Genomic DNA, 53962 nt, shown 5'->3' on the forward strand with positions numbered 1-53962 from the left:
TCTCAGGTGCCGGATTATCTGCCGAAGCTGCAGCAGGATATTCTGGAAGTCATTCGCAAATACATGACGATAGCGGAAGACGACGTTGATATCCGGGTGGAGCATAAGGACGATATCTCCAGTCTTGAGATCAACATCGAGATGCCGACGCCAGAGCAGAAGAAGTCCGGCGCGCAGACTTCGAAACCCGCAAAGTCCTGACCTCACGGGTCAGAGCAATCGCCGACGGGTTGGCCTTTGGGCCGCCCGTCGGTTGGCAAGATCGCCCTCCGCTGCCCGGAGCCGTTTCAACGCCGCAGATGTGGCATGACCTGCACCGCAAAGCTCTGCAGCCCCGAGGGCAGCAATGGCGCCATGACGTTGAAGCCATCCGCCGCGCCCGCGTCTACCCACTCCCGCATCCTTTCCGCCACATCGCGCCCGGTTCCGACCACCAGCAGATGCCCCCGGCCCGCAGCAAAGCGCGCGGCGAGCTGCCGCAGCGTCAGACCCTCCCGTTGCGCGTGATCGATCAGCAGATGCGCCCGCGAATTGCTGAAATCATTCCCGCGCAGCGCACCCGTCTCGAAGGGCAGGGGGGTATCGGGGTCGTGCCCGGCAAGGCTCAGCCCTGTAAACCGTTCGAGTTTGCGCAGGATGTGGTCCATGCCGACACGCTCCGTCAGCGCCTCCAGTTGCGCCTCGGCCTCCCCCCGCGTTTCGGCCACGAAGGGCACTAGACCGGGCAGAACGCAGATCTCCTCGGGCGACCGGCCAGCTTCCTTGGCCAACCGGTGAATCTCACGGCGGAAGGCTTTTGCGCCCTCGATCTCCGATTGCACGGTGAAAACCTGATCGGCATGGCGTGCAGCAAACCGCATGCCCTCCGGCGAAGACCCCGCCTGCGCCAGCAACGGGCGACCATACGGCGCAGGCGAGAGGTTGAGCGCCCCGTCAATCCGCCCGAACCGCCCCGACAGCTGCACCTCAGGCGGCGCGGTGCTCAGCCAGCGCCCGCTGTCCTTGTCGGCCTGTCTCGCAACTCCGTCCCAGCTTGACCAGAGCGCCTTGACCGCGCTGACCACTTCTTCGGCGCGGGCGTAGCGTTCGGCTGTCGGCGGCATCGCGTCCCAACCGAACAGCGCGGCCTCCTGCGGATAAGACGAGGTCACGATGTTCCAGCCCGCCCGCCCGCCGCTGAGATGGCTGAGGGTCAGCAGCCGCCGCGCCAGATGATAGGGATGGTTGAAGCTGGTCGAGGCGGTGCCGGTCAGCCGCAGCCGCTGCGTCGCCCCCGCCAGCGCCGCCAGCACCATCAGAGGGTCGAGCGTTTCCGGCGGATGATGCTCCGGGCGATCCTGCAGACACAGGATATCGCCCAGAAACAGCCCGTCGAACCCGGTGGCCTCGGCTACCCGCGCGCACTCCAGCCAATGCGACAGCTCCAGTGGGGCCGTCGCGGGCATGCCGGGGCTGCGCCATGCGGCCTCGTGACTGCCGTGCCCGAAAAGGACGGCGTTCAGGATCACTCGGTCATCCAGCTCTGGTCGAACCAGCCCGACACGTCACCGGGCCACTCCAGCGCCACCCCGTCCGCGCCGCGCAGCACATCGCTGTCAAACAGGAACCGCGCCATGCCGGAGAAACGATCCGCGTCGATCTTGCCGACCGGCGTATCGCCGTCGCGCAGATAGCCGCCCGCGACGATGCTCTGCATCGAGGCATGCACCAGTTCGGGGTTCGGGAAATCGCCGGCGGCGATCAGCAGTTCTGCGGCCTCGTCAGGGTGATCGGCGGCCCAGGCGTAGCCCTCCTGCGTCGCGTGCATAAAGGCCGCCACCCTCTCGGGATCGTCCTGCAGAACCTCGGCGCGGGTGCCGATATAGCCGTTCTGCTGATCCGGGATGCCGTAGTCTGCATAGGCAAAGGACGACTGCTCGCGCCCCAGCAGTTCGCCGTTCACGCCCTCCCAGGTGGCGACCTCAAGCGTGAAATCGACGCGTCCCGTCGCCAGCGCCTCATAGGCCCCGGCGCCCAGCGTCACCGTGTCATAGACCGGATCGCCGCCGTCGTTGCGGATCATCGTGCCGATCAGCGCATCCTCCCAGACGGTGCCAAAACCCGCATAGGTCTTGCCCGACAGATCTGCGGGGCGGGTAATCTCGGGGTTGTTGCTGTTGTAGACCAGCCGCCCGGTCTCATGCTGCATCGTCGCCCAAAGCGCGGTGATATCGGCATCCGCCCCCCGCGCGCTCATGAACCCGAGCGAGGTCATATAGGCGAAATCCGCAACCCCCGCCGCCAGCAGCGCGGTCGAGCTGGTGTCGGAATAGGGCAGGATCTCCACCTCCAGCCCGGCGTCGTCGTAGAACCCCTTGTCGCGCGCGGCAATCAGCCCGACGTGGTTGGTGTTCAGCACCCAATCGAGGGCGATGGTGACTTTTTCCTGTGCCTCGGCCGTCATCGGCAGGGTCAGGCAGGTGGCAAGAAGCAGAGTGCGGATCATCGGATCAGGTCTCCAGAAGCAGGGATTTCAACAGGGTCCGGGTCTCGGCCAGCGCGGCCTCGGTCCGGCTTTCGCGCGGGGTCAGGATGGGGATATCAGCGACCAAGGGCCCGGGACCTGCGGACATCACAAGGATGCGGTCGGCCATCTGTGTCGCCTCGTGCAGGTCATGGGTGACCATGAGCACGCCGCGCGGCGACGCCTCCAGCCGGGCGCAGAGCCAGTCCTGCATTCTGAGCCGCGTCACCGCATCCAGCGCCGAAAACGGCTCGTCCAGCAGCACGAAGCGGCTGTCCTGCACGATGGTGCGCAGGAAGGCGGCGCGCTGGCGCATCCCGCCCGAAATCTGCTCGGGGTACAGGTCCTCGCACCCCGCCAGACCAAAGGCACCGAAATGCGCGACAACCTCCGCCCGCGCTGCCTTGCGCGACCGCCCCGCCATTTCCAGCCCAAGCGCGGCATTGCCCGCGATGCTCAGCCAAGGGAACAGCGCATCACTTTGCGGCTGATAGGCAAGGTCTGGATGCGGACGCACGATGGGCTGACCATCCAGCGTGATGGCTCCGTCCGCGGTGATAGCGGGAGGCAGGATACCCGCCAGCCACTTCAGCACCGAGGTCTTGCCGCAGCCCGACGGCCCGATCAGGCAGGTGATCCGCCCCTGCTCGAGTGTGCAGGAAAAGTCGGTGACAATCGCCCGCGCGCCCACCCGGATCGTCAGCCCCTCAACGTTCAGCATGACGCGCCCTCCGATGGCCCGGCTCGGTCAGCCGTTCAATCCCGCGCAGCGCGCCCAGCAGAAGCAGGGTCAGACAGGCCGACACGACAACGGCGGCCAACACAAGATCTGCGCGAAAACTGTTCTTGGCGGTCAGGATGTAGATCCCCAGCCCCTGCCGCGCCCCGGCATATTCGGCGAAGATCGTCGCGACGATGGCATAGGTGGCCGAAATCCTCAGTCCCGCAAAGAACGACGCCCGCGCCATCGGCAGCGTCGCACGCCGGAAAATGCGCAAGCGGCCCGCCCGCATCGAGGTCAGCAGATCGAGGTAGGCCTGCGGCACCTGACCATATCCCGACAGCAGGCTGATCAGGATCGGAAAGAAGGTGACAAGGATCACCAGCAGCACCTTGGGCAGCAGCCCGAAGCCGAACCACAGGATCATCAGCGGCGCCAGCGCGACCAGCGGAATGGTCTGACTTGCGACCAGCAGCGGCATCAGGCCGCGCTGAAACCACGGGCTGAAATGCAGCGCGACCGAGGCGGCAAAGGCGAAGAGAACCGACATGGAGAACCCGAGGCTCGCCACCCAGATCGTGCTCAGCGCATGCGGTACGATCCGCGCCCGCTCGACAAACAGTGCGCGCAGCACTTCGGTCGGGGCAGGCAGCACCAACGCCGAAACACCCGACATCATGCAATAAAGCTGCCACCCCAGCAAAAGCGCTGAGGCAAGCAGAAGGGTCGGCAGGATGTGTCGCAGCGACTGCATGACATCTCCGGACGCGAACGGGTTGCGCTAAGGGCGGATCAGCGGCGGCTGGGGCTGTTGGCCGAGGCCGTCAGGTCGATCGTGACGTGACCCGCCGCCGGACCAAACCGCAGGAAGGCCTGACGCACCGTCTCGAACACGGCCCCGGCATCGCCCCTCAGGCGGGTGCAGAAGTTCTTGGACTTCAGGAAGGTGCCCGAGGTCTTCAGGAAGTCGATGCAGCCATAGATCTCGTCCATGTGGCGGTCCTGACCCAGCACATAAAGCGAGAACTGGATGTCGATCTCGACCCCCAGCACCGGCGCCGCGCGCACGGCCTCCAGCGACAACCCCTTACGCTCCTCAAGCGACTGATCCTGCGCCTGGGTCAGCGTCTCGCAGCGGCACGTGGGGTCGTCAGGTTCACCCGGGCAACCGCGCGAAAAGGTGACGTGCATCGTGACATGATCGGGCAGCCGCGCACTGGCGGCGAACAGATCGCGCACTGCGTCGAACAGCGGCTCCGGCGCGCCGACCATCAGGGTCGACATGTCGTCCGTCTCGATCCGCAGGTTGTCTTTATAGGGGGTCAGGGCCGCAAGCCCCGAGGTGATGACATTCACGAAATCGGACGTCATCGGATACAGTGACACTTGCGCGCCTATGAACATGGTCCCTCGCTCCGCCGGCATTATCCGGATCAGCTGTGAAGGGTTCGCGCGGCTTTCGCGCATCTCAGCTCCGGCAGGAGCACCCCTGGATATCGTCCTGCTGTATAGGAGCGCGTGCCGAAGTGTGTCAAGCCACGCGTCGGGCATGGGGGCCTGAGGTGCCCCTGCCGACGCATTCCCTATGCGCCGAGTCGCGACGCAGATATTCCGGCGAATATCTTCACGTCAAACGCGCTTCACAGCGCTGAATTTAATGCACTATTTTAATATTTTCGCCCTTTTCCCTTAAGACGTCTCATTAAACGCGCAGATGCCCGGTTTCCGAGTATGATTGCGCGGATCAGAACACCATTCGGCTTCAGTAAACCGTTAAGTGAACTGTGCGACAAGGATCGGAAATGCAAGGAACCTCCAAGGGAAGCGCATGAGTATCCTCAGAACCTGCCTCGCAAGTCTCACGACCATATTTGTGTCGATGCACTCCGTCTTCGCGCAAGAGGCGCCAGTGACACCGCCGGACACCGCAATCGAGCTCTATGTCGATGCAGATTTCACACTGAACGCGCCAAGCGCCGCGGCGATCGAGCTTGGCATACGCTCCGCCCTTCACCTGTCGGGGGACCGCATCGCCGGGCAACCCGTTCGTCTGATCCGTCGCGACCACGCAGGCAACGTCCGGCGGTCGCATCAGACGCTGCAGGAGGCGGCTGAAAACCCGAATGTGCTCGCGGTTTTCGGCGGGCTGCATTCTCCGCCCTACCTTCAGCATGGCTCTGATGTGAATGCCTCCGGACTACCGCTGCTGTTGCCATGGTCTGCGGCCGGGGCGCTGACCCGGCTGTCCTCTGGCGACAGCAACTTTATTTTCCGCCTGTCCGTCGATGACACAAAGGCGACGAAATTCCTGATCACGGAGGCGGTGGACGAGGGCGGATGCAAGGCCCCCGCGCTGCTTCTGCTCGATACCGGCTGGGGCCATTTCGCCCATGATAAAATGATGGCCGAACTCGATGCCAAGGGGATCCGGCCCGCGCATATCGGCTTCATCACCGTCGGGCTGGGGCGCGTTTCTGCCAAGGCCATCGCAAATGAGGTGGTCCGCAGCAAGGCCGATTGCGCCATCATGCTGGCCAATGCCGGCGAAGGCTCCCTGATTACGGAGGCCCTCGCGCAGACCGCGACAGGCAAGCTTGACCTCTATTCGCACTGGGGGATCGCCAGCGATGATTTCTCCAAAAGTACCAGCGTTGCCGCGCGCGAAAAACTGCACCTTCGGGTTCTGCAAACCTGCAATGTCGCAAGCCATGTCAGCGCCTCCGACCGGCTGGAGGAGGCTCTGGCGGCTGCCAGAGCGGTTGACCCATCGCGCGACCTGACCGATCTTTCGGAGCTTCCTGCCAATGTCGGATTCGTGCATGCCTTTGATCTTACACGCATTCTGATTGCAGCGGCAGATCAGGCCTCCTTCGATGACCGCTGGCAAGAAGGGATCAAATCCCGACGCGTCGCCCTGAAAGAGGCGCTTGAGGGGCTGCACGCTCCCGTTGACGGCGTGATGGATCTCTATGCGCCCCCCTTCGCGCCCAGTTCCGCGCAGGAACCTGACGCCCACGAAGCCCTCGGCACCCGGCATCTGTGCTTTGCGCAATTCACTCCGGATGGTCGTCTGCCATGGAGCATCCGGACGGACGCGCAGTAGATCCATGAACCCCGCGCGCGCCATCAAGGTTCGATTCTGGCTGACGGTCTCGACGGTTTGCGCCCTTGCCATGGCGTTGACCGGCCTCTCCGTCTGGGCCTCCGCACGGCCATTTGTCGAGGAAATTCAAGAGCGTCAGATCACCAAGGTCGCCGAGAATACCGTTCTGCAGATTTATCAGAGCCTGCAGGAACATGACTTGCTGATGTCCTTTCTGGCCCATCAGCCCGAGTTGATTTCCGTGGCACTGGGCTATGATGACAATGCCAATATTGTGCGGGATTATCTGGAAGGCCTGTCTGCCCCTGCAAGCTTTGAAGTGGTGACGCTGTTCGATTTCATGGGCAATCCGCTGTCGCGACTGGATTCTCTGGACAAGGATCATTTCAGGTTCTCCTCTGAGGTCGAGCAGAGCCTGATAGAGAGCACTCAGTCTGTTTTTGCCGACCAAGGCTCTGGCCAGCCCCGCAGACCGATTGCGTTCTACAGCGACGGAGATACCGGCCATTTCCTGATCAGCGAGCCGGTGCAATCCGGCGGTGCCTATCAGGGTGCCATCCTCGCGCAGATTGACATCAATCTGGCCACCGTCCTTCCCAAAAGTGACGGCCTCTTCCCGACGCGTCTGATCGCACCGACCCCTCCGGCCAATGCGGGCGAGGGTGCGGACGATATTGCTGCCGGGGGGCCGGCCCCGCTGTCCTCGGTCCGGCCGCCAGAGGATGTCAGGGTCTTCAACATCCCCAATTTTGCGCTTGATGTCATTGTGACGCCGAACTGGGCTCAGCTCCGTTCGGTCAGCACACGTCTGGTCAAGGAAAGTGTGCTGGCCATTGGCATTTCGCTGCTCGCGCCCTTTCTCCTGCTGGCCTGGTTCGGCAATCGTCTCTTGGTCAAGCCTCATGTTCTGCTTGCGCAGCAACAAAAGGAATTGTCCGAACTGGCCTCTGTTGCGCGCAATGCCAATGACGCCATCCTCATGACGGGTCTGGATAGAAGGGTGATGTGGGTGAATCCCGCATTTGAAACCCTATCGGGCTTCAGCGCGCGATCGGTCATTGGACAGAGGCCGAGTACGATCCTGCAAGGCGCTGAAACCGATGTATCCACGATCCGCGCCATTTCTGAGGCCCTGCGAAACTACAAGCCGATCAAGGTCGAGATCCTGAACTACAATCGTCTGGGCGACAGATATTGGATCAGCCTCTCTATCACGACGTTGTTTGATACCTCGGGCAAGCCCTATGGCTTCATGGCCATCAGCAGCGACATCACCGAACAGAAGCTGCAATCCCAGAGGTTCATGGCCGCGCAGCTGGAAATCGAGCATCAATCCCTGCACGATGCCCTGACCGGATTGCCGAACAGACGGGCATTGCGGGATGCGCTGGATGCGCGGGCAAATGATCCTGAAGACAGTTCCGTTACCCTTGTCCGGATCGATCTGGATCACTTCAAGTTCGTGAATGATACGCTGGGCCATGCCGCCGGGGATCATGTCCTGTGCGAAGTCGCCCGCATTCTGAAAGAGGAGACCAAGCAGGGCGAAGTCGCGGCCAGGATCGGCGGGGATGAGTTTATCTTGCTGATGTCACGGGGCTATGGCGTTGAGGCAGCCGAAGCCACGGCGCGGCGCATGCTGAAACGGATTCAGGAGCCGATGAAATTTGGTGACATGACCGCAAGGGTGGGGGCCAGCTTTGGCATTGCAACGACCTCGGGCGGGATGATTTCAGCGGCTGAAATCAACGTTGCCGCGGATGAGGCGCTCTATCGGGCAAAGGATTCGGGACGTAACGCGATTTGCATCTACACGGAGGAGCTTCACAAGGAATCCCTTATTCGCCGTGATCTGGTGTCGCGGCTGCCGAAAGCGATACGGGATCTTGAATTTGTTCCGCACTACCAGCCGCAGGTGAACGCCCGCACGGGCGAGGTCGTCGGCGTCGAAGTCCTGTCGCGCTGGCAGCTTCCCGGTGGCGAGATGCTCTCTCCGGTCGCCTATCTCTCCATCGCCAAAAAGGTCGGTCTGCTGGGAGAGGTCGATTCCGCGCTGTTTCGTCGTGCGATTGATGAGCTTTCGCGCATCAACAGCGACAGAATCCATGTGCCGAAAGTGTCCTTCAATGTCACCGCCGAACGGCTGCAGGACAGAAAACTTCTGCAGTATATGCGCGCATTCAGTCAAACCTCCGACATCCGCATCGCCTTCGAAATCCTCGAATCCGTTTTCGTCGAGGAGCAGTCCAATTCCTTCATGTACCACCTCGATCTTCTGAGAGAGGCGGGCGTCGCCTTGCAGATCGACGATTTCGGTTCGGGCCATGCCTCGATCATCGGCCTGATGCATGCACGCCCCGACAGTCTGAAGATCGACCAACAGCTGGTCATTCCGGTGACGCAGTCCGAAACGGCCAGAAGTCTTTTGAAGTCCATTGTGGATATTGCGAATGCGCTCGACATCGCCGTGATCGCCGAAGGCGTTGAAACCTATGACCACGTGCGGATTCTGTCCGAGATCGGGATCGATATATTGCAGGGGTATTATTTCGCAAAACCAATGAAGGCAGAGGATCTGATCATCTACCTCAAGGTAGATCAGGCAAAGCGGCAGTGTCTGAAGTAAGGGGCAAAGGCTGACGTAAATCTCCCCGATCTATCCACCGCAGCTCGGGTGTCGGTCGCCCCAGATCCGGCGGATATCACGGCTCATCTGGCGTTTCTCGATCTGGGTCAGACGGGTCTGAGCTGCGGCAGTGTCCCCGCCGCAGCTCAGCAGGGTTTTGCGCCAGTGGCGCAGCGCCGAACGGGCGGACCACGGCAGAGCCGCCTGCGCCAGCCAGGCACGCAGATCTGGTGGCAGCCGGTCGTAGGCGTCCATCACATGCCCCTGCCGCTGGCGTTTGCTCAGTGTGGTCCGGCTATTGGAGGCGGGCGCGCGGTCTGCCATGATCACGCGCTTTCGGCGCGTTTCCAGGCCGGGAACGGGTCGGCAAGGCCGCGCCAGAGGTCAGGTGTGAAGCCCCGGTCCGCGACCAGAGCCGCGTCGAGCGTTGCCGTGATCTCCGCCCGGTCCATGCCTGATCCGATAAACACCAGTTCCTGACGGCGGTCACCGAAGGGCTCCTGCCAGTGCCGCTCAAGATAGGCGGCGGCTGCCGGAGTATCGGGGCGGCGGTCCAGCGGCACAGTGGCCCACCAGTTGCCCAGGGGTTTGACGCTGCTCAGCGCCCCGGCGAGCGAGAATTCGGCCAGCCAGTCGGGCCGGGTCGCGATCCAGAAATGGCCTTTGGCGCGGATCACCCCGGGCATAGGGCCGTTCAGCGCATCATAGATTTTTTGCGGCGCGAAGGGGCGGCGGGCGCGATAGACAAAGGACGACACACCGTATTCCTCGGTCTCGGGGATGTGTTCGGCAAAGCCATAGAGCTCCTTCGCCCAGAGCGGATGTTCATGCGCGGTGTCGAAATCGAACAGCCCGGTGTCGAAGATCCGGTCCTGTGGCACGCGGCAAAAGTCGGTCTCGATGATCTCGGCGTCGGGGTTCAGCGCGGTGATGATCTTGCGCGCGGCATCGCGCTTTTCCGCCCCCGCCTCGGTCGTCTTGTTCAGGATCACCACGTCGGCGAATTCGATCTGATCGACCAGCAGATCGACCAGCGTGCGACCGTCGTCCTCGCCCATGCTTTCGCCCCGGTCGCGCAGAAAGTCGTGGCTGGCGTAATCGTTCAGCAGGTTCACGCTATCCACCACCGTCACCGTGGTATCCAGCCGCGCCACGTCCGAAAGGCTGTCGCCAAACTCATCGCGAAATTCAAAGGTGGCGGCGACGGGCAGGGGTTCGGACACACCGGTCGATTCGATCAGCAGATAGTCAAAGCGCCCCTCTGCGGCGAGGCGGCGCACCTCTTGCAGCAGGTCATCGCGCAGGGTGCAGCAGATGCAGCCGTTGCTCATCTCGACCAGCTTTTCCTCGGTCTGGCTCAGATCCGCACCGCCGGCGCGCACCAGATCGGCGTCGATGTTCACCTCGGACATGTCATTGACGATGACCGCGACACGCCGCCCGTCGCGGTTGTTCAGCACATCGTTCAGCAGCGTGGTTTTCCCCGCCCCGAGAAACCCGGACAAAACCGTCACGGGCAGGCGCCTATCCTTGGCTGACATCAAGATCTCCATGTGTTACGTTATAACAATACACATATGAAAACCCCTGACCGCGCGCAACCGGCTTTTCCATCGCCAGCGCCACCTTGCCCTCGCGTCTAAATGTTCCTAAATTGTTCCGAAGTGATACCGGAGGGTGACATGACACAACACGCCCGCGGGCAATCGCGCGGGGTTGAGCGGCTGTACCTGGATTTCGACAGCTTCTTTGCCTCGGCGGAACAGCACTTCAATCCCAGCCTGCGGGGTCGCCCCGTGGGGGTGTTGCCGCTCGATTCGCCGCATACCTCCTGCATTGCCGTCAGCCGGCAGGCCAAGGCTCTGGGCGTGAGGTTCGGCACCTCGGTCAGTCAGGCGCGGGCGATAATCCCCGACATGGTCTTCGTCGTCGCCCGTCATGACGTCTATGTCCGGCTGCACAACCGCATCCTCGACGTGATTGAGGGCTGCCTGCCCGTGGCCCGCGTCCGCTCGATTGACGAGGTGGTCTGCCATCTGCTGCCGGCCGAGGCGCAGGAAGGCCCCGCCCTTGCTGCCCGCCTGAAACGCGCGCTGGCCGAGTCGTTCAGCGACGTCCTCACCTGTTCCATCGGCATGGCCCCGACCGAGCTGCTGGCCAAGATCGCGGCCGAGCGCAACAAGCCCGACGGCTTTCTGCTGATCGAGGCGGATCAGCTGCCGATGTGCCTCGCCGATATCGAGCTCGGGGATTTGCCCGGTGTTTCAAGGGGGATGCGCGCCCGTCTCGCCGCGGCGGGTGTGCGCGATTTTACGGCGCTCTGGGCGCTGGCGCCGAAACAGGCCCGCGCCATCTGGGGCAGTGTCGAGGGCGAGCGGTTCTGGAACGGCCTGCATGGCTATCACACCGAACGCCCCGAAACGGCGAAACGCATGTTCGGCCACAGCCGTGTGCTGCCCCGCGACTGGCGCACCCCCGACAAGATCCGTATCTGTGCCCGCCTGCTGACCGAAAGCGCCGCGCGCCGCCTGCGCCGCGCCAACATGCGCGCCACGAAACTCTCGCTCAGCTTCAACGGCGGCGCGCGCGGGCCGACGCGTCGCGCGCCCGCCGATCAGCACTGGAGCTGGGAGCAGGGCTTTCTGCCCGCCCGCGACGATCACACCTTCCTGCAGGCGCTATCCGAAGGGCTGAGCCGGGCCGAGCACGCCCTGCGCTTCAGCCCCCGGTCGGTCAGCGTGATGATCCACGGTCTGCTCGGCGAGGCGGAGATGACGGGCGATCTGTTCGACAGCATGATCCCCGATCAGACCCACGCCAGCACCACGCAGCAGCGCGCCAAATGGGAAAAGGTCAGCGATCTGATGGACACTCTGCGCGCGACCTATGGGTCTGGGGCGATTTCGCTGGGGCCGCGGGGCGAGGTGCCGGGGCGCTATCTCGGCGCCAAGATCGCCTTTGGCCGCATCCCCGACGAGGCTGATTTCAGCGAGGTCGCCGTGCCCGACGCGGCGACGCATTTCCTGTCGTTCTGACGCCTCAGACCGGCGCCGATGCCTGCGCCATCTCCAGAAACGCGCGCGCGGCGGGCGACAGATCATGCCGGGCGCGGGTGTACTGCATGAACCGGCGACGGCTGGCCGCGCCTTCAAACGGCAGGAACGTGACGCCAAAGACCGGCGCAAAGATCGCCGCATAGGCCGGGGCGACGGTGACATAATCCTCGCGCCCGATGATGGCCAGCGCGCTCATCATCCCCATGACGCGCATGTCGCCCGCGCGCGGCGTGGCGCCGTGCCCCAGCAGGCTGCGATGCAGCACCTCGCTGAAATCATTGGAGTATGTGATCCAGCGCGCCGTCTCGACCGCCGCCATGTCGGGCCGCTTGTCCGCCGTGCACAGCCTCGATCCGTTGCGCACCACCAGTTGCATCGGCACATCCCAGAGTGGCGCGGCGGAGATACCACTGCTCAGCGCGCGCTCGGGTCCGATCCCGACTTCGGCCGCGACGCCCGCGACCCGATCCATCACCCCGTCGCCGTCGGCCTCCACAATCGAGACCTCGATATTGGGATATCGGGCGCGAAACGGCCCCAGCACCTGAGGCAACCAGCAACACCCCAGCATCTGCGGCACGGCCAGCCGCAGATGGCCACGCTGCAGCAGCCGCAGATCAGTGGCCGAGTCGGTGATGTTGCGCAGATCCTCCAGCACCCGCAGCACGGTGGGCATGATCTCGGTGCCAAATTCTGTCAGATGCGCGCCGCGCCCTGTGCGCTCAAACAGGGTCACCCTCAGCTCGATCTCGAACTGGCGGATCAGCATCGACACCGCCGCCTGCGTCAACCCCAGTTCCTCGGCCGCAGCGGTAAAGCTGCGCGCATCGGCCACCGCGCGAAACGCCCGAAGCTGCCTGACAGAGATCGACATAATAAAACCTTATGGATCAGTAAAACCATTTCATTTGTATTATTGCGCCTGCCCCCGGACAATCAAGCAAGCCCGCAAATAAACACGAGAACCGGAATACCATGCATATCGCAATCATCGGCACGGGGATCGTCGGGGTCGCCACCGCAGCCTGGGCGCAGCGCGACGGTCACAGCGTCACCTTCATCGACCCGATCGAGGCGGGCGAGGCCTGCTCCTTCGGCAATGCCGGATCGCTGTCGCCCAGTGCCGTTTTGCCCGTCGCGATGCCCGGAATGTGGAAGAAAGTGCCGAAATGGCTGCTTGATCCCGATGGCCCGCTGGTGATCCGCAGCCACTACCTGCCCAGCGTCCTGCCCTGGCTGATGCAGTTCCTGCGCCATGCCAACGAGCGCGAGGTGACGCGCATCGCCACCGCCATGCGCGGCCTGCTGGCCCCGGTGTTCGACGCCTATACCCCGCTGCTGCAACGCGCCGGGGCGATGTCGCTGCTGCGCCAGAACGGTTGTCTCTATGTCTATTCCTCGCGGGAATCGGCGCAAAAATGGGCATGGGGGGCAAATCTGCGCCGCAGCCTCGGGGTTGAGATGCAGCCGCTTGAGGGCGAGGCCCTGTTCGCGCTTGAGCCGGATCTGCGCGGCTCCTTCGGCTTTGGCCAGTTCGCGCCCGACAACGGCTCGACCCCCGACCCCTCGGCGCTGGTCAAGGCGATCTACGGTCAGGCGATCAGGGACGGCGCGACCCATCTGCGCGCCCGCGTCACCGGCTTTCGCCGCACGGGGGCCCGCGTCGATGCGGTGCTCACCGATACTGGTGGCGAGGTCGCGGTCGACGGAGTCGTGGTCGCCGCCGGGGCATGGTCGGGCGTTCTGGCGCGTCAGCTGGGCACGAAGGTGCCGCTGGAAAGCCAGCGCGGCTATCACGTCACCCTGACCGAGCCGGGCATCAGCCTCAGCCGCAATGTCATGGCGGTCGAGCAGAACATCATGGTGAACCCGATGACCATGGGCCTGCGTCTGGCCGGCACGGTCGAGCTGGCGGGCCTGAAGGCGCCGCCGAACTACGCCCGGGCCGAAGCTCTGCTGAACGTCGGTCGCAAGATGTTCCCGACCCTGAACCCCGACCCGCACGAGGTCTGGATGGGCCATCGTCCCTGCATGCCGGATTCGATGCCGGTGATCGGGCTGGCACCGGGCTGTGACAACGCCTGGCTCGGCTTTGGCCATGGCCATGTCGGCATGTGCGGCGGCGCCACCACGGGGCGCGAACTGGCCAACCTGATCGCCAACCGCGCGCCCGAAATCGACCTTGCCCCCTTCGCCCCCGGCGCTTCACGCGGGCAGGGCGCAAAGCCGCCTGAGCGCGGCACCAAGGGTCCCCTCGGGGGCCCCAATACAAACGCATAAGGCCCAAAGGGCCACATCCAACAGACAGGAGAGACGACAATGACCAGGATTATCAAACGACAGTTTCTGAAAGGTCTGGGCGCCCTTGCCCTCGCCATGACCGCAGGCCTTTCCGCGCCCCTCGCGCAGGCGGCCGAGGGCTTTCCCGACAAGCCGATCACCATCGTTGTGCCCTTCCCGCCGGGCGGCTCGACCGACCTGCTGGCGCGCAAGATTGGTGAATCCCTCGCCGCCTCTCTGGGCCAGCCGGTCGTGGTGGAAAACCGTGGCGGGGCAGGGGGCACGGTGGGCGCCAACTACGTCGCCAAGTCCGACCCCGATGGCTATACGCTGCTGATGGGCGTCACCGGCTCGAACGCGATCAGCGCCGCGCTGCGCGATGATCTGCCCTACAACCCCGTCACCGATTTCGCCCCGGTCAGCATCGTCATCTCCTCGCCGCTCGCGCTGGTGGTCAATGCCGACAGCGCCTTCCAGAGCGTCGGCGACGTGATCACCTATGCCAAGGAAAACCCCGACACCTTCACCCATGGCACCCCCGGCGTCGGCACCTCGATGCACATGGCGGGAGAGCTGTTCGCGCTCGATTCCGGCACCACGCTGGTCCACGTCCCCTACAAGGGCAGCGCTGCAGCGCTTCAGGATCTGCTCGGCGGGCGCATTGATGCGATGTTCGGCGATATCCTCGTGACGTCCGAGTATATCGAGGCCGGTCGCCTGCGCGCCCTTGGCGTCACCGGAACGCAGGAACACTACCTGCTGAAAGGCGTCCCCACCATCGCCGAGGCAGGCCTGCCGGGCTACGCCGCCGTGTCCTGGCAGGGCCTCTTTGCGCCCGCCGGCACCCCCGATGACGTGCTCGCCACGCTCTACGGCGCGATCGAGGCGGCGCTGCAGACCGAAGACCTGCAAGCCCTGTTCCGCGAGCGCGGCTTCCTGGTCGAGGGGATGGACCCTGCGACCTCGAAAGCCTTCATCGCCGATGAGGTCGCCAAATGGACCAAGGTCGTCGACGCCGCTGGTCTGAAGCAATAATGTCCGCTGCCCGGTCCGGGGGCATCGCCTCCGGGCCGGGCGTCACCTCGCATCCCGGATCGCCGCCTTGAACCGACATCTGATTTCCCATTACCTGCCCGGCGCCATCGTGGTGGCGGCCGGGCTGGCCATTGCGCTGGTGGCCGGGACCTATCCCCTCGGCAGTCTGCTGCGCCCCGGTCCCGGCTTCTTTCCGATGGTCGTCGCCGTGCTTCTGGCGCTGCTCGGCCTCGGCGTACTGGGCGAAGCCTTCGCCGCCCGCCGCGCCGCCGCGCCCCCGCAACAGCCGTTCCCCTGGCGCGCCGTGCTCTGCACCTGCGCCGCCGTTCTGGCCTTCGCGTTCAGCGTTGAGCGTATCGGCTTCATCCCCGCCGCCTGCCTGCTGATCGCCATCACCGCCTTTGCCGAGCCACAGCGCAGCTGGCCCCGTCTGGCCATTGTCGCGCTGTTCATCGCGGTGTTCGGCAGCATCGTCTTCATCTGGGGCCTCGGCCTGCCGCTCAACACCTTCGGAGCCTCCTGATGGATATCCTGCACGGAATTGAGCTGGGCCTGCACACCGCCCTCACCTGGCACGCGCTGCTCTATTGCCTGATCGGGGTCAGTGTCGGCACCTTCGTCGGCGTGCTGCCGGGGATTGGTGCTCTGGCCGCGATTTCCCTCGCGCTGCCGCTGACCTATTACCTTGACCCGACCGACGCGCTGATCATGCTCGCGGGCATCTTCTACGGCGCGCAATACGGCGGCTCCACCGCGTCGATCCTGCTGAACCTGCCGGGCACCGCGACCGCCGCCATCACCTGCCTCGACGGCTATCCACTGGCGCAGCAGGGCAAGGCGCCGCTGGCGATCTTTGTCACTGCGATCAACAGCTTCGTCGGCTCGACCTTCGCGATCATCCTCGTCATGGGCTTCGCGCCGCTGATCGCGGAATTCGCGCTGAAGTTCGGTGCGGCGGATTACTTCGCCGTCATCCTGCTGGGCCTCGTCGCCGCCTCGACCATGACCCTCGGCTCGCCGTTCAAGGCGCTGGGGATGGTGGTCTTCGGCCTCGCCCTCGGGATGGTCGGCACCGACGTCAACACCGGCCAGTTCCGATTTACCTTCGGGGTGTTTGAGCTGGCGGACGGCTTCAGCATCGTCGCCCTCGCCATGGGTCTGTTCGGCGTCGCCGAGATCATCGCCAATATCGGCCAGCCCGCCGGCGTCATGCAGGCCGTCGGCAAGATCCGCTTTCGCGACATGCTGCCGACCCGCAAGGAATGGAAGGTCATCACCTGGCCGACCCTGCGCGGCTCCGCCATCGGGTCTTTCGTCGGCGCGCTGCCGGGCACCGGGCCGGGCATCGCCTCGCTCATGGCCTACGCGGTGGAAAAGCGCATCTCCAAGCACCCCGAAACCTTCGGCAAGGGCGCGCTTGAGGGGATCTCGGCCCCCGAAGCCGCCAATAACGCCAGCGTGCAGGCCGCCTTCATCCCCACCCTCAGCCTCGGGATTCCCGGCGATGCGGTGGTGGCCGTGCTGATGGGCGCGATGATCCTGCACGGCATCACGCCGGGGCCGAACCTGATCAACGAACAGCCGCAGATGTTCTGGGGCCTGATCATGAGCTTCTGGGTCGGCAATCTGCTGCTGCTGGTCCTGAACATCCCGCTGATCGGCATGTGGGTCAAACTGCTCTCCGTACCCTACCGTATGCTCTATCCCTGCGTGCTGATCTTCATCTGCCTCGGGGTCTATTCCGCCAACAACAACGTCTTCGACATCTTCGTCGTGCTCGGCTTCGGCATCTTGGGTTACCTGATGCGCCGCACCGGATTTCCGGCGACGCCGGTGCTGCTCGGCTTCATCCTCGGCCCGCTGCTGGAGGAGAACTTTCGCCGCGCCATGCTCCTCTCCAAGGGCGATCTGATGGTGTTCTTTGAAAGCCCAATCAGCGCGGTGTTCATGGGCCTCAGCCTGCTGTTCATCGCCTCGGTCTTTCTGCCCGGCCTGCGCGCAAGGCTGTCGCGCCGCGCCCCCAAAGCCTCCGAGTAAACCATGAAAAAGGCCCGCAGCTGATCCTGCGGGCCTTCACGTCTCACTCCGGCGTGCCGTATCCCGCCCCGCCCGAGCTTTCGATCACCAGCACATCGCCCCGGTTCAGCACCACGGCCGAGCGCGCGGTCAGCTCCTGCCGCGCCCCATCCGCGCGGATCACGGTCGCAGCCGAGCCCTTGGGCGATCCGCCGCCATGCGCGCCCTGCGCGACGCGGGCAAACCGCTCGCCCCGGATCGAGGCGGCGATGCCATCGCTCAGCGCCTCATAGGTCCGCCGGATGCCGTCGCCGCCGCGAAACCGCCCCGGCCCGCCCGACCCGGCCCGGATTTCCGCCGCACGAAGCCGCATCGGCACCAGCGCCTCCAGTGATTCAGCCGAGATGTTCATCGCATTGCCCACGTCGGTCGAGATCCCCGGCGCGCCATCCGCATGGGGTCCGCCGCCCGCGCCGCCCGCCACGATCTCGGTCGAGAGAAACGGCGCGCCGGTCGCATCCTTGCCCGAAAACGCGATGACATAGGACATCCCCGAATTCGCGGCGGGCATCCGTTCAGCATCGGCCTGCGACAGCGCCTGCAGCACGGCCGAGGTGATGCAGCGCACCATGTTCATCCGCGCATTCACGGCGGCGGGCAGGGCGGCGTTGACCACGCTCGCCTCCGGCAGCTGCAGCGTGATCCGCCGCAGAATGCCGCCGTTGCGCAGCGCAGTGTCCCCGACCAGCGTCAGCAGCCCGTAAAACACCGCCGACAACGGACCCGAGCGCACGCAGTTCACCGGCGCCTGCACCTGAGGCGAGGAGCCGTGGAAATCCGCCACCAGCCGCCCGTCGCGGATCGCAATGGCGACATGCGCCTCGCACGGTCCGAGGTCCGTCACCGGGTCCAGCGCATCCATACCGTGAAACGGCCCGGCGGGCAGAGCGCTCAGCCGCGCGACGGTCTCGTCCTCGGCGCGGTCCAGCAGGGCCTCGAGCGCGCGCAAAAACGCCGCTGTTCCGAGGTCCTGCGCAATGCGCCGCACCCCATGCGCGGCACTGCGCCCGGCGGCCAGCTGCGTCTCAAGATCGCCCAGCACCACATCCGGCGCACGCGAGGCGGCGCGGATCAGATTGGTGAACTCGCGCGTGAAGCCAGCGCTATCCCCCACCCGCATCGGCGGAATCCGCAGCCCCTCGTGATAGATCTCAGTCGCATCCGGCGGCACCGAGCCTGCCCTTGTGCCGCCGATATCCTGATGATGCAGCAGGCTGGCCGACAGCGCGATCAGCGCCGCGCCCGCAAAGACAGGCTGCACGACGGCGATATCGGGCAGGTGGGTGCCCCCCGAAAACGGGTCGTTGGTGACAAAGACATCGCCCGGGCGCATCTGGTCCGCCGGGTACTCCCCCAGGATCGCCCCGACCGCGCCGGGCAGCGCGCCCAGCAGCAGCGGGATCGCCTCGGCCAGCGCCAGCAGCTCTCCACGCGCGGTGAAAAGCGCGCAGGAGGCATCGGCCCCCTCGCGCACCACCGGCGACACGGCGACCCGCAGCAGCGTCTGCTGCATCGCCTCGGCCAGTCCATCAAGACGCAGTTGCAGGATCGTCAGGGCATCGCTCATCGGGCGCTCCTCTCCAGTCGATAGGCCGTGTCGGTGCGGCTCAGGCGCCAGCCCTCAGGGCACCAGATCGCTCCGGCTTCGGTCGCGATCAAGCCTGTCGCGGCGCCGTCGCCAAGCTCCGCCATCGGCGGCACCGGCCCGCGCGTATCGCGGTAGACGGCGATCGAGAACAGATAGCCCGGCCCCGGCGGCGCAATGCCGAACTCCGCGCGAAACCCTGCCGCGAAAGCCTCGCCGATCTCCGCGCCGCTGGCCGGTCGCGCGCCCAGAATCAAGGGCATTGCATGCATCTGCCGCCGCGCCGCCAGCGACAGCGCGTAGACCAGAGGGCCAGAGCCGTCGCAGGCCCCCTCCAGCCGGTCCAGCAGCGCGTCAAGAGCCTCCGCGCTCAGCGCCTCCAGCCCCAGATCCACCCGCGCAAAGGCCTCGCTGCGCCGTGCCGCCTGCATCAGGCCAATCGCACCTGAGGCCCCCGGCGCGCGCGGCAACAGCACCCGCTCCAGCCCCATAGCCGCCGCGATATCTGCGGCCAGCAGCGCCCCCGTGCCGCCCATCACCGCAAGCGACGCGCGCCCCGGATCGATGTTGCGCCGTGTTGCGTAGCGGGTCAGCGCATAGGCCATCCGGTCCGCCGCCGCCGCGACGACCGCCTCGGGCGAGAACGGCGCGCTCCATACGCCAGCGTCCGGCAAACGGCCAAGCGCCGCCAGCGCATCATCCAGCCGTGGCCCCTCGTCCACGTCAAAATTCAAACCCCGCGGCCCCGTGCCAACCCGCCGGGTGCCGCCAAGCGCAATGCTCTCGATATCCGTGCAGGCCTCGCGCAGCGGCACCCCCGCCAGCAGCCCCGTCTCCGACATCCCCGGCTGCCCGCCGCGCCCGGTCGACATATCAGCGCTGAGCGAACCGATATCCGCCGCAATCACCACCCCATCCGCCGACAGATCCGCTCCAGCCCGCGCTGCCGCCGCCGGCGCGCCCGACAGCAAGATCGCCCGATGCGCGCGCGCCGCCGCGTCGGACACCAGAACGCCGCGACCATCGCCGAACAGCAGCTCTCCCGCAAAGCCGCGAGCCGCCAGCGCCGCGCGCACAGCCGCCAGAGGGGCGTCCATCCGCGCCGCCAGCCAGGCGTCGCTCAGCACGGAAACGGTGCGTTCATATTCCCTCGGTGCGGGATCAACCTGATGCGACAGGCTCAGGCTCACCTCTGGCAATGCCGCGCGGATCGCCTCGGCCAGCGCCAGCTCCTGCGCGGGGTTCACATGGGCAAACAGCAGGCAGATCGCGACCGCGCGCACCTCCCGCGCCCGCAGCCCCGCAATTGCCGCCGCGATATCGGCAGGGTCCAGCGGTGCCAGCTCGGCCCCCGTCGCGTCCAGCCGCCCGCCAATCTCGTGGCTGTCCTCGGGCGCCACCAGAAACACCGGCGCAGGCGAGCGCGCCACCGGATCATAGAGCGCCGCGCGGTTCTGCCGCCCCAGCCGCAACGTGTCGCCAAAGCCCCGCGTGCTCAGCAGCGCGACCGGCATCGGTCTGCGCGCCAGCAGCGCATTCAGCGGCGCGGTGGTGACCAGCCGCAGCTCCTGCAGGCGCTCCGCCTCCAACTCCAGCGCCTCCAGCCCCGCCACAAGATCGGCGGCCATGTCGCCGGAGACGGGCCGCTTGAGGATGCGCAGCCCCGCGTCATCCCAGGCGACGAAATCGGCAAACCGCGCGCCGAAGTCTACGGCAAGGCGACTCATGCTGCGCCTGTCCCGGCAGGCCAGCGGATGCCCCATGGTGCGCTCAGCGTCAGAAATTCGGTGTCGCGCGCCGCCTCGCCGGTCTTCCACATCAGCGAGGTGAAACAGGCGGGCTGGTCCAGCGCGACGATGCCGTGGTGCCACAGCCCCGGCGCATAGGTCACGACGTCCTGCGGCCCGGCGACAAAGGCAAGCGGCGCGCCCTCGGGCCCCTCTGGCCAGACGACGACCAGCCAGCGCGCGGCGCCCATCGGGCTGAACATCTGCGACGACAGCACATGCCGCTCGATCACGGTGGCGACCAGCAGATCCTGCTCCGGCGGCACCTCGTAGAAATCCAGCCGGGGCTCTGTCGCCTCGGGGTCGTGGGGAAAGTCGGTGTCGCTCTTGCTCAGCAGCACATGACCGCCCCGGATCGCCTTGACCGCGCCCAACCCGGGCCGCGCGACATGGCCATAGGGCGCAAAGGCCTCGGGGCTCAGCGGGCGCGCCTGAATCTGGCGCAGCGCCGGGGTCGGATCGGGGTGGCGGTCGGTCATGGGCTGTCCTTCGTCGCTGCGCTCCGCAGAGCCGGGGGCGTGCTCAGGGTCTACGTCAGCCGGCACGCTCTGCCCAGAATAGCGCCGCTTGGCCGTGCTATAAATCCACAATTTGATGTATTATCGCACAAATGTTGTCTCAATCGACGGTGGAGCGGCGAGGCGCTGTCTCCGTCGATCACGGTCTGCCGCGTTAACCTGTCCGATCCACGCGAAACCGCACCGTTCGGATACCGTTCAGATACCGACCGGATACCGACATCGCAAAACTGCCAATAGGTCATATTAACTTGAGCTTTGCGTCGATCCGGCAAAAGGATGTCTGGGACGCGCCGAGCCCCCTGCGACATGGCCCGCCCGCCGCCTTCCCTTGCACCGGCGGGCGCGGGCCTTACCTATGAGACAGCACTGCGACGCCCCCCTAAGCGACCCAACAAAGGCCCTCTATGACCAGACGCAACAAGACTGCAGCAACGCAGACCGCCGACCTCAAGGAGGCCGAGCGCCCGCGTGCCCCGGCCATTCCGGGGGCCACCGAGCGGCACCGCCGCCAGGGGCGTCATCTGGCCGCTATCCACCGGATGCACCTCAGCGATGTCGCTGAAATCCGTAATATCATCAAGCGGATAGACAAGGATAGCGGGGCGCCGGGGCAGCTGGACGACAAGATGAAAAGCCTCGCCATGACCCGCAATCTGCGCAGTTTCGGCACGCTCTGCGGTGGTGAATGTAACCGTCTTCTGTTCCACCACGATGCCGAAGAACAGCAGGTGTTTCCGATTCTTGAGCTGCTCGGCAGCGATGGTCTGCGCGCCGTCGTGCAGAAATTGCGCGACGAACACGAGGTCATCCATGCCCTGCTGCGCGATCTCGCCAGTGGCGCCAAGCGTGTGCGCTCGGCTCCCAATGCGGCCGCCTACGCCGCGTTGCGCGCCACTTTCACCTCGCTGGAAGGGGCGCTCAAGTCGCATTTTCACTACGAGGAGACCGAGCTCGAAGAAGCCCTCGGTGTGCATGACGCCCTATGAAAACTCTAGGAAAAAGGACCTGATATGACCCTCAAACTCAAAGTCATTACTGGCTCGACCCGCCCCGGCCGCGTTGGCCCCACCATTGCCAAATGGGTGACCCAAGCCGCTGAAGCCAATGGCAATTTCGCCGTGGAGGCCGTGGATCTTGCAGACATCAACCTGCCGTTGCTCGACGAGTCGACCCACCCTGCGATGCAGCAGTACGAACACGAACACACCAAGCGTTGGAGCGCGATCATCGGTGACGCGGACGCCTTCGTTTTCGTCACGCCCGAGTATGATTTCTTCGCGCCCGCCTCGCTGGTGAATGCCGTGCAGGTGCTGCTGAAGGAATGGAAATACAAGCCCGCCGGCGTCGTCAGCTACGGCGGCATTTCGGGGGGGCTCCGCTCCGCGCAGACCCTGCGCCAACTGCTCGGAAACGTCGGCGTTGCGGCGATTCCGGAAGGCGTGCCACTGCCGTTGTTCCCTGAGTTCATCAGCGACGACGGCACCTTCGTGCCCAACGACAAGGTCAAGGAAGGTGCCAACGCCATGTTCTCAGAACTGGCACGTTGGGGCGAAGCTCTCAAGCCGATGCGCAGCGCCTAAGCTATCGTATTGCAACGAAAAAGAGCCGGGCCCGCGAGGGCTCGGCTCTTTGCATTTCAACACCTTGCGAGGGCTCAGGCGGCCAGACCGCGCGCGCCCATGTCGAGGAATTTCTTGCGACGGTCATGGATCAGCGCCTTGCGATCCATCCCCTTCATGCTGGTGAGCAGCGCTTGGATCTCGGTCCCCACAGCGGTCATCGCCTGATCGGCACCACGATGCGCGCCGCCGACGGGTTCGCCGATGATGCGGTCAATCACACCGAGATAATGCAGATCCTGCGCCGTCACCCGCATGGCTTCGGCCGCTTCGCGCATCTTCTCGGGGTTCTTCCACAGGATCGAGGCACAGCCCTCGGGCGAGATCACCGAGTAGACCGAATGCTCCAGCATCGCGACGCGGTTGGCCGCAGCGATCGCCACAGCCCCACCAGAGCCGCCTTCGCCAATGATCACGCTGATCATCGGGACGCCGATCTGCAGGCATTTTTCTGTTGAGCGCGCAATGGCTTCGGACTGGCCACGCTCTTCCGCGCCCTTGCCGGGATAGGCCCCGGCGGTATCGACAAGGCTGATCACGGGCATGTTGAAGCGGTCTGCGATCTCCATCAGACGGATCGCCTTGCGATAGCCCTCGGGGCGCGCCATGCCAAAGTTCCGCTCGATCCGGCTCTTGGTATCATTGCCTTTTTCGTGGCCGATCACCACGACAGGGCGGTCGTTGAAGCGGGCGAGGCCGCCCATCAGCGCCAGATCCTCGGCAAAGTTCCGGTCGCCCGCCAGTGGCGTATATTCGGTGAACAGGTTCGCAATGTAATCTTTGCAGTGCGGGCGGTCGGGGTGTCGCGCCACCTGGCATTTGCGCCAAGGCGTCAGCTTGGCGTACATATCCACCAGCATGTCGGCGGCTTTCTTGTCCAGCGCCGCCGCCTCGGACTCGACGTCCATATCCTCGTTCTGCCGGGCCATGGCGCGCAGCTCTTCGGCCTTGCCTTCAATCTCGGCAAGGGGGCGTTCAAAGTCGAGGTAATTGGTCATCCGGGACTCCCACTTTCACTGTGGGTTATATGACGGTGACGGGCTCAGGATGCAATAAGGCAAGCGTAACCGCTGCGTGGCCCGGCCTGGACTTGCCGCTCAGTGCAGAAAAACCGGGTAGAGCGAGGCCACCAGCAGCGCGGCCATCGACCAGTTGAAGGTGCGCAGCCGGGCCGGGTTGTGCAGGAGCCGCCGCATCTGTTGCCCCAGCAGCACCCAGACCGACAGAGCCGGAAGGCAGACCAGCCCGAAGACCACCGCGATCACCGCGACGGCAGCCAGATCGCGTCCCGGCGCATAGATGGTGATCGCGGTCAGTGCCATGGTCCAAGCTTTTGGGTTAACCCATTGAAAAGCGGCGGCCTGTAGAAAGCTCATCGGGCGGCGTGTCGGGTCGGCCTCGCCACTGGGCGGTGCGGCATGGGCGATTTTCCACGCCAGATACAGCAGATAGACCACGCAGGCGACCGTCAGGATCCGGCGCAACACAGGGACCGTTTCAAACAGCTGCATCAGCCCGATGCCGACCAGCACCACCATCGCGGCAAAGCCAAGGGCAATGCCCAGCATATGCGGCAGGCTGCGCCGATAGCCAAAATTCGCGCCCGAGGCCATGACCATCAGGTTGTTCGGCCCTGGTGTCACACTCGAGACGGTGCAGAACAGGGTCAGCGCGGCAAGGAAGTTCAGCGATAGCATGGTCATGATGCACTCTGGCAAGTTAGGATCTGGGAGTGCAATCCTATGCGCTTTTTAGCGCGCAGTGGTTGCGATCTGCGGCCTCTAGAGATGGATTTTGCAACATATGACCAAGCTTGACGATCTGAACCGAAAGATATTGCGTTTGTTGTCACGCGAGGGGCGCCTTTCGAATCTGGAGCTGGCCGAACGTGTCGGCCTCTCCCCCTCGGCCTGCCTGCGCCGGGTGCAGGAGCTTGAGCGCGCTGGTGTGATCCTCGGCTATCGCGCCGTGCTCGACCCGCTCGCCATGGGGGCGGGCTTCATCGCCTATATCACCGTCGGGCTATCCGAGCATACCAAGCTGGCGCAGGAAACCTTCGAGCAAGCGATGCAGGGCGCGCCCGAGGTGCGCGAGTGTCACAATATCACCGGTGCGCGCGAATATCTGCTACGCATCGAGGCGGCAGATCTTGCCGCCTACAAGAGGTTTCACACCGATGTTCTGGGTACCCTGCCGCATGTCAATGCGCTGACATCCTATGTGGTCATGGGCTCGGCCAAGGATGAACGGGCGTGACGTCTCAGCTGCAGTAGGCGGCCTGTTCCTCGATGGCTGCGCCAGCACCAGCGAGGCTGATCGGATAGGTTTGCCCGCCGATGGTCAGCTGCTCACCGCGCCGCAGGATCTCAAGGAAAGTGTCGCGGGCGGTGTCGTCGGGGAAGATCATCTTGTAGCCCTGAACCTTGCCGCTGGCGATCTTGGGGTCTTTGGTGGCGCCGGTGTATTGCACCAGATAGCCGCCCTCATTGCCGTCCACAGCAAAGCGAACCTCGGCCATATACTCTTTGCCACGTCCGGCCTTGCCCGGCACTCCCGGCAGTTTTTCGCCAAAGCCGAGGCGAATCGAGCGACCGGCCTCGTCGCAGCGAATCGAAAAGTATTCGCCAACCTGCGCACGTTCCTGCGTCAGGTACATCAGCAGCCCGTCCTTGTCGGCTTCCTTGCTTTGCATCCATTGCCCGGCAAAGACCTTGGCGATCGGCGTTTCGATCACGTCCTGCGCGGCAAGAGGGGTGGATAGGCACAGGCTGGTCAGGCCAATGGCAAGGGCAGTGGTGGGCAGGCGCATGAGAATCTCCGGTCGCTGGCTGCGAAAGTCGTGGTCTCGTGCAACCTAAGGCGTTGTAAAGATTTGCCAAGAGCGGTTTTGGGGTGGATTTGTCCGATGCCGAACACAAAGCCGTCAGAGCCCTGATCGCGCTTAACCCGAGCCCATATCACAGGCACGAAACGTGGCATACGCCGCCGCATGTTTTTTTGCTGAAAGTCGTGATAAAACCTAAGCTTAAATAGGGGAAGCGCCCGTGAGTCCTCCTCTCACGGGCGCTTCGCCGAGCATGCCTGCAGTCACTCCCCCGCGGCTATCAGCTCGGCTTGTCTCACGATTACTTGTGCCTGTTTTATAGATGCAATGTCAACAAGTCGACCTTTATATACTGTCGCCCCTGCTCCCGTTTTACGGGCGTCTTCCATTGCGGACAGGATCTCTTTAGCTTCGGTGACCTTCGCCTGCGTAGGGGTGAAGACCTCGTTCGCCAGAGCGATCTGTTTCGGGTGGATCGCCCATTTCCCGACCATGCCGAGGGTGGCCGAGCGCAGTGACTGCGCACGGAATCCTTCGTCGTCAGAGAAGTCGCCAAAGGGGCCGTCGACCGGCAAAAGCCCATGTGTACGGCAGGCTGCGACAATGGCCGTTTGCGCCCAATGCCATGGATCTGCCCAATATTTTTGCCCCTGACGCAGCATATAGTAGTCTTCCTGGGTGCCGCCGATGCCCGTCGTCTGCATCCCCATCGAGGCCGCGAAATCCGCCGCGCCAAGGCTCATCGCCTCCAGCCGGGGCGAGGCGGCGGCGATTTCCTCGACGTGAGACAGGCCGGCGGCGCTCTCGATGATCACCTCAAAGGCGATCCGTTTTTGGCGACCTTTGGCCGTTTCAATGGCGGTGACGAGGGCATCGACAGCATAGATATCGGCCGCGCAACCGACCTTGGGAATCATGATTTGATCCAGCCGCTCGTCACAATTTTCCAGAAGATCGACGACATCGCGATACCACCACGGCGTATCGAGCCCGTTGATTCGCACCGAAAGGGTCTTGTTGCCCCAGTCGACATCGCCAATCGCCTCGATGACGTTCCTGCGCGCTTGCGGTTTGTCGTCGGGCGACACTGCGTCTTCCAGATCCAGATTGATCACATCCGCCGCCGAGGCTGCCATCTTGGCAAACAGCTTGGTGTTTGAGCCGGGTCCGAAAAGCTGGCAGCGGTTCGGGCGCGCGGGCGGCTGGGGCTGGAGTCTGAAGGACATTCTGCGACACCTTGGTAATGAAGTTACGAAATATCTTTCCCATTTGATATTAAGTTGCGCGACCATCTTCAAGTGCATTTTGCGCTGCGGCGACGCTTCTGCGCTGCAGCGGAAGATCCTTCGAAGTGGATGCCTGCTCGGCGGACAAACTTGCGCAAATGAGCTGCGGTGCGCCGAATTTGCAAACACCTTGATGCGGAATGGGGGCAAGCTGGTGGAAAGTCTGCTGGGAGTATGACGACATGATCGAGACACCATATCTGCTTTTCCTCGGCGATGCGCCGGACGCGCTCGCTGCCAAGGTCGCCCAAGGCATCAAGGACTGGCGCCCTGACAATTGCGTCGGGCAGTTCCGCATGGACGGCTGCAAGGCCAACCTCGGCCTGACCGACATGACGCTGGCCGAGGCCAAGGCCGCTGGCGCCAAAACGCTGGTGATCGGCGTCGCCAACCGCGGCGGCATGATCTCGCAAGCCTGGAAGAAGGTGCTGGTTGAGGCGCTGGAAGAGGGCTTTGATATTGCCTCGGGCCTGCACAACCTGCTGCGCAACGAACCGGACCTGAAAGCCGTGGCCGAGGCCACCGGCCGCACGTTGCACGACGTGCGCATCCCCACCGTGCAATACCCGATCGCCAATGGCGAGAAACGTACCGGCAAGCGTTGCCTGGCCGTCGGCACCGACTGTTCGGTCGGCAAGATGTACACCGCGCTGGCGATGGACAAGGAAATGAAAGAGCGTGGGCTGAAATCGAGCTTCCGCGCCACCGGCCAGACCGGCATCCTGATCACCGGCGAAGGCGTGCCGCTGGACGCCGTGATCGCCGACTTCATGGCCGGGTCGGTCGAATATCTGACGCCCGACAATGATGCTGACCACTGGGACATGATCGAGGGGCAGGGCAGCCTGTTCCACGCCTCCTACTCCGGTGTGACGATGGCGCTGGTGCATGGCGGTCAGCCGGACGCGCTGGTGCTGTGCCACGAGCCGACACGCGAGCATATGCGCGGTCTGCCGTCGTACAAACTGCCGACGCTGGAAGCGCTGCGCGACGTGGCGTTGACGCTGGCGCATGTTGTGAACGCGGGCTGCACCGTCATCGGGATTTCGGTGAACACGCAGCATCTGAGCGACGACGAGGCCAACGCCTATCTGGCGGAAGTCGAAGAGCGGATGGGTCTGCCCGCCGTGGATCCGTTCCGTCTGGGCGCGGGTCGTCTGGTGGATGCGCTGGTCGCACTCGGGTGATCTGACATCCCGCTGGGGGCGCTGCTGAAAATGGCAGGTGCCTCCGGCGGGAGTATTTCGGCAAGAAGAAGGGGTGAGGTCCGTGCAGATAGATGTGACGCGCGACAAGTTTCCATTGGCGCAGGTGTTCCGGATCAGCCGTGGGGCGCGGACCGAGGCTGAGGTGCTGACGGTCACGCTGCGGGATGGCGATTTCGTGGGGAGGGGCGAATGTGTGCCCTATGCCCGCTACGACGAAACGCTGGCCTCGGTCGAGGCGCAGATCGCGGCGCTGCCGCTGGATATCACCCGCAAGGGTCTGCAGGATCTGCTGGAGCCGGGGGCCGCGCGCAATGCGGTGGACTGCGCGCTCTGGGATCTGGAAGCGAAGCGGGCTGGCAAGCGCGTGTGGGAGCTGGCTCGTTTGCCGGCACCCAAGCCCGAGATCACCGCCTATACCTTGTCGCTGGACGAGCCTGCGGCGATGGAAGCGCAGGCGGTGAAGAATGCTTTTCGTCCCCTGCTGAAGATCAAGCTGGGCACGCCGGACGATATGCCCCGGCTGGAGGCCGTGCGGCGGGGCGCACCGAAATCACGCATCATTATCGATGCCAATGAGGGCTGGAGCGCCGAGGTCTATGCCGATCTGTCGTCGCATCTGATCCGTCTGGGTGTCACGCTGGTCGAGCAGCCCCTGCCGGCCGGCCTCGACGAGGCGCTGATCGGGATGGAGCGCCCCGTTCCGGTCTGTGCCGACGAGAGCTGCCATGACCGCGCCAGCCTGCCCAAGCTGAAGGGCAAGTATGACGTGGTGAACATCAAGCTCGACAAGACCGGCGGTCTGACCGAGGCGCTGGCGCTGCGCGATGCCGCCTTGGCCGAAGGCTACGGCGTCATGGTGGGCTGCATGGTCGGCTCGTCGCTGGCGATGGCGCCTGCGGTGCTGGTGGCGCAGGGCGCGCTGGTCACCGATCTGGATGGGCCGCTGCTGATGGCGCAGGATCGCGACGTGCCGCTGCACTATGACGAGGCGGGTGTGCATCCGTCAGTGCCGGAGCTCTGGGGCTGAGGCCTCTCCACGTGAATTCCTCTTGTCCTTGCGCAGGCCGTCAGGGCAAGAGGCCATAACAGACAGCACCCGAGGGGGATCGCCCCGCGCCGGGCGATTTCAAGGAGTGTCCAATGAGCCGCATTGTCTACGTGAATGGTGAATATCTGCCCGAGGAAGACGCGAAGATTTCCATCTTCGACCGCGGGTTCCTGATGGCGGATGGCGTTTATGAGGTGACCAGTATCCTCGACGGCAAGCTGATCGATTTCCCCGGTCACGCCAAACGGCTGGAACGTTCGCTGGGCGAGCTGGACATGGCCAACCCCGTCACCATGGACGAGCTGCTGGCGATCCACCGCGCGCTGGTTGCGAAGAACGATATTGTCGAGGGTCTGGTCTATCTGCAGATCACCCGTGGCGCGCCCGGCGATCGCGACTTCGCCTTTCCGGACCCGGCAGAGACACCGTCGACCATCGTGCTGTTCACCCAGAACAAGCCCGGTCTGGCCGACAGCCCTGCTGCGAAGAAGGGCACCAAGGTTATTTCCATCGAGGATATCCGCTGGGGTCGCCGCGACATCAAGACGGTGCAGCTGCTCTATCCATCGATGGGCAAGATGATGGCCAAGAAGGCCGGCTGCGATGATGCCTGGATGGTCGAGGATGGCTTCGTGACCGAGGGCACCTCGAACAACGCCTATATCGTCAAGGGCGGCAAGATCATCACGCGTGAGCTGTCGACCGACATTTTGCATGGCATCACCCGCGCTGCCGTGCTGCGGCTGGCCGCCGAGGCGCAGATGGAGGTCGAGGAGCGCAACTTTACCATCGACGAGGCCAAGCAGGCGGATGAGGCCTTCACGACCTCTGCCAGCGCCTTCGTGATGCCGGTGGTCGAGATTGACGGTGTGGCTCTGGGCGACGGCACCCCCGGCGCAATCGCCAAACGTCTGCGCGAGATCTATCTGGAAGAGAGCCGCAAGACGGCGATCTGACGCCGACGGGGCAGGTGCCAGCGCGATTGTGATTGGCCCGCCCCGGCGCAAAAGATACACTACCCGCATGAGCAGAGCGCGCCAGAATCTGGCGCGCTCTGTGCGTTGAACGGGCCATCGTGTCGCGATGGCTGACCTGACCCGCAAGACCGGCCCAGTCCGGTCGGGAGACTTCTGATGCGCCTCGCTTCCTGCTCTATCGTGACCCTTCTGACGCTGGCCTCGCCGGCTTTGGCGGATGTGAAATTGTGCGACTATCGTCCCAGCGAATTGATCGGGACGCATTCCGGTGCGCTGAAGGGGGCTGCCGCAGTTGGATCCATGGCGGGTGTGCCCGCCGTCGGCGGCGCCGGGATGAAGGGATTTTACGTCTTGTCGGACGTGGTCGGCGCCCCCGCGAACGACGCGGTCGAGCCCGAGAAAAAACGACTGGGACTGAAGGATGCGGCGGGGCTGGTCAGCAGTGCCGTCAGCGCCGTCTCCTCTGCCGCGATGCTGTCGCCTGCCGCGCTGGCTGCGGGGGCCGTTGCCGGTGTCGGCATGGCCGGAATGGAGAAGGTCTGCCAGCTGCGCGATGAACGGATCGATGACCCGCAGGCCGTGATGCTGATCCTCTATCAGGTCGCCGACAATGCCGACCCTGAGTATTTCGCGCGCACTACAGTTGACGGCGATCCCGCCATACGGGTGCGTCAGGACGATGGCGGCCATGCCGACTACAAGATGGCCGATCTTTATATTGTCGATGGCGAGATCCGGCACCGCAAGTTGGGACGTGACACTGTGGTTGGTACGCTCGGGTTTCTGGTGACGGCGGGCGATCCTGTGGCCTATGATCCGGGCCCGCAGCCCATCACTACAACCGAACTTGAGGCCGCCCCGATCACCGACATCCCTGCCGAGGCGCCTCTGCCGGAGAGCCCCGCCGACGCGCCTGTGGATGCGCCCCTGAGCGCCCCTGTCGAATAGGGCAGAGACGCCGGACTGTTACTTGTCCGGCGTACCGACATTTTCGCGAAACGCGGTGGTGAAGGCATCTTTCTTGGCGTCGCTCGCCTCGGTCTGGTGGGCGGCTTTCCAGTCCTCGAATGGGATGCCATAGAACTCCTCGCGCGCTTCGTCCTTGGTCATCTCGATGCCGCGGATGTTCGCGGCCTCCTGATACCAGCGGCTGAGGCAGTTGCGGCAGAACCCGGCCAGGTTCATCAGATCGATGTTCTGCACCTCGGGGCGCTTGTCCATCAGGTGGTCGCGCAGGGCGCGAAAGGCTGCGGCCTCGAGCTCGATACGGGTCTTGTCGTCCATCGTCATCTCTCCTGTCGCTCAGCGTTTGCGGAACGAGGCTTTCGGGATCGCCACGGTTTCAACACACAGCGCACATGTCTCGGGCAGATCGCGCCGCAAGACCTCCATCACGGCGTCTGCCAGTTCACTGTGCTGGTCCGCGCCGCGCGTGTCCATCAGGCGCAACGTGACATGAGCAAAGCTCGGCTCACCCGACAGCAGCAGATAGTCGACCCGGTGCGCCCGCACCTTGACGGCGTCGCGCGGCACAGCCGGATGGGCGGCAACCGCCTCGGCCAGCGCCTGCATCAGCGGGTGCAGGGGCTGATCCAGACCGCCGTGTTCCAGAACGATATGGGGCATTGCGTGGTCCTTTGTTTACAGGCCTGTATCGGCCAAGGCGGCCTGCAGCACCGGGGCCAGACGCATGGCCCAGGCCGTTTGTGCCGCAGTCTCCCCGATCAGGTCGTTGCGCAGTTCGACCAGTGCGTTCAACCGCCCGTGATCTATCGCGTGCCGCGCGATGGCGTCGCCGGGCAGGTGCCCGCCGTAGGGCTGGTTCGCCCCAACGCAGAGATCGCCTTCCTGTTCCAGCCGCGCGATCAGTGGCGCGGTCAGCCGCTCATCCGCGGCAAACAGGATGCCAACCTGCCAGGGGCGGGGCGGCCGCCCTTTCAGCTGCGGGGTGAAGGAGTGCACCGACAGGATCACCGTGTCGGGCTGGCGTGCTGCCAGATCGGCGAGGGCCGCGTGATAGGGGCGGTAACAGGCGTTCAGCCGCGCCTCCCGCTCGGCTGGGCCGGCATGGCGGTTGGCGGGGATGATCGTGCCATCGTAGAGCTTCATCAGCAGTGTCGGATCGTCTTCGCCCCGGTTCGGATCGATCACGAGACGCGAGAAATTCGACAGGATCGCCGGGGCGTCCAGCGCCTCGGCCAGCGCGCGTGTCAGCCCGGCAGCGCCCACGTCATAGGCGATATGGCGGCGCATGTCGGTTTCGGAGAGGCCCAGACTACCACCGCCCACGAAATCGGGTACGGTGTTGGCAGCATGATCGCAGGTGACGAGCCAGCGTGACGGACGATCCCTGCCAACGATTTCGTAAGGGGCGTATGTCATGAGGGTGTCACCTCCATTGGCCAGTTTGCAAAGACGCCATAATATGCGATGTGAACGCTAACATCCGGGATTTCCCGGGCCGCGAGAACAGGGGATGACCTTAATGAAACGTCAGCGCAATACCAAAATCGTCGCAACTCTGGGGCCTGCCTCCTCTGATTACGAGACGATCCGCGCGCTCTACGAAGCCGGTGCGGATGTGTTCCGACTGAACATGTCGCACGGCAGCCACGATGAAATTCGCGAAAAGCACCGCATCATCCGTCAGATCGAACGCGATACCGACGGTATCATCGGCATCCTTGCTGATCTTCAGGGGCCGAAACTGCGGGTCGGTGTCTTTCGCAACGACTCCGAAGATCTGGTGATTGGCGCTGCTTTCCGCCTCGATCTGGATGACACGCCGGGCGATCTGACCCGCGTGAACCTGCCCCACCCCGAGATTTTTGCCGCGCTCGAACCCGGCTCCAGCCTTCTGGTCAACGATGGCAAGATTCGTCTGGTGGTCAAGGAATGCGGTGAAGACTACGCCAATTGCGAAGTCACCGTGGGCGGCACGATTTCCAACCGCAAGGGTGTGAACGTGCCCGATGTGGTGCTGCCGCTGGCCGCCCTGTCTGACAAGGACCGTGCCGATCTGGAATTCGTCTGCCAGCTGGGGGTCGACTGGCTGGCCCTGTCCTTCGTGCAGCGTGCCGCCGATGTGGACGAGGCCCGCGAACTGGCCGGTGGCCGTGCCGCGATCCTCTCCAAGATCGAAAAGCCCGCAGCCGTGAAAAGCTTCGACGAGATCCTTGCGGTTTCCGACGGCATCATGGTGGCACGCGGTGACCTTGGCGTCGAACTGCCCGTCCACGCCGTGCCGCCGATCCAGAAGCGCCTGATCCGCAAATGCCGCATCGCCGCCAAGCCGGTGATCGTCGCGACTCAGATGCTCGAATCGATGATCGAAAGCCCGATGCCGACCCGGGCCGAGGTCTCCGACGTGGCCGCCGCGATCTATGAGGGCACCGATGCCGTCATGCTCTCGGCCGAAAGCGCCGCCGGCCTCTATCCGATCGAAGCCGTCAAGACGATGGACAACGTCGCCCATGAGGTCGAGACCGACTCGCTCTATCGCGAAGTGATCGAGGCGCAGCGCAGCGCCACCACCCGCCGTGGCTCGGTCGCGGAAGGCATCGTTGCCGCCGCGCGTGAGATTGCCGAGACGACGGACATCAAGGCGATCTGCTGCTTCACCCAGCACGGCACGACCGCGCTGCTGGTGTCGCGCGAAAAGCCCCGCGTGCCGATCCTGGCGCTGACCCACCTGCGCGGCACGGCCCGCCGTCTGACCCTGTCCTGGGGCGTGAACTGCCTGATGACCGGCCAGCTCGACCGCTTCAAGCAGGCCGTCGTCAACGCCGCGCGCGGTGCCCGTGTCACCGGCCTCGCCACGGCAACCGATCAGATCGTCGTGACCGCCGGGGTGCCCTTCAACCAGCCCGGCACCACGAACATCCTGCGCGTCGCACCCTGTGAAGAGCGTCTGATCTACGCGGCAGACCCCGAGTAAATCCACCATGCCCCTGTCCCGCTTCGGTGGGGCAGGGGTAGGCCACAGGGGCGGCAGGCGAAGGGCCTTATGACCAGCGATCTCCTCTATGTTCTTGGCGTCCTGCTGGTGGTGCTGGCGATTCCCGCTCTCGCCACCGCCTATGCGGATCGTCGCCCGCCGCTTGTGTCGCTGATCGTCATGGTGCTCGGTTTCGGGCTGATCGGCTGGATCTACAGCACCGACCCGGCCACCTATGCCTTGCCTCAGCTGCCGGACGCGCTGTTTCGCGTCATCGGATACGTGCTGCATAGCGCCGCGTCGGCCTGACTTCGGCCCGCTTGCGCAAATAACGCGCCCCTGCTGCATTCCTTCAGGAAACCGGGCTTGCCAAAGCCAACCTTCGCCCCTATACGGCGCTTTCTATCTGCGCGGCCGGCCCAAGTGGCATGCCGAGTCGCGCTTCATCTCGTGAATAACAGGAGACGAAAATGCCAAAGATGAAAACGAAATCGAGCTGCAAAAAGCGGTTCAAGGTGACGGCCACTGGCCGTATCGTTGCTGGCCAGGCCGGCAAACGCCACGGCATGATCAAGCGGAGCACCAAGTTCATCCGCACCGCCCGTGGGACCACGATCCTGGCGAAGGCTGATGAGAAGATCATCAAGCCAATGATGCCCTACGCACGCTAAGGAGTTCAGTATATGTCCCGCGTTAAAGGTGGTACTACAACCCACGCCCGTCACAAAAAAGTTCTCGACGCTGCAAAAGGCTATTATGGCCGCCGCAAGAGCACTTTCAAAGTTGCCCGTCAGGCCGTCGACAAGGCCAACCAATACGCAACACGCGACCGTAAAAACCGCAAGCGCAACTTCCGCGCGCTGTGGATCCAACGGATCAACGCTGCTGTTCGTATGCATGACGAAGCTCTGACATACTCGCGTTTCATCAACGGTCTGGCGCTTGCCGGTATCGAAGTTGACCGCAAGGTTCTGGCCGATCTGGCCGTGAACGAACCCGAAGCTTTCGGTGCGATCGTCGCGCAAGCCAAATCGGCTCTGCCCGCCGCCGCCTGATCTTTCCCCACCGGGTCCGCCCGGAACGGAAATGTCACAGATTAAACCCCGCTCAGCCCGAGCGGGGTTTTTTCATGCCTGCACGGCCCTTAGGGCGCGCCATAAGCGCCCTAACAAACTTGCATTCCGGGGCCGCTGTGATACCCACTCGCGGTCTGTGAACGGAGGCCGCGATGGACGATCTTAAGGCAAAATACCTCTCGGCAATCGCCGATGCGGGCGATGAATCCACCCTCGAGGACCTGCGTCTGCAGGCCGTCGGCAAAAAGGGCGAAGTCAGCCTGAAGATGCGCGAGCTGGGCAAGATGACCCCGGAGGAGCGCCAGACCGCTGGCCCCGCCCTCAACGCCCTGAAGGACGAGATCAACTCGGCCCTCGCCGCGAAAAAGGCCGCCCTTGGCGACGCTGCCCTCGATGCGCGTCTGCGGGCCGAATGGCTCGACGTGACGCTGCCAGCGCGCGGCACCGCGCGTCAGGGTACGATCCACCCGGTCAGCCAGGTCTGGGAAGAGTGCACCGCGATCTTCGCCGACATGGGCTTTGCTGTCGCCGAAGGGCCGCAGGTCGAAACCGACTGGTACAATTTCGACGCCCTCAACATCCCCGGCCACCACCCCGCCCGGGCCGAGATGGACACCTTCTACATGCACCGTGCGGCAGGCGACGACCGCCCGCCGCACGTCCTGCGCACGCACACCAGCCCGGTCCAGATCCGCTCGATGCAGGATCAGGGCGCGCCGATCCGCATCATCGCGCCGGGTCGCGTTTACCGTGCTGACTACGACCAGACCCACACGCCGATGTTCCACCAGGTCGAGGGCCTCGCGCTCGACAAGAACCTCTCCATGGCGAACCTGAAATGGGTGCTGGAGGAGTTCTTCACCGCCTATTTCGGCACCAAGGTCAAAACCCGCTTCCGCGCCTCGCACTTCCCCTTCACCGAGCCCTCGGCCGAGGTCGACATCCAGTGTTCTTGGGAAAACGGCACCGTGAAGGTGGGCGAGGGCGACGGCTGGCTTGAAGTCCTGGGCTCCGGCATGGTCCACCCGCATGTGCTGCGCGCCGGTGGGGTTGATCCTGACAAATGGCAGGGCTTCGCCTTCGGCATGGGCATCGACCGCATCGCGATGCTGAAATACGGCATCCCCGATTTGCGCGCCTTCTTCGATTCCGACCTGCGCTGGCTGCGCCACTATGGGTTTAGCGCGTTGCAGGTGCCGACCATTCGCGGCGGGGTTTGAGGTGGGATTCCGCTTCCGCACCAAACGACTTGCTGAAGCATTGTCGGTGGTCGCGGATGCGGGGTTCGAAGGAATGCGCCACAATCATGCTGTGTCGGTTCTAGACAAGAATGGGATCTCGGTGCCTAAGCGTGCCTTCGCGTTGTTCCGACCTAAGCCATTCTCTGGACTGGAGTTCGGTGACAATATGTTCTTGGCTATGAAAGACCAATTGATTGAGCACGACGGCAAGCGGACTGATGGTGCGTATTCTGGCGAGTGGGAGACCATTCAACTGTCTTTGGCCGGGTGGCGCTTCCTAGAACTGCATGGTGACTCCTATTGGTCAACATCGCTACGGCAGATCGTAAATAATGTACCGACTATCATTGTAAGTGTCCTGGGGACTTTGATCGGGCGATGGCTTCTGAACGTGATTGGAGTTTTGTAATGCCTCTCGATTTTTGCGCGCTCTTCCCTGTTCGTTCTAGAAAGGCAACGCTTTCTCTGCATTTGTTTCCGAAATTCGACCTCCTTTTGAACAGCCGTTTGGGGGCAAATGTACCAGTGACAGGAGCCACCCCATGACCCTATTCCGCCACGAAAACCGCCAGCAGACCGAGTCCTCGAAGCGCCTCTACGCCCGCTTCGAGATCGTCTACACTCTGGTTGATTTCGGCGCGGCCTTCTGCTTCGTGCTCGGCTCGATCTTCTTTTTCTACGACAGCCTGATGACCCCCGGCACCTGGCTGTTCCTGATCGGCTCGCTCCTGTTTGCCGCCAAACCGACGCTGCGGCTGGTCCGCGAAATCAAACTCTACCGTATGGGCGATCAAGACGACCTCGCCTCCCGCCTGAAGGACTGACCCGATGAAATTCACCCTCTCCTGGCTGAAAGAACACCTCGACACCACCGCCACGCTGGACGAAATCACCGAGGCGCTGACCGACCTCGGGCTTGAGGTCGAAGGCGTCGAAGATCCCACCGCCAAGCTGCGCGGCTTCACCATCGCCAAGGTGCTCGAGGCCGAGCAGCACCCCGACGCCGACAAGCTGCGCGTCTGCAAGGTGCAGACGGGCGAGGGCGAGACCCAGATCGTCTGCGGTGCCCCGAACGCGCGCGCCGGGATCACCGTCGTGCTGGCGAAACCGGGCACCTATATCCCCGGCCTCGACATCACCATTTCCGTCGGCAAGATCCGCGGCGTCGAGAGCTTCGGCATGATGGCGTCGGAGAAAGAGCTGGAGCTGTCGGACGAACACAACGGCATCATCGAGCTGCCCTCCGGTGAAGTCGGTGAGGATTTCGCCGATTGGCTGGCCGCGAACCGCCCCGAAACCGTCGACCCGGTGATCGAGATCGCGATCACGCCGAACCGCCCCGACGCCCTCGGCGTGCACGGCGTGGCGCGTGATCTGGCCGCGCGTGGCCTCGGCACCCTGAAACCGCTGCCCGACTATACGCTGGCTGAGGAGGGCGCTTGCCCGATTCCCGTCAGCATTGACGCGAGCGCCGCCGACGGTTGCCTGGTTTTCGCCGGGCGCGTGATCAAGGGCGTCAAGAACGGCCCCAGCCCCGAATGGCTGCAGCGCAAACTGCGCGCCATCGGCCTGCGCCCGATCTCGACCCTCGTCGATGTGACGAACCTGTTCACCTACGACCTGAACCGCCCGCTGCACGTCTTCGACGCGGCCAAGGTGGCCGGCGGCCTGCGCATCCACCGCGCCACGGGCGGCGAAGAGCTGCTGGCGCTGGACGAAAAGACCTATAAGATCCCCGCAGGTGTGCTGGTCATCTCTGACGACAACGGCGTCGAGAGCATCGGCGGCATCATGGGCGGCGAGGTCTCTGGCTGCACCGAGGACACCACCGACGTCTTCGTCGAGGCGGCGTTCTGGGACACCGTCTCGATCGCCACGGGGGGCCGCGCGCTCAAGATCAACTCCGACGCGCGCTATCGCAACGAACGCGGCATCGACCCGGCCTTCAACATGGAGGCGCTGGACCGCGCCTGCGCGCTGATCGTCGCGCTTTGCGGCGGCACCGTCACCGAAGCCGTCGTCGCCGGCGCCGTGCCCGACGTGTCGCGCGCCTACAAGCTCGACACCGACCGCTGCTCGTCCCTCGTCGGCATGGACATCCCCGCCGACACGCAGCGCGCGACTCTGACCGCCCTTGGCTTCGTGATGGATGGCGACGTGGCCCATGTCCCGAGCTGGCGCCCCGACGTGCTGGGCGAAGCGGACCTGGTTGAGGAAGTGGCGCGCATCGCCTCCCTCTCCAACCTCGAGCCGAAGCCGATGCCGCGCCTGACGACGGGCGTCCCGAAGCCGATCCTGACCCCGCTGCAAAAGCGCGAACAGCTGGCGCGGCGCACCGCGGCGGCGCTCGGCTACAACGAATGCGTCACCTACTCCTTCATCGACAAGACCTCGGCAACGCTGTTCGGCGGCGGCGACGATGCGACAATGGTCGGCAACCCGATCTCCTCAGAGATGTCGCACCTGCGCCCGGACCTGCTGCCCGGCCTGCTGCAGGCCGCCGCGCGCAACCAGTCGCGGGGCATGCCCGACATGGCCCTGTTCGAGGTCGGCGCGATCTGGCACGGCGGCGAGCCGGGAGAACAGCAGCTGCAGGTCGCAGGCCTGTTGGTCGGACAGACAGCGCCCAAGGACGTGCACGGCGCGGCGCGCACGGTCGACACCTTCGACGCCAAGTCCGATGTCGAAGCGATCCTGACCGCCATCGGCGCCCCCGCCAAGGTACAGGTGCTGCGCGACGGCGATACTTGGTGGCACCCCGGTCGCCACGGTCGCATCTGCCTCGGCCCGAAGAAAATGCTGGCCGTCTTCGGCGAAGTGCATCCCAAGATACTGCGCGAAATGGGCGTAAAGGGCACCGCCGTCGCCTTCTCGATCTGGCCCGAACAGATTCCGCTGCCGCGCAACGCCTCGGCCTCGCGCGGAGCGCTGGTGCTGAACGATCTGCAGGCGGTCGAACGTGACTTCGCCTTCGTCGTCGACGCGGGCGTCGAGGCGCTGACGCTGGTCAATGCCGCCGCCGGTGCTGACAAGGCGCTGATCACCGACGTGCGCGTGTTCGACGAATTCATCGGCGGCTCGCTTGGCGAGGGCAAGAAAAGCCTCGCCGTCACGGTGCGCCTGCAGCCAAGCGACGCCACGCTGAAGGAAAAGGACATCGAGGCCATCTCGGCCAGGATCGTCGAAAAGGTCGAAAAGGCCACCGGCGGCACCCTGCGCGGCTGACCCGACAAGGATGCCAAACGGCGCGCTCTCCGTCCCCGGAGAGACGCCCCGCCCGCCATCCCACAGCTAAAGACGGCGCGTCCCCGGTCGCGCCGTTTGCCCTTTCTGCGGCCGTGCCGTAGAGCCAAGACAGACAACACAAAGGAACGCCCGATGAGCGACAACGACGAATATGTCTATGACGAAGCCTCGGGCGAATGGATGCCTGCCGCAGACCTCGCGGCGCGCAATGACGAGAGCGTTCAGGTGGTCGACTCCCAGGGCACAGCTCTGGCCGATGGCGACTCGGTCGTGCTGATCAAGGACCTCAAGGTCAAGGGCGCCGGTCATACCCTCAAGCAGGGCACGGTGATCAAGACCATCCGCCTCACCGCCAACCCCGAAGAGGTCGACTGCCGCCACCCCGACATCAAGGGCCTTGTCCTGCGCACGGAATTCATCCGCAAACGCTGAACTCTGCGGACAGGCCTCCCTGTCATCTTGCCGGAAATACTTCCGCCGGAGGCTCCGACACCACCAGCCGGGCCAACGGTTGAAACGAAAAAAGGCGGCCCGCAAGGACCGCCTTTTTCGCAACGTCCAGGCCCGCCTCAGCGTGCCGGAATGTCCTTGCCCCGTATCACCGCAGGACGCGCATAGAACCGGTCCAGATAGGGCTGCAGATTGGCATAGCTCTCCCACTCCAGCACCCCCTTCGCACCGTAGAACTCGAGCCCGTTCAGCCAGGGCGCAATCGCGATATCCGCGATCGAGAACTCACCCGTCACCCAGTCCTTGCCCTCAAGCTGCGTGTTGATCACGCCGAGCAGCCGCTTGCCCTCGTTGACGAACCGCTCAAGCGGGCGAGGATCTTCGATCTCCTTGCCGGCGAACTTGTAGAAATATCCCAGCTGCCCCAGCATCGGGCCCAGACCGCCCATCTGCCACATCAGCCACTTGATCACCTCGTACTTGCCCGCCCCCGACACCGGCATCAGCTTGCCGGTCTTCTCGGCGAGGTAAATCAGGATCGCGCCGGATTCAAACAGCTGCACCACCTCGCCGCCGGGGCCGTTCGGGTCGATGATGGCCGGGATCTTGTTGTTCGGGGCCAGCGACAGAAACTCGGGGCTGCGCACGAACTCATCGCCCAGTGGCACCTTGTGGGCCTCATACTCCAGACCCACTTCCTCCAGCGCGATCGAGACCTTCACCCCGTTCGGCGTCGGAAAGGAATACAGCTGGAGTACCTTGGGGTTCTGGGCCGGCCACTTGTCGTTGATCAAGAAAGTCTCGGGAAACATGCGCATCCTCCTGTTGCCAATTTCACCCAACATAACCCCAGCGCAGCGATAAAACAGCCAGCGCCCGACCGCAGCACTGGAAAAGTCGGTGCGTGGACGCAGATTTCATAGTCAAAGAATACACAACGCCCCCTCGGGCCATCTGCTGAAAAAAGGGACAGGGACATGCTGAAAGAATTCCGCGCCTTCATCGCCAAGGGCAATGTCATGGACATGGCCGTCGGCATCATCATCGGCGCCGCCTTCACCGCCATCGTCAAATCCATGGTGTCGGACCTGCTGAACCCGGTGCTGGGCCTGTTCACCGGCGGCCTCGATTTCACCAACAACTACGTCATCCTCGCTGGCGGTGGCCCCTACGACAGCCTTGATGCCGCCCGTGAGGGCGGGGCCGCCGTCTTCGCCTATGGCGCGTTCCTCTCGGCCGTGATCAACTTTCTGATCGTCGCCTTCGTCGTCTTCATGCTGGTGCGCTACCTCAACAAGGCCAAGTCCATCGTCATCGCTGAGGAAAAGGCCGCCCCCGCAGAAGCCAAGCCCGCAGGCCCGACCCAGCTCGACGTGCTGCTTGAAATCCGCGATGCGCTGAAGAAGGATACGCCCACAGAGCAGGGCACTGGCCGCCCGGCACTCTGATTTCGGTGCTTTCCGGGGCTTGAGCGCAAGTATCGCCTCGCAATCCCCCTCTCCGGCAGGATAACCTGCGCATAAGTTGGTTTATTGCCGGAGACCCTTGATGTCCCTCGATCAGATGGATCGCTCGATCCTGCGCGTGCTGCAAAAGCAGGGGCGCATGTCCAATGCCGATCTGTCGGAAAAGGTGGGGCTGTCGCAATCCGCCTGTCATCGCCGCGTGCAGCGGCTGGAAACAGACGGCTATATCCGCGACTATGTGGCGCTGCTCAATGCCCGCAAGATGCAGCTGGCCACCACGGTCTTTGTCGAGATCGGCCTCTCCGGCCAGGCGGATGAGCTGCTTGAGGCGTTCGAGACCGCCGTGGCCCGTGTCCCTGAGGTGCTGGAGTGTCACTTGATGGCGGGGACGGCGGATTACCTGCTGAAGGTGGTCGCCGAAAGCTCGGAGGATTTCGCGCGCATCCACCGTCAAAGTCTGGCGCGGCTGCCCGGCGTTCAGCGCATGCAAAGCTCCTTCGCCCTGCGCACCGTGTTCCGGACAACCGCCCTGCCGGTCTGAGGGCTATTCCGCCGGGGCGCAGAACTGATGCGCCAGACGCACCCGCTTGCGCGCCGTGCCTTCGGTATAAAGGCCAGGGTTGCGCGGCGCGGCGAAGATCATCATCGACATCAGGCTGAAGGCGAACTCATAAAGCTCGAACTGGCGCGGCACGCCGCCGATGATCACCATCGTCACCGAGGCGATCACCGCCAGCCAGGCATGCAAGGGGCGGGGCACCGGCACAGCCAGCGCCGTGGCAAAGCCGCGCACCCAGTGGGCCAGAGGGTACAGGATCGGCAACAGGATCAGGTAGGCCAGCAGGACCGGCGTCAGATCGTTGCCGAAGATCGTGCTGGCCAGTTGGGTGTCTCCGATGACAAGGTTGTGCAGGTTCGTCTCGGCCTGAAAGTTATGCTCCACAAAGAAACTGCCGGACTGCCAGTCGAAGATTCGCTGCCCCCAGGAGATTTCCTCGCCCGCCACGAAGGCATAGAGCAGGGCATAGAGCCAGGTCAGCGCGGCGCCGAAACGCCTGCCGATCTGCAACAACTGACGCCCACGCCAGATCAGCAGCAGGGCCGCCACGAACAGGAAGATCGCCGTGCCGTATTCCAGCGGCCCATCTTCCTGCGCCAGCGCGGTTTCAAACAGGCCCGGGTTGATCAGCGCAACCGGAATGGCGATGGCATGGGCGAAGATGAACATCGCAAGGACTACAAGGGTAAACCGGCGCTGGCGGGGCATGTCGCGAACCTTTCTGAACTCAGCTGTGGGCCTGATGTCAGGTCCTGAAAATGCGGGATCCAGCAGGTCAGACTCGGCAGACTCAGGCAGGTTCCGGGTGACTGAACTAACGAGTTCAGTTGGAAGTTCAAGAAACTGTCATGAAATTGTTGGAAAAAATTCTGCAACCCTTGGGCGAATCGGCAAATATCTGCCGATGAAAGGCCTCTTGGAGGTGCGGATGCGCCCGGCGGTTGTGGCGCGGGGGCGGCTCAGGGGGGATGCGCGCAAGGCCATGCCCCGGAAATGACAAACCCCCGGGCGTTGGCCACGGGGGATCATCTGTTTTTCATGTTCGTCTGAATGAAAAGCTCAGGCAAAGAGCCCTCAGATCATGCCTTCGCGTTGCAATTGCTTGCGAGCCAATTTACGGGCACGGCGGACAGCTTCGGCTTGCTCCCGGGCTTTCTTCTCGGACGGTTTCTCGAAATGTTGCTTGAGCTTCATTTCACGGAAAACGCCTTCGCGCTGGAGCTTTTTCTTCAGAGCCCGGAGGGCCTGGTCGACGTTATTGTCGCGAACACTAACCTGCATGTGGTTGTCACCACCTTCCTAAGTTTGAGTTGCATCAGATTGCAGGAGGTGGCCGTATAGCAATGAGTGCCCTATTTGTCCAGTATTGCCGCATGCGCCGTTCCGGTGCGCGGCGGAGCGGGCAGGATGCCCGCGCTGGTCAGGCGAAAAGGAGACGCACCATGACGCACGACACCCAAACCGACGCAGATCCGGGCCCGGAGGCCACGCCGAACGCGGCGGACCGGCTGCTGGATGCGGCGCTGCTGAACGTGCCTTTCGACGGCTGGAGCGAGGCCACCCTGCGCGCCGCCACCAACGAGACCGGGATTTCCGCCGGTCTGGCCAAGGCGCTGTTTCCGCGTGGCGCGGTCGACCTTGCGCTGGCCTATCACAAGCGCGGCGACGACGAGATGGCGCGCCGTTTCGCCGCTGAGGATCACTCCGATCTGCGCTACAGCGAGAAGGTTGCCCGTGCCATCCGCATCCGGCTGGAGCTGGCCGACCGCGAGCTGGTGCGCCGTGGGGCGACGCTGTTCGCGCTGCCGCAACATGCCACGGATGGGGCCAAGGCGATCTGGGGCAGTGCCGATGCGGTCTGGACCGCGCTTGGCGACACCTCTGAGGATGTGAACTGGTACACCAAGCGGATGACCCTGTCGGGCGTCTACTCCGCGACCGTTCTGTTCTGGCTGGGCGATGATTCGCTGGAGCAGCAGGCGACGTGGGATTTCCTCGACCGGCGTATCGCGAACGTCATGCAGTTCGAAAAGGCCAAGGCCCGCGCCACGGACAGTCGTCTGGGCCAAGCGCTGGCCAAAGGGCCGTTGGCGCTGTTGTCGCGTTTGCGGGCACCGCAGAGGCCGGGCGATATGCCGGGGTCTTTCGGGGCCTAGCGCGAGGCGGGCGGCGGGGCACTGGCCTGTAAGCGGTGCGCTGCCTCCGGCGGGAATATTTCAGCAAGAAGAAGATAGGGAGCGCTTCTCATGCGTGTGATCGAGATTTCGAAACCGGGTGGACCGGAGGTATTGGTGCTGGGCGAACGCGAGGTGCCGGTGCCCGGCCCGGGTCAGGTGCGTCTGCGTGTCGCCTATGCCGGGGTCAACCGCCCCGATGCGCTGCAACGCGCTGGCTCCTATGCGCCGCCGCCGGGGGCCAGCGATCTGCCGGGGCTTGAGGCTTCGGGTGAGGTCGTGGCGACCGGACCTGGCGTGCCCGAAAGTGCCATGGGGCAGCGTGTTTGCGCCCTTTTGCCCGGCGGTGGCTACGCCGAAGAGGTGGTCACCCCCTGGGCGCATTGCCTGCCGGTGCCCGAGGGCATGGATATGGCCGAGGCCGCCTGTCTGCCCGAAACCTACTTCACCGTCTGGACCAATGTGTTCATGCGCGGTCGGCTGAAGGGGGGCGAGACTTTCCTTGTGCATGGCGGTTCCTCCGGGATCGGGACGACGGCGATCCAGCTGGCGAAGCTGTTCGGGGCACGGGTGTTTGCCACGGCCGGGTCGGCGGAGAAGTGCGAAGCCTGTGTCAAGCTCGGGGCGGAGCGGGCGATCAACTACAAGACCGAGGATTTCACCGAGGTTCTGGCCGAGGCTGGCGGCGTCGATGTCATCCTCGATATGGTGGGTGGAGACTATATCCCCCGCAACATACAGGCGCTCAAGCCCGAAGGGCGGCTTGTCATGATCGCCTTCCTCGGCGGTGCCAAGGCCGAGGTGAACTTTGCCCAGGTCATGATGAAGCGGCTGACGGTCACCGGATCGACCCTGCGCCCGCAAGGGGATCAGGCCAAGGCCGAGATTGCCGAAGCGCTGCGCGAACACGTCTGGCCTTTGCTGGCTGCGGGCCGTCTGGCCCCCGTGATGGACAGCGAATACCCGATGGAGCGCGCCGCCGATGCCCATGCCCGCATGGAAACCTCGGCGCATATCGGCAAGATCGTCCTCAAGATCTGCGGCTGAGCCAAGCTGAAACCTGAGAACCAGAGCCTGGGGTGCCCGATGGGGTGCCCCAGGCCCAAGAGGCACTGTCCAAGAGACACGGCCCAACCTCCCCTCCAGTCCCAAAGGAGCCCTCCTCATGAAAATCGATCTTTCCGGCAAACATGCCCTCGTCACCGGCTCAACCGGCGGTATCGGCTATGGTATCGCGAAACGTCTGGCCGAGGCGGGCGCGCATGTCATTCTCAACGGACGCGGCGCTGACAAGGTGACCAGCGCCGTGGCCTCCCTGCAAAACGACTTCCCCGAGGCTGAGGTGAGCGGCGTTGCCGCCGATCTTGCCACCGCCGAGGGCTGCGCTGACGTGCTCGCCAAGGCCGGTCCCGTCGATATCCTGATCAACAATGCGGGGATTTTCGGCCCCAAGGATTTTTTCGAGGCCGATGATGATCTCTGGCAGCAATACTGGGATGTGAACGTGATGAGCGGCGTGCGCCTGTCACGCGCTCTGGCGCCGAAGATGGTCGAAAACGGCTGGGGCCGGATCCTGTTCCTCGGCTCGGAATCGGCCTTCAACATTCCCGCCGATATGATTCACTACGGTGTCAGCAAGACCGCCTATGTCTCGCTGGCGCGCGGGCTGGCCAAGCGGCTGGCGGGCACCGGCGTCACCGTCAATTCGCTGCTGCCCGGGCCGACGCTGTCGGAGGGCATGACAGGCGGCCTCGACCCTGCTCCGGGGCAGAGCACCGAGGATGCGGCGAAGGATTTCGTGATGAAAAACCGCCCCAGCTCGATCATCCAGCGGGCGGCGACGGTCGAGGAGGTCGCGAATATGGCGCTCTATGCGGTTTCGCCGCTCAGCTCGGCGACCACGGGCGCGTCGTTGCGGGTCGATGGCGGTGTGATCGATTCGATCTAATCGGCCCCGCTCATGCTGTTGAACAGCGCGTCGTGCGCGCGGCAATCGCGCCGCGTGTCGGCGGCACAGGGGCGCGGATCGAGGTCCTTTGTCAGGCAGATCCGCGCCTCCTGTATCCGGCCCGCCTTGCAGGTCACGGTCACGCCGTCGGCCTCAAGCTGCGGATTCACCTCAAGAAAAGCGGCCTCGATGGTGCTGGCGGGCAGGCGCAGATCGCGTGGCACGGCGCGCAGCAGAGGCGGGCGCGTCACGCTGGCGAAAGCCCGGCGGGATAGCGCGAAGTAGTCAGGCGCGCTGAGCCCCGAACAGCGCCCGTGCTTTTTCCACTCGTGCCAGGCGAGGCTGCCGGTGCCCATGATATCGGCCATCGCGGCGGTTTCGGCGCGGCTCGGATCGGGCAGGCGGCTCGCACAATCGCTGGGATAGCCCGCCTCGTACTGCGGCCAGAGCCCGTGCAGCACCCAACCGAACCCGGCCCCCGGCGCGCATTGGGCCGACCCCTCGGCCCGTCCCTGCGCCGCGCACCAGCCCGGCGACCAGCTGAGCGACAGCACGTAATAGTCGAACCGGCCCGCCACATCCGCCGCCTGCGCCATGGGCGCCAGCAGCAGCGTGGTCAGGACAGTCATCGCCCTGCGAATAAGGTGCCTGCGCATTCGACTCTTCCATTTCCTTGCAAAGCTGACTATATAGCGGGCAAGTTCCCCCACAACGGTAACCTGCATCGCCCCGGCGGTGCGCCTGGTCCCGCCAGGCAGCGGGGAAGATTTGACGTTCAGGAGTTTCGACATGACTGGCAAACCTCTCATGGCCAAGGCCACCGCGGTCTGGCTGGTGGACAACACCACGCTGACCTTCAAGCAGATTGCCGACTTCGCTGGCATGCATGAGCTTGAAGTGCAGGGCATCGCTGACGGCGACGTCGCCACGGGCGTCAAGGGCTTTGACCCGATTGCGAACAATCAGCTGGATCAGGCTGACATCGATCGCGCCGAGGCCGACCCGATTGCGCGCCTCAAGCTGAAGTTCAACCCCTCTGCGGTTGGCGAAGAAAAGCGTCGCGGCCCGCGCTATACGCCGCTGTCCAAACGTCAGGACCGTCCGAACGCGATCCTCTGGCTGGTGAAATTCCACCCAGAACTGACCGACGGCCAGATCGCCAAGCTGGTCGGCACCACCAAGCCGACGATCCAGTCGATCCGCGAACGCACCCACTGGAATATTGGCAACATGCAGCCGATCGACCCGGTCGCGCTTGGCCTGTGCAAACAGAGCGAGCTTGACGCCGCCGTTCAGAAAGCCGCGCAGAAACGTGCCGCCGATGGCGCCGCGATGACGGATGATGAGCGTCGCAAGCTGCTCTCGACCGAACAGAGCCTCGGCATGGAAACCGAATCGCGCATGCCGACGGCGATCGAGGGCCTCGAGACCTTCACGCTGTCCAATGACGACGACGAGGACAACGAGTACAAGAAAAAGCCGCAATACGATGCCGAGAGCCTCTTCAACCTGCCCAAGGGCGGTGGTGACGACGACGAGGACGACGAATAAGGCCAACCGCCTGACCGTCTGACGCATTTGCAGGACCCGGCGCCCATGGCTCCGGGTCTTTTGCGTCTTGCGGTGGGGCAGGGGCTTGCACCTGAGCGCGGTCCTGTCAAACCTGCGCGCGACGATGGACTCGCGCCTGCTTTGGAAAGGACACCCCCCATGCATATCGCCGTTGTTGGCGCCGGAATGATCGGTGCCGCCGCTGCCCGCCACCTGACGCTGGCCGGGCACCGCGTCACGCTGATCGGTCCGGAGGAGCCCGTCGACCCGCAAACCCACACCGGCCCCTTCGCCAGCCACTACGACGCCGGTCGCATCACCCGCCAGCTCGATCCGTGGATTTTCTGGAGCCGGGTGTCGCGCGCCTCGATCGCCCGCTACCGCGAGATTGAGGCGGTGAGCGGCGTGACCTTCTTCTCCGAGGTCGGCTCTCTGATGGCGGGGCCTGAGGGCACCGTGCAGATGCAGCGACTCGACAGCACCCGCCAGCGCGACAGCGTCCCCTGCGACGTGTTGCGCGACGACGAGCTTGCGCATCAGTTCCCCTATTTTGACTTTCACCCCGGCACCATCGGCTTTCACGAGCGCAGCAACGCCGGGCATATCAACCCGCGCAGGATGGTCCGCGCCCAGATCGCCGCGGCCACCGCACAGGGGGCGACCCTGCTGCGCGATGTGGTGCAAGGCATTGACGACACTGGTAAAGGCGTCACCCTGCGCCTGTCAGACAGCACTCTGCAGGCCGACCGTGCCCTGATTGCGACCGGCGGGTTCTCCCGCACGCTGACCGGCGATGCCCTGCCGCTGAAGACCTACGCCCGCACCGCCGCGATGTTTGAGGTGACGGAGCAGGAGGCGCAGCGGCTGGCGCAGATGCCGACGCTGATCGTGCTGCTGCCGACCGGCGAGGACCCCTATCTACTGCCTCCGATCCGCTATCCCGACGGCAAGATGTACCTCAAGATGGGCGGCGACAGCGTGGATATTCCGCTCGAAACTCCGGACCAGTTCACCGACTGGTATCGCTCCGGCGGCTCGGCCAAGGTCGGCGGCGAACTTGAGGCTCTGCTGCGCGCACAGATGCCCAGCCTCGACATCCGGTCTGTCGCGACCATGCCCTGCGTCACGACCTTCTCACCCGAGAATATCCCGCATTACAAATCCCTCTCGGGCAACGTCTTTACCGCCATCGCCGGCTGTGGGCGCGGTGCCAAGAACTCCGACGAACTCGGCCGCCTCGGCGGGCTGCTGGCCACCGGCGAAGCGCTGCCCGACTGGGCGTATGAGCCCGCTGTCGCCCAAGACTGACGAAGAAAGTACGCCGCCGATGACACCTGAAAAACCCCGCCTCACCTCGCGCCACATCTGGCGCATCGTGATCGACCTTGGTGCCAATCTGGTGCTGCCGTTGCTGATCTATGTGCTGAGCCACGAGGCCATCGGAGAGGTGCCGGCGCTGCTGGCCTCCTCGATGCCGCCGATTGCGCTGAGTCTGGTGGATTTCATCCGCGACCGCAGGATCGACGCTCTCTCGATCCTCGTGCTGATCGGGATCGCCCTGTCACTTCTGGCCTTCGTCGGGGGGGGGTCGGTCAAGGCCCTGCAATTGCGTGAGAAATTCGGCACCCTTGCCTTTGGTCTGGCATTTCTGGGGTCCGCTGCGATCGGCAAGCCGATCATTTTCTACCTCGCGCGCGCAAGCTACGCCCGAAAGGGCGCAGCCGAGGGCGCCAAGCTGGACGCCGCGCGCAACCTGCCGCATGTGCGGCGCATGATGACGGTGATGACCGTGGTCTGGGGCGCCGGGCTGGTGGCGGAGTTCGCCGTGTCGCTGGTGCTGGTCTATGCGCTGCCGATCACCCAATACCTGATGATCGGCCCCGTGGTGGGCTATGTGACCATCGCCGCGCTGGCCGTCTGGACCTATCGCTACGTCCGCCGCACGCGCGACGCTCAGGTCGCCGCGACACCGCCGCCCACACCCCCTGCGCAGCCGCCTCAGGCCTGACCGGGGCGGCACCAGCGCCGCCCCGATCCGCTTTCAGAGCCGTTCCAGAGCCGTCTCGGCAGGGGTATAGTCCAGCCCCTGCGCCTCGGCGACGGGCGCACAGGTGATCTTGCCGCCCGCGACGTTCAGCCCGGCCAGCAGATGTACATCGGCCTTCAGCGCCGCCACGACCCCCAGATCGGCCATCCGCAGCAGATGCGGCAGCGTCGCGTTGTTCAGCGCGTAGGTCGAGGTCCGCGCCACACCGCCGGGCATGTTGGCGACGCAGTAATGCACGATATCCTCTTCGACATAGGTCGGATCGGCGTGGGTCGTGGCATGGGAGGTCTCAAAGCAGCCTCCCTGATCAATCGCCACATCGACGATGACCGCGCCCTTCTGCATGCCCTTGAGCATCTCGCGCGTCACCAGCTTGGGCGCGGCGGCACCGGGGATCAGCACGGCCCCGATCACCAGATCGGCGGTGGCCAGCACGCTCTCCAGCGCGGTGCGGGTGGAATAGAGCGTCTTCACCCTGCCGCCGAATTGCGCATCAATCGCCTCCAGCACCTCGTTCGAGCGGTCGAGCAGCACGACCTCCGCCCCCAGACCCACGGCCATGGCGGCGGCATTGCGCCCCACGACACCGCCGCCGATGATCACGACATGACCCGGCGCAACACCCGGCACACCGCCGAGCAGGACGCCGCGCCCGCCCTGCGCCTTCTCCAGCACATGCGCGCCCGCCTGCACCGACATGCGACCGGCCACCTGGCTCATCGGTTTCAGCAGCGGCAGTCCGCCATGGGGCGAGGTGACGGTCTCATAGGCGATACAGGTCGCACCCGAGGCGACCAGATCCGCCGTCTGTTCGGCGTCGGGGGCAAGATGCAGATAGGTATAGAGCACCTGCCCGGGGCGCAGCCGCTTGCGTTCCGCCGCCTGCGGTTCCTTGACCTTGACGACGATCTCGCAGGCAAAGACATCCTCGACACTGCCGATCGTGGCGCCGGCGGCAGTGTATGTGTCGTCCTGAGCGCCGATCCCGGCACCGGCGCCGGCTTCGATCACCACCTCATGGCCGTGGGAGACCAGCTCGGCCGCGCTCTCCGGCGTCAGGCCGACACGATACTCGTGGTTCTTGATTTCTTTCGGGCATCCGATCCGCATGGTCTGGCTCCTCTGTGTGGCTATGGGGCCATGATGACAGAAGGCTGGGGGATTTCCTTGATTTCTCAAGGGGTATTTGTGCGATTGCAGCGGTGATTCTTCTGCTGGATGGAGCGCGCGCGCAAGACTCTTCGAGGATTTGGGCAGACCCCGGGATCAGCTTCGGTGAAGCCCCTTGATTTCGGGCGAATGCTGCGCTGCGGCGGCCTCGCGCGCCCTCCTGCGGGCAGCGCAGAAAAAAGCCCGGCATCGAACCGGGCTTTTTTCTTGGGGCGGCGGCTGAAATCGCACCGTTCAGTTACCGCCCGAATACCGACGGGATACCGACATCTAAATCTGCACCGTTCGAGGCCTCAGATATCCTTGCGCGCCCGCAGTGCCGCCGTGATCGTGCCATCGTCGAGATAGTCCAGCTCTCCGCCAATCGGCACGCCCTGCGCCAGCGAGGTCAGGCGCACCCGACCCTCCAGCTGATCGGCGATGTAATGCGCGGTGGTCTGGCCGTCGACGGTGGCATTCAGGGCCAGAATGACCTCGGAAATGCCTTCGTCTTCAATGCGTTGCACCAGCTTGGGGATACGCAGTTCATCCGGTCCGACAGCATCCAGCGCGCTGAGCGTACCGCCCAGCACGTGATAGCGCCCACGAAAGCTGCCGCCGCGCTCCATCGCCCAGAGATCCGCCACGTCCTCGACCACGCAAAGCTCTGAATTCGCACGCTTTTCATTGGCGCAGATATCGCAGAGCCGGTCACTGCCGAGGTTGCCGCAGCGCTCGCATTCGCGCACCGTCACGGCCACCTGATGCATCAGATCCGCCAGCGGTGTCAGCAGCAGCTCCCGCTTGCGGATCATCTGCAGCACAGCCCGCCGGGCACTGCGCGGGCCGAGGCCCGGCAGCCGCGCCATCATGTCGATCAGCGAGTCGATATCGCGGGAGGCGCTCATGCTCAGCTCAGAACGGCATCTTGAAATCTGCAGGCAAACCAAGGCCTTCGGTGATCTTGCCCATCTCTTGCTGCGCCAGCTCCGCGGCCTTGGCCTGGGCGTCCTTGATGGCAGCGAGGATCAGATCTTCGACCACTTCCTTGTCGTCGCTGTTGAAGATCGAGGGGTCGATATCCAGGCTCTTCAGCTCACCCTTGGCGCTGGCCACGGCCTTGACCAGACCCGCGCCGCTTTCGCCCGTGACCGTCATGTCGTGCAGAGAGTCCTGCAGCTCGCCCATTTTCGACTGCATCTCCTTGGCAGCCTTCATCATTTTCGCCATGTCACCCATTTGACCGAGGCCCTTGAACATCGTCTTTCTCCTTGGATTGAAAGGGGGCTGGCGCGATCGCCCGACCCCGAAACTGGTCTCTTGTTTCATATCGCGGCCCGCTGGCACCAGTGCAAGGGTGGCGGCGTCAAAGCGCCTGTTTGCCTCGGAAATGTGCCTGTTCTCAGGGCCTTCCGCCTAGTCGTCTTCAAAGGGATCCCATTCGTCATCGACCTCTGGCAGGGCGTCGGCCTGCACTTCGGCGCTGATGTCCTGCAGGGTCCGCACGCCGGTGATCTCGGATTTCGGAAAGGCTTCGAACAGCGCTTTCAGCATCGGATGGTCGGCGGCAGCCGCCTTCAACTCGCGCGCCTTGGCGTCGCGTTTGTCGGCGATGGTCTCCTCCGCCTCCTCGTTGCCCAGGACCACCGCCCAGCGGTTCCCGGTCCAGAGCTGCAGCCGCGAGCCGAGTCGCTGAGACAGGTCCTTCGGGGCGCCGGGAGCCGGAGAAAACTCAATCCGTCCAGGACGATAGGAGATGAGGCGGACACCGTTCTCGACCTCCACCAACAGCTTCATGTCGCGGTTGGTGCGGATCAGTTCGATGACATGCTCAAAGCTCGGGTAGCGTGACAGCGCTTGGTCGACGTCCTGCGCCAGCATGGCATTCGCGCCGCCAGACGCCTGACCACCGCCGCCGCCGATGCTGGCCGAGGCGTAAGCCGAGGCCCCCCCGCCCGCCGCAGGCGCGCCCGTGCTCTGCACGGGTCTCCCGCCTCCGCCGCCAGAGCCTCCGCCGCCAGAGCCGCCTCCGCCAGAACCACCACCGCCACCGGGCGCATCCGCCGGCCTTGGTGTGTCTTTCAGCTTGCGCACAAGTTCCTCTGGCGAGGGCAGCTCCGCCACATGGGTCAGCCGGATCACGGCCATCTCTGCCGCCATCATTGCGTTCGGAGCCAGAGAGACTTCTTCCAGCGCTTTCAACAGCATCTGCCACATCCGCGTCATCGATCGCATCGGCAGGCGTGCCGCCAGATCGACACCACGGGCACGCTCATCGGGGCTGATCGTGGGGTCTTCGGCAGCATCCGGCGTGATCTTCACGACGCTGATCCAGTGTGTGATTTCCGCAAGGTCACGCAGCACGGCCAGCGGGTCTGCGCCGGCGGCGTATTGCCCCGACAGCTCGGTCAACGCGGCGGCGGCATCACCGCGCATGATCATTTCGTAGAGGTCCATGACCCGACCGCGATCCGCCAGCCCCAGCATGGCGCGCACCTGATCGGCGGTGGTTTCGCCCGCGCCATGGGAAATCGCCTGATCGAGCAGCGAGGTCGCATCGCGGGCCGAACCTTCTGCCGCCCGGCAGATCAGCGCCAGCGCGTCATGGGTTATTTCGGCCTTTTCGCGCCCGGCGATCTTTTCCAGCAGGGCGATCATCACCTCCGGTTCGATCCGGCGCAGGTCGAACCGCTGGCAGCGCGACAGCACCGTCACAGGCACCTTGCGGATCTCGGTCGTGGCGAAGATGAACTTCACATGCGCAGGCGGTTCCTCCAGCGTCTTGAGCAGCGCGTTGAACGCGCTGGTCGAGAGCATATGGACCTCATCGATGATATAAATCTTGTAACGTGCCGAAGCGGCA

58 protein-coding genes and 1 riboswitch (2 of these 59 running past the window's edge) are annotated in these 53962 nt (G+C 64.3%); of the genes, 32 read left to right on the plus strand and 26 right to left on the minus strand.

Going from position 1 to position 53962, the window contains the following annotated elements:
• Positions 1–201, plus strand: partial view of a cell division topological specificity factor MinE gene (gene minE / locus F3W81_RS16975; RefSeq protein ID WP_193080465.1) — the 3' portion only. The gene continues 102 nt to the left of window position 1, outside the view; the window shows 201 of its 303 coding nt (coding positions 103–303); its start codon lies beyond the left edge, outside the window; it ends in the stop codon at positions 199–201.
• Between the two features lie 86 nt (positions 202–287).
• On the opposite strand, the gene F3W81_RS16980 is transcribed toward minE, so the two are convergent.
• Genes F3W81_RS16980 through F3W81_RS17000 form a run of 5 tightly spaced genes read right to left on the minus strand, consistent with a single transcriptional unit; the run spans position 288 to position 4595 of the window.
• Complete coding sequence (locus F3W81_RS16980) at positions 288–1508, minus strand: NtaA/DmoA family FMN-dependent monooxygenase (RefSeq protein WP_193080467.1); 1221 nt, start codon at positions 1506–1508, stop codon at positions 288–290.
• A complete protein-coding gene (locus F3W81_RS16985) occupies positions 1505–2485 on the minus strand; it encodes an ABC transporter substrate-binding protein (protein ID WP_193080469.1) in 981 nt (326 codons plus the stop codon). Before F3W81_RS16985 ends, F3W81_RS16980 begins: the two co-directional genes overlap by 4 nt.
• Before the next feature lie 4 nt (positions 2486–2489).
• Positions 2490–3224, minus strand: a complete 735-nt coding sequence (locus F3W81_RS16990) for an ABC transporter ATP-binding protein (RefSeq protein WP_193080470.1) — start codon at positions 3222–3224, stop codon at positions 2490–2492.
• Positions 3211–3978 (minus strand): ABC transporter permease, encoded by a 768-nt coding sequence (locus F3W81_RS16995; protein ID WP_193080472.1) that lies wholly within the window; start codon positions 3976–3978, stop codon positions 3211–3213. Before F3W81_RS16995 ends, F3W81_RS16990 begins: the two co-directional genes overlap by 14 nt.
• 38 nt (positions 3979–4016) lie before the next feature.
• Complete coding sequence (locus tag F3W81_RS17000; protein WP_264298875.1) at positions 4017–4595, minus strand: Ykof family thiamine-binding protein; 579 nt, start codon at positions 4593–4595, stop codon at positions 4017–4019.
• Between the two features lie 22 nt (positions 4596–4617).
• Positions 4618–4725, minus strand: a riboswitch (TPP riboswitch).
• A 327-nt stretch (positions 4726–5052) separates the two neighbouring features.
• Here F3W81_RS17000 and F3W81_RS17005 point away from each other — a divergent pair.
• Positions 5053–6327 carry an ABC transporter substrate-binding protein gene (locus F3W81_RS17005; RefSeq protein ID WP_193080475.1) on the plus strand — a complete coding sequence of 425 codons (1275 nt, stop codon included), beginning with the start codon at positions 5053–5055 and terminating at the stop codon, positions 6325–6327.
• Positions 6269–8953, plus strand: a complete 2685-nt coding sequence (locus tag F3W81_RS17010) for a putative bifunctional diguanylate cyclase/phosphodiesterase (protein WP_193080477.1) — start codon at positions 6269–6271, stop codon at positions 8951–8953. Before F3W81_RS17005 ends, F3W81_RS17010 begins: the two co-directional genes overlap by 59 nt.
• A gap of 30 nt (positions 8954–8983) precedes the next feature.
• Here the strand turns inward: F3W81_RS17010 and F3W81_RS17015 are convergent, their stop codons facing one another.
• A complete protein-coding gene (locus F3W81_RS17015; protein WP_226941722.1) occupies positions 8984–9277 on the minus strand; it encodes a DUF6525 family protein in 294 nt (97 codons plus the stop codon).
• 2 nt (positions 9278–9279) lie between these two features.
• The gene (locus F3W81_RS17020) at positions 9280–10494 is read right to left on the minus strand and encodes a GTP-binding protein (protein ID WP_193080479.1); all 1215 of its coding nucleotides are present in this window, start codon (positions 10492–10494) and stop codon (positions 9280–9282) included.
• Between the two features lie 141 nt (positions 10495–10635).
• On the opposite strand from F3W81_RS17020, the gene F3W81_RS17025 reads away from it, so the two are divergent.
• Positions 10636–11988 (plus strand): Y-family DNA polymerase, encoded by a 1353-nt coding sequence (locus tag F3W81_RS17025; protein WP_193080481.1) that lies wholly within the window; start codon positions 10636–10638, stop codon positions 11986–11988.
• 4 nt (positions 11989–11992) lie between these two features.
• Here F3W81_RS17025 and F3W81_RS17030 read toward each other — a convergent pair whose 3' ends face one another.
• Positions 11993–12883 carry a LysR family transcriptional regulator gene (locus F3W81_RS17030; RefSeq protein WP_193080483.1) on the minus strand — a complete coding sequence of 297 codons (891 nt, stop codon included), beginning with the start codon at positions 12881–12883 and terminating at the stop codon, positions 11993–11995.
• 101 nt (positions 12884–12984) lie between these two features.
• Between F3W81_RS17030 and F3W81_RS17035 the strand changes: the two genes are divergently transcribed.
• The 4 genes from F3W81_RS17035 to F3W81_RS17050 all read left to right on the plus strand — a co-directional run bounded on the left by F3W81_RS17035 (position 12985) and on the right by F3W81_RS17050 (position 17361).
• Positions 12985–14289, plus strand: coding sequence for an NAD(P)/FAD-dependent oxidoreductase (locus tag F3W81_RS17035; protein ID WP_193080484.1), 1305 nt, complete (start codon positions 12985–12987; stop codon positions 14287–14289).
• Positions 14290–14328: 39 nt separating this feature from the next.
• Positions 14329–15324: a Bug family tripartite tricarboxylate transporter substrate binding protein gene (locus tag F3W81_RS17040; protein ID WP_226941723.1), complete on the plus strand. Its 996-nt coding sequence runs from the start codon at positions 14329–14331 to the stop codon at positions 15322–15324.
• Positions 15325–15391: 67 nt separating this feature from the next.
• Positions 15392–15847 (plus strand): tripartite tricarboxylate transporter TctB family protein, encoded by a 456-nt coding sequence (locus F3W81_RS17045; protein WP_193080485.1) that lies wholly within the window; start codon positions 15392–15394, stop codon positions 15845–15847.
• Positions 15847–17361, plus strand: a complete 1515-nt coding sequence (locus F3W81_RS17050; protein ID WP_193080487.1) for a tripartite tricarboxylate transporter permease — start codon at positions 15847–15849, stop codon at positions 17359–17361. Before F3W81_RS17045 ends, F3W81_RS17050 begins: the two co-directional genes overlap by 1 nt.
• Positions 17362–17404: 43 nt before the next feature.
• Here F3W81_RS17050 and F3W81_RS17055 read toward each other — a convergent pair whose 3' ends face one another.
• Genes F3W81_RS17055 through F3W81_RS17065 form a run of 3 tightly spaced genes read right to left on the minus strand, consistent with a single transcriptional unit; the run spans position 17405 to position 21251 of the window.
• The gene (locus F3W81_RS17055; protein WP_193080489.1) at positions 17405–18967 is read right to left on the minus strand and encodes a hydantoinase B/oxoprolinase family protein; all 1563 of its coding nucleotides are present in this window, start codon (positions 18965–18967) and stop codon (positions 17405–17407) included.
• On the minus strand, positions 18964–20712 hold the full coding sequence (locus F3W81_RS17060) for a hydantoinase/oxoprolinase N-terminal domain-containing protein (protein ID WP_193080491.1): 1749 nt from the start codon (positions 20710–20712) through the stop codon (positions 18964–18966). Before F3W81_RS17060 ends, F3W81_RS17055 begins: the two co-directional genes overlap by 4 nt.
• A complete protein-coding gene (locus tag F3W81_RS17065; RefSeq protein ID WP_193080493.1) occupies positions 20709–21251 on the minus strand; it encodes an ureidoglycolate lyase in 543 nt (180 codons plus the stop codon). The genes F3W81_RS17060 and F3W81_RS17065 overlap by 4 nt, the downstream gene beginning before the upstream one ends.
• 446 nt (positions 21252–21697) lie before the next feature.
• Between F3W81_RS17065 and F3W81_RS17070 the strand changes: the two genes are divergently transcribed.
• Together F3W81_RS17070 and F3W81_RS17075 are read left to right on the plus strand one after the other, a co-directional pair.
• Entirely contained in the window at positions 21698–22279 is a 582-nt protein-coding gene (locus F3W81_RS17070) for a hemerythrin domain-containing protein (RefSeq protein ID WP_193080495.1), read from the plus strand.
• 24 nt (positions 22280–22303) lie between these two features.
• Positions 22304–22873: an NADPH-dependent FMN reductase gene (locus F3W81_RS17075; RefSeq protein WP_193080497.1), complete on the plus strand. Its 570-nt coding sequence runs from the start codon at positions 22304–22306 to the stop codon at positions 22871–22873.
• A 74-nt stretch (positions 22874–22947) separates the two neighbouring features.
• On the opposite strand, the gene F3W81_RS17080 is transcribed toward F3W81_RS17075, so the two are convergent.
• Complete coding sequence (locus F3W81_RS17080) at positions 22948–23910, minus strand: acetyl-CoA carboxylase carboxyltransferase subunit alpha (protein ID WP_193080499.1); 963 nt, start codon at positions 23908–23910, stop codon at positions 22948–22950.
• Positions 23911–24009: 99 nt separating this feature from the next.
• Positions 24010–24609: a LysE family translocator gene (locus F3W81_RS17085; RefSeq protein ID WP_193083983.1), complete on the minus strand. Its 600-nt coding sequence runs from the start codon at positions 24607–24609 to the stop codon at positions 24010–24012.
• A 106-nt stretch (positions 24610–24715) separates the two neighbouring features.
• On the opposite strand from F3W81_RS17085, the gene F3W81_RS17090 reads away from it, so the two are divergent.
• Positions 24716–25168, plus strand: coding sequence for an Lrp/AsnC family transcriptional regulator (locus F3W81_RS17090; RefSeq protein WP_193080501.1), 453 nt, complete (start codon positions 24716–24718; stop codon positions 25166–25168).
• 4 nt (positions 25169–25172) lie between these two features.
• On the opposite strand, the gene F3W81_RS17095 is transcribed toward F3W81_RS17090, so the two are convergent.
• Together F3W81_RS17095 and F3W81_RS17100 are read right to left on the minus strand one after the other, a co-directional pair.
• A complete protein-coding gene (locus F3W81_RS17095; protein WP_193080503.1) occupies positions 25173–25721 on the minus strand; it encodes a hypothetical protein in 549 nt (182 codons plus the stop codon).
• A gap of 278 nt (positions 25722–25999) precedes the next feature.
• The gene (locus F3W81_RS17100; RefSeq protein ID WP_193083991.1) at positions 26000–26962 is read right to left on the minus strand and encodes an L-malyl-CoA/beta-methylmalyl-CoA lyase; all 963 of its coding nucleotides are present in this window, start codon (positions 26960–26962) and stop codon (positions 26000–26002) included.
• Between the two features lie 242 nt (positions 26963–27204).
• Here F3W81_RS17100 and dgcN point away from each other — a divergent pair, with 242 nt between their 5' ends.
• From dgcN to F3W81_RS17125, 4 genes are all read left to right on the plus strand, one after another.
• A complete protein-coding gene (gene dgcN, locus F3W81_RS17110; RefSeq protein ID WP_193080505.1) occupies positions 27205–28209 on the plus strand; it encodes an N-acetyltransferase DgcN in 1005 nt (334 codons plus the stop codon).
• A gap of 82 nt (positions 28210–28291) precedes the next feature.
• A complete protein-coding gene (gene dgcA, locus F3W81_RS17115; protein WP_193080506.1) occupies positions 28292–29257 on the plus strand; it encodes an N-acetyl-D-Glu racemase DgcA in 966 nt (321 codons plus the stop codon).
• A gap of 113 nt (positions 29258–29370) precedes the next feature.
• Positions 29371–30234: a D-amino-acid transaminase gene (locus F3W81_RS17120; RefSeq protein WP_193080508.1), complete on the plus strand. Its 864-nt coding sequence runs from the start codon at positions 29371–29373 to the stop codon at positions 30232–30234.
• A gap of 177 nt (positions 30235–30411) precedes the next feature.
• A complete protein-coding gene (locus F3W81_RS17125; RefSeq protein ID WP_193080510.1) occupies positions 30412–31203 on the plus strand; it encodes a hypothetical protein in 792 nt (263 codons plus the stop codon).
• Positions 31204–31221: 18 nt separating this feature from the next.
• Here the strand turns inward: F3W81_RS17125 and F3W81_RS17130 are convergent, their stop codons facing one another.
• Genes F3W81_RS17130 through F3W81_RS17140 form a run of 3 tightly spaced genes read right to left on the minus strand, consistent with a single transcriptional unit; the run spans position 31222 to position 32637 of the window.
• On the minus strand, positions 31222–31539 hold the full coding sequence (locus F3W81_RS17130; RefSeq protein ID WP_193080512.1) for a DUF1244 domain-containing protein: 318 nt from the start codon (positions 31537–31539) through the stop codon (positions 31222–31224).
• Between the two features lie 18 nt (positions 31540–31557).
• Complete coding sequence (locus F3W81_RS17135; RefSeq protein WP_193080513.1) at positions 31558–31881, minus strand: 5-carboxymethyl-2-hydroxymuconate Delta-isomerase; 324 nt, start codon at positions 31879–31881, stop codon at positions 31558–31560.
• A gap of 15 nt (positions 31882–31896) precedes the next feature.
• Positions 31897–32637 (minus strand): N-formylglutamate amidohydrolase, encoded by a 741-nt coding sequence (locus F3W81_RS17140; RefSeq protein WP_193080514.1) that lies wholly within the window; start codon positions 32635–32637, stop codon positions 31897–31899.
• A gap of 103 nt (positions 32638–32740) precedes the next feature.
• On the opposite strand from F3W81_RS17140, the gene pyk reads away from it, so the two are divergent.
• The 9 genes from pyk to F3W81_RS17185 all read left to right on the plus strand — a co-directional run bounded on the left by pyk (position 32741) and on the right by F3W81_RS17185 (position 40187).
• Entirely contained in the window at positions 32741–34192 is a 1452-nt protein-coding gene (gene pyk, locus F3W81_RS17145; protein ID WP_193080516.1) for a pyruvate kinase, read from the plus strand.
• 69 nt (positions 34193–34261) lie between these two features.
• The gene (locus F3W81_RS17150; RefSeq protein WP_193080517.1) at positions 34262–34501 is read left to right on the plus strand and encodes a hypothetical protein; all 240 of its coding nucleotides are present in this window, start codon (positions 34262–34264) and stop codon (positions 34499–34501) included.
• A gap of 161 nt (positions 34502–34662) precedes the next feature.
• Positions 34663–34863 carry a 50S ribosomal protein L35 gene (rpmI, locus tag F3W81_RS17155; RefSeq protein ID WP_119400115.1) on the plus strand — a complete coding sequence of 67 codons (201 nt, stop codon included), beginning with the start codon at positions 34663–34665 and terminating at the stop codon, positions 34861–34863.
• Between the two features lie 12 nt (positions 34864–34875).
• Positions 34876–35247 carry a 50S ribosomal protein L20 gene (gene rplT, locus F3W81_RS17160; protein ID WP_119400116.1) on the plus strand — a complete coding sequence of 124 codons (372 nt, stop codon included), beginning with the start codon at positions 34876–34878 and terminating at the stop codon, positions 35245–35247.
• Positions 35248–35420: 173 nt separating this feature from the next.
• Positions 35421–36488, plus strand: a complete 1068-nt coding sequence (pheS, locus tag F3W81_RS17165) for a phenylalanine--tRNA ligase subunit alpha (RefSeq protein ID WP_193080519.1) — start codon at positions 35421–35423, stop codon at positions 36486–36488.
• 1 nt (position 36489) lies between these two features.
• A complete protein-coding gene (locus F3W81_RS17170) occupies positions 36490–36918 on the plus strand; it encodes a hypothetical protein (RefSeq protein WP_193080520.1) in 429 nt (142 codons plus the stop codon).
• Between the two features lie 133 nt (positions 36919–37051).
• Complete coding sequence (locus tag F3W81_RS17175; RefSeq protein ID WP_193080521.1) at positions 37052–37333, plus strand: YrhK family protein; 282 nt, start codon at positions 37052–37054, stop codon at positions 37331–37333.
• 4 nt (positions 37334–37337) lie between these two features.
• A complete protein-coding gene (pheT, locus tag F3W81_RS17180; protein ID WP_193080523.1) occupies positions 37338–39734 on the plus strand; it encodes a phenylalanine--tRNA ligase subunit beta in 2397 nt (798 codons plus the stop codon).
• Positions 39735–39887: 153 nt separating this feature from the next.
• On the plus strand, positions 39888–40187 hold the full coding sequence (locus F3W81_RS17185) for an alkylphosphonate utilization protein (RefSeq protein ID WP_193080524.1): 300 nt from the start codon (positions 39888–39890) through the stop codon (positions 40185–40187).
• Positions 40188–40324: 137 nt separating this feature from the next.
• On the opposite strand, the gene F3W81_RS17190 is transcribed toward F3W81_RS17185, so the two are convergent.
• Positions 40325–41017 (minus strand): glutathione S-transferase N-terminal domain-containing protein, encoded by a 693-nt coding sequence (locus F3W81_RS17190; RefSeq protein ID WP_193080526.1) that lies wholly within the window; start codon positions 41015–41017, stop codon positions 40325–40327.
• Between the two features lie 165 nt (positions 41018–41182).
• Between F3W81_RS17190 and mscL the strand changes: the two genes are divergently transcribed.
• Both mscL and F3W81_RS17200 read left to right on the plus strand, forming a co-directional pair.
• Complete coding sequence (gene mscL / locus F3W81_RS17195) at positions 41183–41653, plus strand: large conductance mechanosensitive channel protein MscL (RefSeq protein ID WP_193080527.1); 471 nt, start codon at positions 41183–41185, stop codon at positions 41651–41653.
• A gap of 100 nt (positions 41654–41753) precedes the next feature.
• A complete protein-coding gene (locus F3W81_RS17200) occupies positions 41754–42212 on the plus strand; it encodes an Lrp/AsnC family transcriptional regulator (protein WP_193080528.1) in 459 nt (152 codons plus the stop codon).
• Between the two features lie 3 nt (positions 42213–42215).
• Here F3W81_RS17200 and F3W81_RS17205 read toward each other — a convergent pair whose 3' ends face one another.
• Both F3W81_RS17205 and rpsU read right to left on the minus strand, forming a co-directional pair.
• Entirely contained in the window at positions 42216–42938 is a 723-nt protein-coding gene (locus F3W81_RS17205) for a hypothetical protein (RefSeq protein ID WP_193080530.1), read from the minus strand.
• Positions 42939–43304: 366 nt separating this feature from the next.
• Complete coding sequence (rpsU, locus tag F3W81_RS17210; RefSeq protein WP_193080531.1) at positions 43305–43511, minus strand: 30S ribosomal protein S21; 207 nt, start codon at positions 43509–43511, stop codon at positions 43305–43307.
• Between the two features lie 161 nt (positions 43512–43672).
• On the opposite strand from rpsU, the gene F3W81_RS17215 reads away from it, so the two are divergent.
• From F3W81_RS17215 to F3W81_RS17225, 3 genes are all read left to right on the plus strand, one after another.
• A complete protein-coding gene (locus F3W81_RS17215; protein ID WP_193080532.1) occupies positions 43673–44386 on the plus strand; it encodes a COQ9 family protein in 714 nt (237 codons plus the stop codon).
• Between the two features lie 90 nt (positions 44387–44476).
• On the plus strand, positions 44477–45451 hold the full coding sequence (locus tag F3W81_RS17220; protein ID WP_193080533.1) for an NAD(P)H-quinone oxidoreductase: 975 nt from the start codon (positions 44477–44479) through the stop codon (positions 45449–45451).
• Positions 45452–45569: 118 nt separating this feature from the next.
• Complete coding sequence (locus F3W81_RS17225) at positions 45570–46352, plus strand: SDR family NAD(P)-dependent oxidoreductase (protein WP_193080534.1); 783 nt, start codon at positions 45570–45572, stop codon at positions 46350–46352.
• Here F3W81_RS17225 and F3W81_RS17230 read toward each other — a convergent pair.
• Positions 46349–47008 carry a ribonuclease T2 family protein gene (locus F3W81_RS17230; RefSeq protein ID WP_193080535.1) on the minus strand — a complete coding sequence of 220 codons (660 nt, stop codon included), beginning with the start codon at positions 47006–47008 and terminating at the stop codon, positions 46349–46351. The genes F3W81_RS17225 and F3W81_RS17230 overlap by 4 nt on opposite strands.
• A gap of 133 nt (positions 47009–47141) precedes the next feature.
• Between F3W81_RS17230 and F3W81_RS17235 the strand changes: the two genes are divergently transcribed.
• From F3W81_RS17235 to F3W81_RS17245, 3 genes are all read left to right on the plus strand, one after another.
• The gene (locus tag F3W81_RS17235) at positions 47142–47903 is read left to right on the plus strand and encodes a DUF1013 domain-containing protein (RefSeq protein ID WP_193080536.1); all 762 of its coding nucleotides are present in this window, start codon (positions 47142–47144) and stop codon (positions 47901–47903) included.
• A 159-nt stretch (positions 47904–48062) separates the two neighbouring features.
• Complete coding sequence (locus F3W81_RS17240; protein ID WP_193080537.1) at positions 48063–49211, plus strand: NAD(P)/FAD-dependent oxidoreductase; 1149 nt, start codon at positions 48063–48065, stop codon at positions 49209–49211.
• Positions 49212–49230: 19 nt separating this feature from the next.
• The gene (locus tag F3W81_RS17245) at positions 49231–49911 is read left to right on the plus strand and encodes a VC0807 family protein (protein ID WP_193080538.1); all 681 of its coding nucleotides are present in this window, start codon (positions 49231–49233) and stop codon (positions 49909–49911) included.
• A gap of 33 nt (positions 49912–49944) precedes the next feature.
• Here the strand turns inward: F3W81_RS17245 and ald are convergent, their stop codons facing one another.
• The 4 genes from ald to F3W81_RS17265 form a co-directional block, all read right to left on the minus strand.
• On the minus strand, positions 49945–51060 hold the full coding sequence (gene ald / locus F3W81_RS17250; protein WP_193080539.1) for an alanine dehydrogenase: 1116 nt from the start codon (positions 51058–51060) through the stop codon (positions 49945–49947).
• Positions 51061–51413: 353 nt separating this feature from the next.
• A complete protein-coding gene (recR, locus tag F3W81_RS17255) occupies positions 51414–52007 on the minus strand; it encodes a recombination mediator RecR (protein ID WP_193080540.1) in 594 nt (197 codons plus the stop codon).
• Positions 52008–52014: 7 nt separating this feature from the next.
• On the minus strand, positions 52015–52359 hold the full coding sequence (locus F3W81_RS17260) for a YbaB/EbfC family nucleoid-associated protein (RefSeq protein WP_193080542.1): 345 nt from the start codon (positions 52357–52359) through the stop codon (positions 52015–52017).
• Positions 52360–52515: 156 nt separating this feature from the next.
• On the minus strand, positions 52516–53962 hold the 3' portion of the coding sequence (locus F3W81_RS17265; RefSeq protein WP_193080543.1) for a DNA polymerase III subunit gamma/tau. 383 nt of this gene lie beyond the right edge of the window; 1447 of the gene's 1830 nt are visible here — the last part of the coding sequence; its start codon lies off the right edge, out of view; it ends in the stop codon at positions 52516–52518.

Source organism: Pseudooceanicola spongiae (assembly GCF_014899185.1).
Classification (GTDB): Bacteria; Pseudomonadota; Alphaproteobacteria; order Rhodobacterales; family Rhodobacteraceae; genus Pseudooceanicola; species Pseudooceanicola spongiae.

Coding starts and splice junctions, on each gene's coding strand:
- F3W81_RS16985 (WP_193080469.1), bottom strand. CDS start 2,485: ATGATCCGCACTCTGCTTCTTGCCACCTGCCTGACCCTGCCGATGACG.
- F3W81_RS16990 (WP_193080470.1), bottom strand. CDS start 3,224: ATGCTGAACGTTGAGGGGCTGACGATCCGGGTGGGCGCGCGGGCGATT.
- F3W81_RS16995 (WP_193080472.1), bottom strand. CDS start 3,978: ATGCAGTCGCTGCGACACATCCTGCCGACCCTTCTGCTTGCCTCAGCG.
- F3W81_RS17000 (WP_264298875.1), bottom strand. CDS start 4,595: ATGACGTCCGATTTCGTGAATGTCATCACCTCGGGGCTTGCGGCCCTG.
- F3W81_RS17005 (WP_193080475.1), top strand. CDS start 5,053: ATGAGTATCCTCAGAACCTGCCTCGCAAGTCTCACGACCATATTTGTG.
- F3W81_RS17015 (WP_226941722.1), bottom strand. CDS start 9,277: ATGGCAGACCGCGCGCCCGCCTCCAATAGCCGGACCACACTGAGCAAA.
- F3W81_RS17020 (WP_193080479.1), bottom strand. CDS start 10,494: ATGTCAGCCAAGGATAGGCGCCTGCCCGTGACGGTTTTGTCCGGGTTT.
- F3W81_RS17025 (WP_193080481.1), top strand. CDS start 10,636: ATGACACAACACGCCCGCGGGCAATCGCGCGGGGTTGAGCGGCTGTAC.
- F3W81_RS17030 (WP_193080483.1), bottom strand. CDS start 12,883: ATGTCGATCTCTGTCAGGCAGCTTCGGGCGTTTCGCGCGGTGGCCGAT.
- F3W81_RS17035 (WP_193080484.1), top strand. CDS start 12,985: ATGCATATCGCAATCATCGGCACGGGGATCGTCGGGGTCGCCACCGCA.
- F3W81_RS17040 (WP_226941723.1), top strand. CDS start 14,329: ATGACCAGGATTATCAAACGACAGTTTCTGAAAGGTCTGGGCGCCCTT.
- F3W81_RS17050 (WP_193080487.1), top strand. CDS start 15,847: ATGGATATCCTGCACGGAATTGAGCTGGGCCTGCACACCGCCCTCACC.
- F3W81_RS17055 (WP_193080489.1), bottom strand. CDS start 18,967: ATGAGCGATGCCCTGACGATCCTGCAACTGCGTCTTGATGGACTGGCC.
- F3W81_RS17060 (WP_193080491.1), bottom strand. CDS start 20,712: ATGAGTCGCCTTGCCGTAGACTTCGGCGCGCGGTTTGCCGATTTCGTC.
- F3W81_RS17065 (WP_193080493.1), bottom strand. CDS start 21,251: ATGACCGACCGCCACCCCGATCCGACCCCGGCGCTGCGCCAGATTCAG.
- F3W81_RS17070 (WP_193080495.1), top strand. CDS start 21,698: ATGACCAGACGCAACAAGACTGCAGCAACGCAGACCGCCGACCTCAAG.
- F3W81_RS17075 (WP_193080497.1), top strand. CDS start 22,304: ATGACCCTCAAACTCAAAGTCATTACTGGCTCGACCCGCCCCGGCCGC.
- F3W81_RS17080 (WP_193080499.1), bottom strand. CDS start 23,910: ATGACCAATTACCTCGACTTTGAACGCCCCCTTGCCGAGATTGAAGGC.
- F3W81_RS17085 (WP_193083983.1), bottom strand. CDS start 24,609: ATGCTATCGCTGAACTTCCTTGCCGCGCTGACCCTGTTCTGCACCGTC.
- F3W81_RS17090 (WP_193080501.1), top strand. CDS start 24,716: ATGACCAAGCTTGACGATCTGAACCGAAAGATATTGCGTTTGTTGTCA.
- F3W81_RS17095 (WP_193080503.1), bottom strand. CDS start 25,721: ATGCGCCTGCCCACCACTGCCCTTGCCATTGGCCTGACCAGCCTGTGC.
- F3W81_RS17100 (WP_193083991.1), bottom strand. CDS start 26,962: ATGTCCTTCAGACTCCAGCCCCAGCCGCCCGCGCGCCCGAACCGCTGC.
- dgcN (WP_193080505.1), top strand. CDS start 27,205: ATGATCGAGACACCATATCTGCTTTTCCTCGGCGATGCGCCGGACGCG.
- F3W81_RS17120 (WP_193080508.1), top strand. CDS start 29,371: ATGAGCCGCATTGTCTACGTGAATGGTGAATATCTGCCCGAGGAAGAC.
- F3W81_RS17125 (WP_193080510.1), top strand. CDS start 30,412: ATGCGCCTCGCTTCCTGCTCTATCGTGACCCTTCTGACGCTGGCCTCG.
- F3W81_RS17130 (WP_193080512.1), bottom strand. CDS start 31,539: ATGGACGACAAGACCCGTATCGAGCTCGAGGCCGCAGCCTTTCGCGCC.
- F3W81_RS17135 (WP_193080513.1), bottom strand. CDS start 31,881: ATGCCCCATATCGTTCTGGAACACGGCGGTCTGGATCAGCCCCTGCAC.
- F3W81_RS17140 (WP_193080514.1), bottom strand. CDS start 32,637: ATGACATACGCCCCTTACGAAATCGTTGGCAGGGATCGTCCGTCACGC.
- pyk (WP_193080516.1), top strand. CDS start 32,741: ATGAAACGTCAGCGCAATACCAAAATCGTCGCAACTCTGGGGCCTGCC.
- F3W81_RS17150 (WP_193080517.1), top strand. CDS start 34,262: ATGACCAGCGATCTCCTCTATGTTCTTGGCGTCCTGCTGGTGGTGCTG.
- rpmI (WP_119400115.1), top strand. CDS start 34,663: ATGCCAAAGATGAAAACGAAATCGAGCTGCAAAAAGCGGTTCAAGGTG.
- rplT (WP_119400116.1), top strand. CDS start 34,876: ATGTCCCGCGTTAAAGGTGGTACTACAACCCACGCCCGTCACAAAAAA.
- pheS (WP_193080519.1), top strand. CDS start 35,421: ATGGACGATCTTAAGGCAAAATACCTCTCGGCAATCGCCGATGCGGGC.
- F3W81_RS17175 (WP_193080521.1), top strand. CDS start 37,052: ATGACCCTATTCCGCCACGAAAACCGCCAGCAGACCGAGTCCTCGAAG.
- pheT (WP_193080523.1), top strand. CDS start 37,338: ATGAAATTCACCCTCTCCTGGCTGAAAGAACACCTCGACACCACCGCC.
- F3W81_RS17185 (WP_193080524.1), top strand. CDS start 39,888: ATGAGCGACAACGACGAATATGTCTATGACGAAGCCTCGGGCGAATGG.
- F3W81_RS17190 (WP_193080526.1), bottom strand. CDS start 41,017: ATGTTTCCCGAGACTTTCTTGATCAACGACAAGTGGCCGGCCCAGAAC.
- mscL (WP_193080527.1), top strand. CDS start 41,183: ATGCTGAAAGAATTCCGCGCCTTCATCGCCAAGGGCAATGTCATGGAC.
- F3W81_RS17200 (WP_193080528.1), top strand. CDS start 41,754: ATGTCCCTCGATCAGATGGATCGCTCGATCCTGCGCGTGCTGCAAAAG.
- F3W81_RS17205 (WP_193080530.1), bottom strand. CDS start 42,938: ATGCCCCGCCAGCGCCGGTTTACCCTTGTAGTCCTTGCGATGTTCATC.
- rpsU (WP_193080531.1), bottom strand. CDS start 43,511: ATGCAGGTTAGTGTTCGCGACAATAACGTCGACCAGGCCCTCCGGGCT.
- F3W81_RS17215 (WP_193080532.1), top strand. CDS start 43,673: ATGACGCACGACACCCAAACCGACGCAGATCCGGGCCCGGAGGCCACG.
- F3W81_RS17220 (WP_193080533.1), top strand. CDS start 44,477: ATGCGTGTGATCGAGATTTCGAAACCGGGTGGACCGGAGGTATTGGTG.
- F3W81_RS17225 (WP_193080534.1), top strand. CDS start 45,570: ATGAAAATCGATCTTTCCGGCAAACATGCCCTCGTCACCGGCTCAACC.
- F3W81_RS17230 (WP_193080535.1), bottom strand. CDS start 47,008: ATGCGCAGGCACCTTATTCGCAGGGCGATGACTGTCCTGACCACGCTG.
- F3W81_RS17235 (WP_193080536.1), top strand. CDS start 47,142: ATGACTGGCAAACCTCTCATGGCCAAGGCCACCGCGGTCTGGCTGGTG.
- F3W81_RS17240 (WP_193080537.1), top strand. CDS start 48,063: ATGCATATCGCCGTTGTTGGCGCCGGAATGATCGGTGCCGCCGCTGCC.
- F3W81_RS17245 (WP_193080538.1), top strand. CDS start 49,231: ATGACACCTGAAAAACCCCGCCTCACCTCGCGCCACATCTGGCGCATC.
- ald (WP_193080539.1), bottom strand. CDS start 51,060: ATGCGGATCGGATGCCCGAAAGAAATCAAGAACCACGAGTATCGTGTC.
- recR (WP_193080540.1), bottom strand. CDS start 52,007: ATGAGCGCCTCCCGCGATATCGACTCGCTGATCGACATGATGGCGCGG.
- F3W81_RS17260 (WP_193080542.1), bottom strand. CDS start 52,359: ATGTTCAAGGGCCTCGGTCAAATGGGTGACATGGCGAAAATGATGAAG.